This window comes from Rhodococcus sp. NPDC060176 (assembly GCF_042728675.1).
Lineage (GTDB): Bacteria > Actinomycetota > Actinomycetes > Mycobacteriales > Mycobacteriaceae > Rhodococcus_F.
Genome location: NZ_JBHWYS010000004.1, coordinates 510547 through 567575, shown reverse-complemented (window position 1 = coordinate 567575; position 57029 = coordinate 510547). Strand labels below are relative to the sequence as shown.

Below are 57029 nucleotides of genomic sequence, written 5' to 3'. Positions count from 1 at the left end.
CCGTACTGTTCACCGGTTCCCTCGCGATGCTGTGGCTGCTGACCGCGGCCGCCGCCCTGGCTGCCTACGCCTACGCCCAACACAAACGCATCACGACGCCGTTCCTCTACGTCCCGCTGGCACTACTTACCTGGTACGCGATGCACGAAGCGGGGATCCACGCCACACTCGCCGGCGTCGCGCTCGGCCTACTCACCCGGGTCAGGCGTGATCCGGACGAGGAGTACGCGCCGGGCAGCCGTCTCGAGCACCGCATTCAGCCGTACTCCGCAGGCTTCTGCGTTCCCGTCTTCGCACTGTTCGCCTCCGGTGTTCCGATCAACGCCGCGGTACTCGGCGACATTTTCACCGACCCAGTCGGGCAATCGGTTGTCGTCGGTCTGCTGGTCGGCAAAACCGTCGGAATCTTCGGGATTTCCCTGCTCGCGATCAAATTGGGGATCGCAACCAAACCCAAGACACTGGAATTGAGAGACATGTTTGCCCTCTCAGTTCTCGGTGGCATCGGGTTCACCGTTAGCCTGCTTGTAGCAGACCTCGCATTGGACGGGGTCGGCGATGGCAGCGAGGCCGAGATAGCGAAGGCCGCAGTTCTCGTGACATCGTTGGTGGCATCGCTGATCGGATCAGCGCTGCTGTGGCGACGTGGACGGGTTCATGCGGCTCGAGACGACGCTTCCACCGCCATTGCCACGGACGCGAGAGAACTACCTGGAGAGGTCGACAAGTGAGCTTGACCAACGGAGAGAGCCAGCGCTTCACCGGAGATGGAGTACCGAACACGGTCTCTTCCATCCCTCTCACCGATGTGGACGCCCGCACGCCGGGCGAGGCCACCATCGGGGCCCTCGTCAAGGATGCGACCGCACAGGTCTCCACCCTCGTGCGCGCCGAGGTTGAACTCGCCAAGGCCGAGGTCACGGGCGAGGTCAAGAAGGGCCTGCAGGGCAGTGTCTTCTTCATCCTGGCCTTCACAGTTCTGCTGTTCAGCTCGTTCTTCTTCTTTTTCTTCCTGGCCGAGATGCTCGACACCTGGGTGCCGCGCTGGCTGGCGTTCCTCATCGTCTTCCTGATCATGGTGGTGACCACCGCGATTCTGGCGCTGCTCGGCTATCTGCGCGTGCGCAAGCTGAGGGCTCCGGAGAAGACGATCGAATCGCTCAAGCAGGCCAGGAACGTCATCCCCGGCAGCCATGACGACGCAAAGCCGTCCGTCGATTTCAACGCGCGCCGGTAGCGAGTCTGATCGAAAGTGGCAGCCCCAGATCCATCCACCGTCAGGTTCGACGGCCCCTGGATTCACCGGGACATTCACGCCAACGGCATCCGGTTTCACGTCGTCGAGGTAGGCGACGCGGAGCCGGATGCTCCGTTGGTGGTCCTGTTGCACGGATTCGCCGATTTCTGGTGGTCCTGGCGCCATCAGCTGACGGCGCTGTCCGAGCAGGGCTTCCGCGTCGTCGCGATGGATCTTCGTGGGTACGGCGATTCCGACAAGCCCCCTCGCGGCTACGACGGTTGGACGCTCGCCGGTGACGTAGCCGGCCTCATTCGCGCGATGGGTTACGGCAAGGCCACGCTGATCGGTCATGCCGACGGAGGTCTGGTGTGCTGGGCGACCGCCCTCCTGCATCCACGCCTGGTGCGGTCCATCGCGCTTGTCTCGTCACCACACCCGATGGCGCTCAAGCAAGCCGTCGTCCGCGACCCCTATCAGCGCCGGGCACTGTTGCCCTCGTTCCTGGCCTACCAGGTACCGCTGCGCCCGGAGCGACGGCTGACGGCCGACAAGGGCGCCGAGGTGGAGCGCCTCGTTCGCTCGAGGTCCGGCCCCACCTGGCCGCAGCAACCCGAGTTCGCGGACGTCATGAGCAAGATGCGATCCGCGATCCGGATCCCGGGTGTCGCGCATTCCACGTTGGAGTACCAGCGCTGGGCCTTCCGCAGCCAGCTCCGCCCCGAAGGGCGTCGCTTCATGAAGTTGATGGATCAGGTGCTTCGCATCCCGATCCTCCAGATCCACGGCGAACTGGACCCGTACGTCCTGACGCGCACCGTGCGCCGCGACAGGCACTGGGCACCTACCGAGAAACTCCACACCATCGCAGGCGTCGGCCATTACGCACATCAGGAAGCCCCGGAGCGCGTCAACAGCACGATCCTGCACTTCCTGTCCGACGAGCCTTCCTGACCGCTACAGAATGCAGGCGCCGGTCGGCACGGGCGTCGAGGCCGACGCGGCCGCGTTCAACTGACGCGAGACTTCCTGCGCGGTGAGGACGAATCCGGTGTCGCTGTCGTCGACGGCAGCGCCGAACACGACGCCGAGGACCCGTCCCTGATCGTCGACCATCGGTCCACCCGAGTTGCCCTGCCTGATGGATCCGCGAACGGTGTAGACCTCGCGCTGGGTGGTTCCGGCCTTGTAGATGTCCGGCCCGTTCAGGTTCAAAACCTCACGAACGCGGGCTGCGCTGGCCGTGTACGGACCACCGCCGGGGTAGCCGAGTACCAACGCGTTGTCACCGGTCTGAGCCTGCTCCGGAGCAAACGGCAGCACCGGCGCATCCAATCCGGGAACCGCCAGAATTGCGATGTCGACGGCGGAGTCGAAGAGAACCACCTGCGCGGGCAGTGCGCCCTCCATGGTGTCCACCGTGATGCTCTCGGTTCCGGCGACCACGTGGGCGTTGGTCATGACGCGTTCGGGGGCGACGATGAATCCGGAGCCCTCGAGTGCGCGCTGGCAACTCGGTGCGACGCCGTTGATGCGGAGGACGCTCGGACGCAACTGCGCCGCCAACGGACTGGCCAGAACACTCGCGTCGGGTGCTTCGACCTCGGTGATGGGAGTGCGCCCGAACGGGCCGATGACATCCGGCAGGCCGGAGGTGTCGAGCAACGCCGAAAACTCGGTCGGGATGCGGCGCAACCACTGCGGCGCCACTTCGTCGACACTGGCGAGTACATCCGAACCACGAACAGCGGCGGCAATATTCGGCTGCGACGAAGAAGTGAGCGGAATCGCGAGCAACCACGCCGCGACCACGACAGCCACCGCCTGGAGACCCGCACCGATGACGCTGTCGACGGATCGCGCCGTCGGGCTGTGCATTCCGCTGCGCGCTGCGCGTCCGAGCACCATGCCGGCGACCTCGCCGATGATGACCAACACCACGATCAGCGAGATGCCCGCGAGGATGCGAAGTTTGCCTTCGGTGACGTGCACGAGCAGGTGCGGCGCCAACAGAATGCCGGCGACGGCACCGAGGATCACTCCGACAAACGCCAGCGCCGACGCCACCGCGCCCTGACGCCATCCGGACGTGGCCGCGATGAGAGCGACCAGAACGATGGCGATGTCCACCCAACGAGAACCTGTCATCGCGGCACCGCCGAATCCTCGACACCTTCACCGAACTCGGACAGCGCTGTGTCCAGGTCTCTCACGTCCTCGTAGTTCCACGGAATCTCCCAGCCGGACACCGTGAACAGCGCCGCGAGGATTCCTGCTGTGAACCCCCAGACCAGCATGCCGTCGGCGCGGAACGCCGGGCCCTGGTATCCGAGGGGATGGCGAACCTGAAACCGGTTGTCCGGGTCGAGCAACGTGCGCAGTGGCACCCTGGCGACCCGTCCGACCTCGCCCTCGTCCTGAATGCCCACCGTCGTCGGCTGCTCCCAGTAGCCGAGCACCGGCGTCACGTCGAAACCTGACGGCGGGATGAAGATCTCCGGCAGCACGGTGAGCGGCTGAACACCGCTCGGATCGAGTCCGGTCTCCTCCTGCGCTTCACGCAGCGCGGTGCCGATAGGACCGTCGTCGCCCGGGTCGGCTGCGCCGCCGGGGAATGCGACCTGTCCGCTGTGCTGACGCATCGTCGACGCCCGCTGGGTCAGCAAGACGTCTGCGCCATCAGGCAAGCCTCCGACGGCCAGAGGATCGGCCTCACGCGGGCCGCCGAAGAGCACCAGCACCGCGGCCGGACGCGTCACGGTGCCGCGCGGGGCACGACGCTCGAGGACCGGGTTGATCCGGTGGGGATCGGTGGGCTGTGTGCCGGCGACAGCACGCAACCACTCGGGAACCGGTGTACTCATACGACGACTCCCAGATATTGCGCCGCAGCGGCGGCGATTTCGTCCGCACTGCGGAAAGGTTGGGGCAAGACCTTGGCGACTGTTCCATCCGCGCGCACGAGCACCGACACCGGCAGCACCGGCGGTGCGCCCACCGCGATCCGCACCTTGCCGTCACCGTCCTGGACGCCGGGCAAACGCACGGAGTAGTCGATGAGTCGCGTCAAAGCGTTCTCCTGATTCGGATCGGAATGCACCGTCAGAACGTTGATGCTGCCGTCGGCACGCTCCGCGAATTCCTGAAGGTACGGAAGCTCTTCGGCGCACGGCGCACACCAGTACGCCCACAGATTGAGCAGAGTCGGCTTTCCGCCCACCGCTGCGGCAAGGTCGACGGGCGCTCCGTCGGAGACGCAGTCGAGGGTGATTCCGGCGAGAGCCGAGCCGACAGGCGCTTCGCCGGTCGGAGTCGGGCAAGGGGCCAGAGCCGCCTGGCTACGGAGTTGATCGAGCGATTCCGACGACGGCGTGAACGTCGGCGGCTGATACGCGGACGAGGACGGACCCGTCGACGTAGGCGTCGTGTCGTCCCCACCGCGAGGCCAGATCGCCACGACGAGAGCGGCGACGACCACGAGCGCAGCGAGAGACCATCTTCCGGCACTTGTCATCGGCGATCACAACCCTGCCAGGGCGAGCAGGTGGTCGGTCTCGGGGCCTTTCACCAGGGCCGCGGCCTCGGTTTTGTCGGTCGGGCCGAGACCGTACGACGGGCAGTCCTTGGCCAGAACGCACACTCCGCACGCCGGCTTGCGCGCGTGGCAGACCCGTCGGCCGTGGAAGATCACGCGATGTGAAAGCAGCGTCCATTCCTTACGTTCGATCAGTACCCCGACGGCGTGTTCCACTTTGACGGCGTCTTCTTCCTCGGTCCATTTCCACCGCCGCACGAGCCGGCCGAAGTGGGTGTCGACGGTGATTCCCGGAATGTCGAAGGCATTGCCCAGCACGACGTTCGCTGTCTTGCGTCCGATACCGGGGAGTTTCACCAGATCTTCGAGCTTGTTCGGGACCTGACCGTCGTGGCGTTCGAGTAGCGCCTGACCGAGCCCGATCAACGACGTCGTCTTGTTCCGGTAGAAGCCGGTGGAGCGGATGTACTCCTCGAGTTCGGTCCGATCGGCTTCCGCGTATGCCTTGGCGTCGGGATAACGCGCGAACAGTGCGGGCGTGACCATGTTGACGCGGACGTCGGTGCACTGCGCCGACAGGATTGTCGCTACTGCCAACTCCAACGGTGTCGTGAAGTCGAGTTCGCAATACACGTGCGGAAATGCCACGGCGAGCTCACGATTCATCCGACGCGCCCGGCGCACCAATCCGAGGTGTGATTCTTCTTTCCGCGCACCCCCCGAACGCGGTTTCTTCCGCTGCTCTGAACTGCCTGTCGGGGTGGTCTGCACTCAGACAACTGTACGGATACGACATGAGTGGAGACTCCGTCGTGTCGATTCTGAGACCTTCGACGTGTTTACTTCCCCCTATGCAAGGACTCGCAGTAATTCTCTTTCCGCTACTGCTGATGCTCTTTGCCCTGGCGATGGAACGAGTCGAAGGGCGATTGCGTCGGCTCTCGGTTCAAGAGCACGAAGTAGAAGACTTCCTCGATCAGGCAAGTCACGACGACGTCGCCCGCCTGGCAAGCGATGGGTTTCCCCATGCTTTCGCTCGCTTCCACCGGAAGCGGAAGGGCCGTCAGTCGGAGGCTCCCGAAAGCGCCAGCCTGGGCGAAATCCGGACACAACGGGCAAGTTGACGGCCATACAAAGTAGTCATCACGGCGGATTCCGGAAGAATTTTCGGCTCTTACGTGGCATCAATCACTCGTCACGAGCTATCGGGACGTAGACTTCGATGCCGTACCTGTTGCATTGAACACAGATTGCATTGGACACAGTGTCTCACTCATGAGGGCTGAGCCTGTGTACGACGGTTTGTGCGCAGCGCGGGTACAAAGATAGATAGCGCAAAAATGACACCACAAACGAACAAATCCCAACAAGGAGCGCACGTGGACGACGTCCTGGCAAGAGCCGGCATCTTCCAAGGAGTCGAGCCCTCAGCGGTAGCGGCGCTGACAAAGCAGCTGCAGCCCGTCGACTTCCCCCGTGGACATGTCATCTTCAACGAAGGTGAGCCCGGTGACCGCCTGTACATCATCGTGTCCGGCAAGGTGAAGATCGGTCGACGCTCACCCGACGGTCGCGAGAACCTGCTGACGATCATGGGCCCGTCCGACATGTTCGGCGAACTGTCCATCTTCGACCCCGGCCCCCGCACCTCGACGGCTACGACCGTCACCGAGGTTCGCGCCGTGAGCATGGACCGCGACGCTCTCAAGGCATGGATCCAGCAGCGCCCTGAGATCGCCGAGCAGCTGCTGCGCGTTCTCGCCCGCCGACTGCGGCGTACCAACAACACCCTGGCCGACCTGATCTTCACGGACGTTCCCGGCCGTGTCGCCAAGGCGCTCCTGCAGCTCGCGCAGCGCTTCGGCACTCAGGAAGGTGGCGCCCTGCGCGTCACCCACGACCTCACGCAGGAAGAGATCGCCCAGCTCGTCGGCGCTTCCCGCGAGACCGTCAACAAGGCACTCGCCGATTTCGCACACCGCGGATGGCTTCGCCTCGAAGGCAAGAGCGTCCTGATCTCGGATTCCGAGCGTCTGGCCCGTCGCGCACGCTAGTTCTTCCTGTACTACTTTTTCGGCCGCTCCCACTTCGGTGGGGGCGGCCGAAGTCGTTCCCTGGACTCTTGTTGTACCTATCGGTAAAGTCTGTACCGATAGGTACACGTCTACTGGAGAGGCAGCACAATGACCGTCCGAGCACCCATTCCGCCCTTCACCCACGAAACCGCCAAACAAAAGGTTCGACTTGCCGAGGACGGATGGAACTCGCGCGATCCACAGAAGGTATCGCTGGCTTACACGCCGGACAGTTGGTGGCGTAATCGGTCGACGTTCGTCACCGGCCGATCCGAAATCGTCGAACTTCTGACCGAGAAGTGGACCCGCGAGCTGGACTACCGGTTGATCAAAGAGTTGTGGGCGCACAGCGGCGACCGCATCGCCGTGCGATTCGCGTACGAGTGGCACGATCACGACGGGCAGTGGTTCCGCTCCTACGGCAACGAGAACTGGGAATTCGACGCCGACGGCCTCATGCATCACCGTCATGCCAGCATCAACGACGTTCCCATCGAGGAGTCCGAGCGAAAGTTCTTCTGGGATCCGACCGGACCACGCCCGCACGATCATCCGGGCCTGAGCGAGTTGGGTCTGTGATGAAAGGATGAATCCATGGCCAGACAGGTAGCTGAACGCTCGGACACGATTCCCGCTCTCGCGAACGTGTTTCGAACCTACGGGTTCGACGGAGCAAGCCTGGCCGTGATCACCGAACACACCGGCTTGGGCAAAGGCAGTCTCTACAACTTCTTTCCGCGCGGGAAGGAAGAGATGGCCGAGGCGGTGCTCGCCGAGGTCGACGGATGGTTTCGCGCCGAAGTCTTCGAACCGCTTCGAGCAGAATCGGTTCCACCGAGGCAGCGCATCCAGAGCATGTTCGCTACCGCGGGCGACTACTTTCGGTCAGGGCAACGCATTTGCCTGTTCGGCGCATTTGCACTCGGTGAAGAGCGAAACCGCTTCGGCGCCAGGGTCCGAACATACTTCGACGAATGGACAGCGGCTCTCGAGGCGGCACTCGTCGGTGCCGAAGATTCCATCGGACTCGCCGAAGAAGCCGTGGCCGGGATCCAAGGGGCGATCGTCATGTCCCGGGCACTGGACGACGGTTCCGTATACAGCCGAGTGACGACGCGACTCGAAGATCGACTGGTACAGGCACTCACGTCGTAACGCATACCGCACGACCACAAAGGCATTTGTGCCGCGGCATCGACCTGGCATGCTCGAAAAGGCATGCACAAGAAGAAAGGAACCCATGCCCTCGTCCGAGACGGTGATCGCATCCACAACTTCGGGGAAGGTCCGCGGCCGCAAGCGTGACGGGTCCTTCTACTTCGGTGCGATTCCCTACGCCCACGCACAGCGTTTCGAGAAACCGCGGCCAGTGGAACCGCTCTCCGACGTCTTCGACGCCACAGCTCTCGGAACGGTTTTCCCCCAACCACCTTCACGTCTCGAACGGATCATGGGACCGCCGCTCCCCGAGCCCGAGCAGAGCGAGGACAGCTTCACCGTCACCGTCACAACCCCCTCGCTGACCGGCCGCCGCTCAGTGATGGTGTGGTTGCACGGCGGCGGCTACTCCAGTGGCGGCGGCTCCCTCCCCTGGTACGACGGCCACGCTTTGTCAGCCGAAGGCGACGTCGTCGTGGTGTCGGTCAACTATCGCGTCGGCGTGCTCGGATACCTTCTCCTCGACGGCGTCAGTGAAGGCAATCTCGGAGTCCACGATCAGATCGCGGCCCTCGACTGGGTGCGCGAGAACATCGAGGCATTCGGCGGCGACCCAGACTCGGTCACCGTATTCGGCCAGTCTGCCGGCGCTCATTCCATTGTGAATCTGTTGAGCAGTAACAACTCTCGAACTCTGTTCCATCGAGCAATTCTGCAGAGCACCCCACGACCCGACCTCAACTTCACGCAGGCTGCGGCAATCGAGAACGGCGAGACGTTTGCCCGACTGCTCGACGGAGATCCTCGAACCGCGCCGCTCCCCCGTGTGCTCGACGCATTCCGCGGCACGGCAATCGAGTTCAGCCAACGGTCCCCCAATGTCGTTCAACCGCCATTTGCGCCTATTTCCGGGCTTGAACCGGTGACCCGAACTTTCGAGGCAGCGCCGGACGTCATCGTGGGCTACACCCGCGACGAGGGATCCGCGTTCCTGCGCAACGTGGTGGGCGCACCCGATCCCGAACGTGTCGCCGAAGAAGCACTGACACAGAACATGTTTGCCGAACCAGCGATGGCGCTGGCCGACGCCTTCACCGAAGCCGGTGCGTCGGTGTACACGTATCGCTTCGACTGGACACCGTCCGACGACGTCTTCGGAGCCACCCACTGCATCGAACTGCCCTTCGTGTTGGGAACCGAGCAGTCCTGGCAGGACTCGCCGATGCTGGGCAGCAGCGACTGGCAGAGCATCGACGCACTGGGCCGTCGTGTGCGCAGGCACTGGACGTCGTTTGCGCACACGGGAAGTCCGGACAGCAGCGGATCGTGGGAGAAGTACACAACGGCCCAACCGATTGGAATCACCTTCTCCTGAGCAACTTCGGGCGCCTACCCACCAGGAGAAATCCCGACTAGGATTGCTCCATGGACATGCCCAAGCTCCTCGACGGGCGACTCAAGCTCCGCCATCTCCTGCTCGTCGACGCATTGAGCCGTCAGGGCAGCGTGGTCGGTGCCGCTGCCGCACTTCACATCACGCAACCGGTCGCGACCCGCAGTCTGCACGACATCGAGTCCATTCTCGGTGTCTCGCTCTTCGATCGCGGCCCGCGCGGAATCACCCCGACCATTTTCGGTGAGGCATTCACCACTCATGCTCGGGCCGTGATCGCGCAGCTGACCGAAGCGGGGCGGCACGTCGTCGAGCTTGCCGACGCCAATCGCGGAACCGTCATCGTGGGAACACATCTCGCCGGATCCAACGTGCTGCTTCCGGGCGCCATCGCGCGACTGAAGGTCCAGCACCCCCTGCTCACGGTCATCGTTCGCGAAGGCACACCCGAGCAGTTGCTCACCGACCTGGAAGCGGGTCGGATCGACCTGATCGTCGGCCGTCTCACCTCACCTACCGACGACACCGCGATCAGGCGAAACCTCTACGCGGAGTCGGTCGAACTCGTCACCCGCGTGGATCATCCACTCGCCCATCGCGAGGACATCCAACTCGAAGAACTGCGTGGCTTCCCCTGGATCCTGCCCGGTGTCGAGACAGTGCTTCGCCGCGAGCTCGAGGAGTTCTTCGCCCGCAACGGCCTGCCGTTGCCCGAAAATCGCGTCGAGGCAACCTCTTTCCTCACCGTGCGTCAGCTGCTGGTCGAGACCGACATGATCGCGGTACTACCGAGTCTCATCCCCCGAGACGACGCACGTTTGACCACCCTGTCCATCACTCTCGATCCGATCGGGCACAGCGTCGGCATCACCTCGTCGGCGACTCGAACGTCGAGCCCGTCCGCGCAGGCGTTGATCGCGACGCTGAAGTCCTTTGCAGACGAGCTCATGCGACCGTGAAACGTAGATCGGCCCGCTCCCTCGCAGGGAGCGGGCCGATTCGGAACAATCTCGCACTCAGGCGTTTTCGGAGACCCGAATCTCTTCGTTCTCCAGACCCCGCGACGAATCGGGGACAAGCTTGAACAGTGCGATGGCGCCGACCAGGCTGATCGTGCATATCGAGGCGAGGTACCAGGTGACGCCCACCGAAGACCCGGTGGCGTCCAGCAGTGCGGTGGCGATCATCGGCGCCAGTCCGCCGCCGAGGATCGCACCACTCTGGAGGATCAGAGACGAACCGGAGTAGCGGACCTTGGCCGGGAACGTGTCGGCGATGATGCTGCCCTGAACACAATGGGTGACCGGCACGATCAGACCCATACCCAGGAACGCGATGACAGCGATCACTTTGTTCTCGGTGTTCAGTAGCGGGAAGAACACGATGCACCACAACAGGATTGCGGCCGATCCGCCGATGAACATGTGTCGACGCCCGTACTTGTCGGCGATCTTGGTCCAGAACGGTATGGAGAGGAACCAGAGGACAGCCGCCGCAGTCACGCTGAGCACGAGGAACTGCTTGTCGTAGCCCAGATGTTGAGTTCCGTACGACAGAGTGAACACCATGAAGGCGTACGCCACGGCGGAGTTCGCCAAGCACGCGGCCAGCGTCAGCGACAGACGCGGAAAGCCGACCTTGAGCGATTCACGCAGCGGGAAGCGGACTATTTCGCCCTTCTCCATGATCCCGGCGAATGACGGCGACTCGGTGACGCGCAAGCGAATCACCAGACCGATCGCCACCAGAACGAAGCTGAGCAGGAACGGGATTCGCCATCCCCACGAGGCAAACGCGGAGTCCGACATCACGGCATTGGTCGTGAGGAAGATGCCGTTGGCCAGAACGAGGCCGGCCGGTGTGCCCATCTGCGGGAAACCTGCGTACAGATTCTTCTGCCCGGCCGGTGCATGCTCCATCGACATGAGCGTCGCGCCGGCGCCTTCACCACCCAGACCGATGCCCTGAACGACGCGCATGGCCACCAGAAGGACAGGCGCCCAGAATCCGATGGAGTCGTAGTTCGGGATGAGGCCGATGAGCGTGGAACCGACGCCCATCATCACCAGGGAGACCACAAGTGTGGCCTTGCGCCCGATCCGGTCGCCGAAGTGCCCGAACACGAGTCCGCCCACCGGCCGCGCGATGAATCCGACGGCGAAGGTGCTGAAGGCAGCCAGCGTTCCGGCAGTGGGGCTCAGGCTCGGGAAGAATTGTTTGTTGAAGATCAGCGCGGCAGCTGTGCCGTAGAGGAAGAAGTCGTACCATTCGAGAGTTGTGCCGGCCAGAGTTGCCATGGCAACTCGGCTACGGGCAGCTTTCTCCGGCAACGGCTTTCCGTCACTCGTTGTGCTGTTGGATATCTTGTCTGACATCGCGGAACCTATCGATTGGATGGGGCAGGCGGACGATGAAATCTGTAGTCACCGACCCCGTCTTCGGGATTGTCGGCATCACGAGCGTCGTCGATCGTTGTGTTTGGAATTGTGCTCGCTCGAGACATGACTCACAAATGCCGAATTCACCGTCCGCCATACCGGAAAGGGTATAGCCGGGGTCTCAGACGAGACCCAGGAAACGTTCGGCATTCCCCCGCGAGATCAGTTGGCGCGCAGTATCGTCCAAGAACTCACTCTTGCGAACCACCTCACCGACCGGACGCTCCCCCAAGGGGTACGGGTAATCACTACCCACCATCACACGGTCCATCCCCACCGTGTCCACCAGCAGTCGCAGCGCACGCTCGTCGAAGACGACGGAATCCACGTAGAACCTTCCCAGGTAATGCGACGGTGGGAACTCCGACGTACCGATAATGTCGTTGCGACCGTGCCAGGCGTTTTCCATTCGCCCCAACCAGAACGCGAAAGATCCACCACCGTGCGCAAATCCGATCTTGAGACGATCGTCGATCTTGTCGAACACACCACCGAGAATCAGCGCGAGTATCGACAGATGCGTTTCGGCCGGCATCGCGGTGAGCCACTGCGCCATCCAGCGATCGAGACGCGGCGAGTTGGCCATGTCCCACGGGTGCACGAATACCGGCACGTCCAGCGACGCACAGTGCTGCAGGAACGTCACCACACCTTCGCTGTCGAGGTCCAGATCGCCGACATGATTGCCGATCTCGACCCCGCGGTGCCCGTTCGCGATGCACCGCTCGAGCTCACGGCATGCGGCGTCGGTGTCCTGCAAAGGCACCTGGCAGAACGGAATCAACCGATCCTTCGCCGGCTCCACGATCTCGAGAGCGAGGTCGTTGAAGATCCGTGCAATGCGACTTGCCTGCTCGCCGCTCCGGCCGTAGTTGAAGAACGCCGGAGTGGGCGAGACGACCTGCGTCTGCACGCCGTCGGCATCCATGTCCCGAAGCCGCACCTCGGCGTCCCAGGCATCGGACTGGATGCGGCGGAACTCCTTGGTGCCCATCATGATCATGGCTTCGGTTTCCGACTCGACCTTCAGCCACGGTGCCTGCGGTCCCGCGTCTTCGGTCAGATCCGGCCACCCGTTGGGCACGTAGTGGGTGTGGATGTCGATCAGGTTGCTCATCGCTCAGCCCTTGCCGGGATGGAGCGTGCCGCACTTGTCACACGTGCGGGCTTCTTCGCTCTCGTAGAACTTGACGAACACCGGCGGCAGGTCGGCCACGATGTCACGCACCTGAAGTTCGACCTCGTGAATCTTGTGATCGCATTCGAGGCAGTACCACTGGAACTTCTCGAGCGTGCCTTCCTTGCGGACTCGTTCGATGACCAGGCCGATCGAACCCGCGGTGGGACGCTGCGGCGAATGCGGAATGTCCCCCGGCAGCAACCAGGTTTCACCCTCACGAATGTCGACGCGCTGAGGACCGTCCTCGGTCATGACGTTGACGTGGATGTCACCTTCGAGCTGGTAGAACCACTCCTCGTACGGATCGAGGTGGTAGTCGGTCCGCTGGTTGGGACCGCCGACGACCTGCACGATGAAGTCGTCTCCCAGCGCCATCGTCTGATTGTTGACGGGCGGCTGCAGGAGGTGGCGGTTGTCGTCGATCCACTTCTTGAAGTCGATGACGGGAGGAATCGTGGTCATGATGCATTCTCCGTATCTTCGGACGCTGAGCGCTTGGCGGCGGGCACGTACGCCACACCGGAAATTTCGATGAGCAGGTGCGGGTGGGGCAGTTGGTGGACAGCCACAGTCGTTCTCGTCGGACCGTTTTCGTCGAACAGTTCGGCATACACCTCGTTGTATCCACCGAAGTCGTTCATCGACACCAGGTACGAGGTGACCTGAACCAGATCACTCAGTTCTCCGCCCACTTCGGCAAGGATCGCCGCGATGTTCTCGATGACGGCACGGGTCTGCGCCCGAATGTCGAGCGCCGTGGTCCCCATCTCGTCGACCTCGACGCCCACAAACGTGTTGTCGGGCCGACGCGAACTGGTGCCGGAGACGTAGACGAAGTCGCCAACCACCTTGACGTGCGGGAACTTTCCGCGCGGCTTCGCCAGCTTCTCGATGACCTGCGCCCCACTCATCGCTTCACACCTTTCACCGTGACGGTTCCGAGGCCGTCGATGCTGCACTGCGCGACGCCCTCGTCGAGTCGCACAGCTGCTGTGGCGGCGCCGGCCAGAATTACCTGCCCAGCGCGCAACGGAATTCGGCGTCGGCGAGCGATGTCGAGCAGTGCGTGCAGAGCTCGCACCGGGTCGCCGAGAATGGCTGCTGTGGTACCGACTACCGTCTCGCCACCGACTTCCATACGCACGGAACGGTCCTCGACGTTCTGCAACGGAAGCCAACGCCCGATCACGTACCCGGCGGCGCTGGTGTTGTCAGCGACGACGTCGGTGTAGGTGAAGCGGAAGTCGCGGTAGCGCGAGTCGATGATCTCCATTGCGGGAGCCAGTGCGTCGACGCAGGTTTCGATGTCGACGTTCGGATCGTCGAGATCGACGTCCTTCGACAGGCGGTATGCCACTTCGGGTTCGATCTTGGGATGAATGAACGTCGTCAGGTCGACCTCGCCGCCGTTGCTCACGCACATCGCGTCGGTTAACTGACCGACGATCACCTCGGAGACACCCATCTGCGCCATCTTCGCTTTGCTGGTGAAGCCGAGCTTGATGCCCACAATCGATTCACCACGGCTGGTGCGTCGTTCGAGGAGTTCGTTCTGGATCCGGTAGGCCTCGTCGATGTCGATGGTGTGATCGTCAGCGAGGCTAGGGGTGTCGGTGCGACTCTGCGCAGCGTCGTCGAGGCGACGGGCGAGCGCGGATACGGTGTCTTCTGGGGCTGTCATCACGCCTCGCTCATTTCTGGAGAACTTTTGCGGTTTCGATGTTCACAGTTGCACACACACGTTTGTCGGTTCGGTGTAGAAGTGCAGTGAGGACTCGCCGCCCTCACGTCCGATGCCGGACAGGCCCATGCCGCCGAAGGGAGATCGCAGCTCACGGGTGAACCACGTGTTGACCCAAGAGATTCCGACGTTCATCTTCTGCGCGACGCGGTGTCCGCGGCGCAAGTCGTTGGTCCACACGGAGGCAGCCAGGCCGTACTCGGTGTCGTTTGCCAGGGCGATCGCTTCGGCTTCGGTGTCGAACGGAATCAGTGCTGCGACGGGTCCGAAGATCTCCTCTCGCACCGCGCGATCCTTGTTGGTCAAGCCCGTCCACAGGGTGGGTTCGATCCAGGATCCGCCCGACAGTTCCTGTCCGAGATCCGGAACACCGCCGCCGGTCAGCACTTTCGCGCCTTCCTGCTCGGCGATCTCGAAGTAGTCGAGTACCTTCTTCCGGTGCGCCTGCGAGATGAGCGGACCGGTGGTCGTCGCAGCGAGCGTCGGGTCGCCCAGCCGCAATCCTGCTGCCCGCTCGACGAGTCCACCGGCAATGTCGTCGAAAATGCTGCGGTGCACGTACACACGCTCGGTGCACAGGCAGACCTGGCCCGTGTTGGTGAACACCGACTTGGTCAGACCCGTCAGCGCTTCGTCGATGTCGACGTCGTCGAACACGATCGCGGCGTTCTTGCCGCCGAGCTCGAACGAGACCGGACGGACCCGCGGGGCAACGGTTTTCATGACATGGGAACCGGTTGCCGAAGATCCAGTGAAGGTGACGCCGTCGATACCGGGGTGCGTGGTGAGGAACTCGCCGGCCGAGTTCGCGCCGAATCCATGGACGACGTTGTAGACGCCGGCAGGCAGGCCGACCTCTTCGAGCACCTCCGCCAGCAACGACGCAGTCGCCGGGGTTTCCTCGGAAGGTTTGACCACCACGGAGTTTCCGCACGCGAGCGCGGGCGCAACCTTCCAGGTCAGGAGAAGCAGCGGCAGGTTCCACGGAACGATGACCGCGACCACGCCGAGCGGCTTGCGGATCGCGTAGTTCAGCGCCTGCTTGCCACCCGCGAGATCGGTGACAAACGATTCCTGTCCGGAAGCGGCGACGATGTCGGCGAAGGTGCGGAAGTTCGTCAGGGCGCGCGCGACGTCGAGTTCGCGTGCCTGCGTGATCGGCTTACCGGTGTCCGCCATTTCTGCGGCGACGAACTCTTCGAATCGTTCCTCGATCCGGTCGGCGGCCCGCCTCAGCAGAGCCGTCCGCTCCCGGACCGGCGTATCGGCCCAACCGTTGTTCAGAGCGCGCCTGGCAGAGGTCACGGCCCGATCGACCAGGGCCTTGTCAGCCTCGTGGACCCGGGCGAGAACACGGCCCGTTGCGGGGTCAACCTGATCGAAGCTCGACGACTCGTCGGGTTCGACATAGGAGCCGTCCACGTAATTGCGGATCCATCCGTCGCATTGTGAGGTCATGGACTAACTATTGGCCCGTGACCCATATCAAACAAATGCAAAAACTGCCGCCAGCTATACCTCGATTGGCATAGGTGGCGGCAGTTCGGCCAGACAGCTCAGCTCCTTATGTCGGCGCCGAGCGCCTCAGCGGCGCAGATACGCCAACTGCACGTTGACGGATTTCTCCGCGACCGGCCACAGCTTCGGGTCCACGTCGGAGTAGACGTGTTCGACTACGTCGCGAACCGAGGCCGACTCCCCCAACGTCGACAGAGCGGCCCGCACCTGATCCAGACGCTCCTCGCGGTGGGCGAGGTACTGCTGTGAAATCGCCTGCAGATCGGGTAGGTCAGGACCGTGCCCGGGCAGCACCGTCAATCCTTCGCCGAGCGCGGCCAGAGACCGCAGCGAGGTGAGGTAATCCCCCAGATCGCCGTCGGAATCGTCGAGAACTGCCGTGCCGCGGCCGAGAATGGTGTCGCCCGTCAGCACGCTCGAATCGTTCTCGATGACTATCGACACCGAGTCAGCGGTGTGCCCCGGAGTCGCGAGGATCCGCAACTTCAGGCCCGCGACCTCGATCACTTCACCGTCGACAAGCGCCGAAGCGCCCCCGCGAAGAAATGTGGGGTCGACGGAACGCACTGGAGCCGAAGTCAATTCGTGGAAACGGTCCACCCCGCCGGTGTGGTCGTAGTGCCGGTGCGTGATCAAGGTCAGCGCTACCGGACCGATACCAGCGACACGTTGCAGGTGTTCCTCGTCGTTGTCGCCTGGATCGACGACAACACACTCGACGCTGCCCGGAGCATGCAGAATCCAAGTGTTCGTACCGTCCAGCGTCATCATGCCCGGATTGTTCTCGAGCAAGACCGAGGCGATGTCGGTGACGCGGCGAAGCTGCGCGTAGGCGGGATGGACCGTCGACATCAGCGAACTTCGACGATCAGTTCCACCTCGACGGGTGAGCCGAGGGGAAGTTCTGCCACTCCGACAGCCGAACGAGCGTGGATGCCGGCGTCGCCGAGCACCTCGCCGAGGAATTCGGAAGCGCCGTTGATCACGCCGGGCTGACCGGTGAATCCTTCGGCGGATGCCACGAAGCCGACGACCTTGACGACGCGGACGACGTTGTCGATGCCGACCAGCGCGTCGATGGCAGCGAGGGCGTTGAGCGCGCAGGTACGTGCCGCGGCCTTGGCGTCCTCATCCGACACGCCCGCGCCGAGCTTGCCGGTCAGCGCCAACTTTCCGTCGACGAACGGAAGCTGACCCGACGTGTACACGTGGTTGCCGCTGCGAACCGCGGGAACGTACGCAGCGACGGGTGCCGCGACGGCGGGAAGTGCAATGCCCAGTTCGGCGAGACGCTCCGACCAGGTCTGTGTTGCCTCTGCCATGTGATTCAGCCCTTCGGACGCTTCATGTACGCGACGTGCTGCTCGCCCGACGCGCTCGGCAGGACTGCGACGAGTTCCCAGCCGTCGACACCCCAGTTGTCGAGAATTGCCTTCGGATTGTGGACCAGCAACGGAGTCACGGTGTATTCCCAGGAAGTTATTTCGCTCATGCGCTGAGCCTATCCCGCGTACATCTTCGGCCCCAGACTTATAGGCTCGCGGTGTGGTTGCATCCCAAGATGAGCTGAGCAGGACCTGGCCCGAGTCTGCGACGAAGGCCCGCCTGCACTTTGTGTCAGGTAAAGGCGGTACCGGTAAGTCCACGGTTGCCGCCGCGTTGGCGCTCGCGTTGGCCGAAGGCGGCAAGCGCGTTCTCCTCGTGGAGGTCGAGGGCCGTCAGGGAATCGCGCAGCTCTTCGACGTACCGCCGCTTCCGCCGCAGGAGACCAAGGTCGCGGCCGCCGAAGGTGGCGGTGAAGTGATGGCTCTCGCCGTCGATATCGAGACCGCGTTCCTCGAATACCTCGAGATGTTCTACAACCTCGGCTTCGCCGGCCGGGCAATGCGTAAGTTCGGCGCCATCGAATTTGCCACGACCATCGCTCCCGGTCTTCGCGACGTTCTGCTCACCGGCAAGATCAAGGAGTGCGTCATCCGCACCGATCGAACCGGCAAGCGCGTGTACGACGCCGTTGTCGTCGACGCTCCCCCGACGGGACGAATCGGCAGCTTCCTCGACGTCACCAAGGCGATGGCCGATCTCGCCAAGGGCGGCCCGGTGCACTCACAGAGCGAAGGTGTCGTTCGGCTGCTGCACTCGCCGGAAACCGTCGTACATCTTGTTGCGCTTCTCGAAGCGCTGCCCGTTCAGGAAACTGCCGACGCCGCCGCAGAACTTGCGCGTGACGACCTCAACCTCGGTGCCATCATCGTCAATCGCGCCAGCCCGAGGTTCTTGCCCGAAGGTCAACTCGCCGGTGCCGCGGCTGGCAATATCGACGCCGCTTCGATCCGGTCGACGCTCTCCGACGTCGGCATCGATCTGTCCGACGACGACTTCGCGGGCCTGCTCACCGAGACGATCGAACATGCTTCGGTGCTCGAAGCTCAAGAATCCAGTGCGGAGAAGCTCCGCGAGATCGACGGCGCGCGGGTGCAACTTCCCGCACTCGCCGACGGCGTTGATCTCGGTGGGCTCTACGAGCTGGCCGAATACCTCACGGAACAGGGCGTGTGATGACCGAGACCACCGAGAACGTGACGGTCGGCAGTTCCAGGACCGGCCGACGCGCAGCTCCTGCCCTCGATATTTCGGCGATCATCAAGGACCCGACGGCACGGATCGTGGTGTGTTGCGGCGCGGGTGGCGTCGGCAAGACCACGACGGCTGCGTCGCTGGCATTGCGTGCGGCCGAAGAGGGCCGACGCGTAGTCGTTCTCACCATCGATCCGGCCCGTCGCCTCGCGCAGGCCTTGGGTGTGGCCGAACTCGACAACACTCCGCAGCCGGTGAAGCTGGGCCCCGAGGCCACGGGTGAACTGCACGCGATGATGCTGAACATGCGTCGGACTTTCGACGAGATGGTTATCGAGCATTCCAGCCCCGAGAAGGCCGAGCAGATCCTGGCGAATCCCTTCTACCAAACCGTTGCCACATCGTTCTCCGGAACGCAGGAGTACATGGCGATGGAGAAGTTGGGGCAGCTGGCGTCGAACGACGCGTGGGATCTGGTGATCGTCGATACCCCGCCGTCGCGCAATGCGCTCGACTTCCTCGACGCTCCACAGAGGCTCGGAACATTCCTCGACGGACGGATGATCCGGCTGCTCTCGGCACCCGGCCGTGGCCTGACCCGGCTCGTGGCCGGCGCGATGGGATTGGCACTGAAGGGTGTCTCGACCATCGTGGGAAGCCAAATGCTTTCGGATGCATCGGCATTCGTGCAGTCGCTCGACTCGATGTTCGGCGGTTTCCGTGAACGCGCCACGAAGACCTACGAGTTGCTACGTCAGCCGGGGACTCATTTCCTGGTGATCGCAGCGGCCGAGCCCGACGCTCTCCGTGAGGCGGCGTTCTTCGTCGATCGCCTTGCGGGTGACTCGATGCCGTTGGCCGGTTTGGTTCTCAACCGCACACACCCGACATTGACGGCCTTGCCTGCCGATCATGCGGTGACTGCCGCCGACAAACTGGAAGCGAAGGAAAGTGCGACCGAGGCCGAGGCCCTCACCGCAGCTGTTCTCCGTATCCATGCCCATCGGGCAGTGATCGCGAAGCGAGAAATCGCTTTGCTGAGCCGATTCACCGCAGCTCACCCGAGGGTGCCGCTGATCGGTGTTCCGTCGCTACCGTTCGAGGTCTCGGACCTCGAGGCGCTGCGTGCGGTGGGAGATCAGCTCACTCGTAAGGGCTGATCCCCCGATCGGCCGGGGTCAGACTGCTGAGTGATGCTGGCGCTGATCTTCGAAGAACTCGGACCAGGAATCGACGTCGGGGTGCTGCTTGAGCAGTGCGCGGCGCTGACGTTCCGTCATTCCGCCCCACACACCGAACTCGACACGATTGTCGAGAGCGTCGGCTCCGCACTGCATGAGTACCGGGCAGTGGCGGCAGATGGTGGCCGCCTTGCGCTGCGCGGCGCCACGAACAAAAAGTTGGTCGGGGTCGACCTCGCGGCATCGTGCCTGAGTTACCCAGGCAATTCGTGCCTCGGCCTGCTCGATGTCCAAACGGCTACTCGGGGTGGCTGTGTACATTCTGGGTCCCCTCTACAAAGTCTGACCGTCGCCATGGGGCGAGCAGCGCACCATCTCAGCAGTCCCGCGGTAGCACGTGAAACCTGAGACACATTCGTGATCGAGTGTTACGTCGATCACACTGATCACAATTTAGGTAAAGAACGGCCCTAACGCAAGACGGGCGGGGGCATTTTTTGGTACGGCAGTACAAAGCGCGTGTTCAGGAGGTTTTGAACACCCGCAAAACACTGAAACCGGTTCCAATGGGTGGGCACACGTACTCTGTAGATCGTGTCGATTGCAAAAACAGTGGCGAAGCTCGCCGGAAGCTCCGCATTGGCGGGTGTCCTGGTCGCAGGGGTGATGTTCCCAGTGGCGGGCGGATTCGGATTCGCGTCCAACCGCGCTGCCGATACCGTCGACAACGTCTCGGCCGAACTGGTCGAAGGCACGGTCCCCGCGGTGTCCACCATGGTCGATTCCGCCGGCAACCCCATTGCCTGGCTCTACGACCAACGACGCTTCGAAGTCCCGAGCGAGAAGATCTCCAACAACATGAAGTTGGCGATCGTCTCCATCGAGGACCGACGGTTCCCCGACCACAAGGGCGTCGACTGGCAGGGAACGCTGCGCGCCTTCCTCACCAACACGACAACCGGTGAAGTGCAGCAGGGCGCGTCGACGCTCGATCAGCAGTACGTGAAGAACTACCAGCTGTTGGTCGTCGCCAAGACGGATGCCGAGCGTCGCGCTGCCATCGAGACCACCCCGGCCCGAAAGATCCGCGAGATCCGGATGGCACTGACACTGGACAAGGAACTCACGAAGGACGAGATCCTCACCCGGTACCTGAACCTCGTCCCGTTCGGCAACGGATCCTTCGGCATTCAGGACGCGGCTCAGACCTACTTCGGCGTCGATGCAGCAGATCTGAGCGTTCCGCAGTCGGCAATGCTTGCCGGCATGGTTCAGTCCAGCTCCGCACTGAACCCCTACACGAACGTCGAAGGCGTCACCGAGCGTCGTAACACCGTGCTCGACACCATGATCACGAACATTCCGGATCGCGCCGACGAGTTCCGGGCCGCGAAGGAAGAACCCCTCGGCGTCCTGGAAACTCCCAACAACTTGCCGCGCGGCTGCATCGCCGCGGGCGATCGTGGTTTCTTCTGCGACTACGCACTGAAGTACCTCTCGGACGCCGGGATCACCCGTGACCAGATCAACGACGGTGGTTACCTCATCAAGACCACTCTCGACCCGCAGGTGCAGGCATCGACCAAGGCCGGCCTGAATGCGAACGCGAGCGCCAACCTCGACGGCATCGCCAACGTCATGAACGTGATCAGGCCCGGTCAGGATTCACACAAGGTCATCGCGATGGCCAGCAGTCGCACGTACGGACTCAACGCGGACGCCGACGAAACCGTCCAGGCGCAGCCGTACTCACTGGCCGGCGACGGTGCGGGCTCCGTCTTCAAGATCTTCACGACGGCTGCGGCGATGGAGAAGGGTCTCGGTATCAACGCGACCCTCGACGTACCCAAGCGCTTCGAAGCCAAGGGCATGGGTAGCGGCGGCGCCGCAGGTTGCCCGGTTTCGACGTACTGCGTGGAGAACGCGGGCAACTACCCGCCGACGCTGTCCGTGACCGACGCGCTGGCTCAGTCCCCCAACACCGCTTTCGTCAAGCTCATCGAGGCAACGGGTGTCACGCCGACTGTCGACATGGCTGTCCGTCTCGGCATGCGCTCGTACGCCGATCCCAACACCTCGGGCTTCGACGAGCGCAGCATGGCCGACTTCCAGAAGGAACAGAACCTCGGTTCGTTCACCCTCGGCCCCACCTGGATCAACCCGCTCGAACTCTCCAACGTCGCAGCCACTCTCGCCTCGCACGGCAAGTGGTGCCCGCCGAGTCCCATCGATTCGGTCTTCGACCGCTACGGCAAGCCGGTGGCCGTCACCGAGCAGGGCTGTGAGCAGGTTGTCGAGCCCGGCTTGGCAGACACACTCGCCAATGCCATGAGCCGCGACGACGTCGGCGCCGGTACGTCTGCCGGTGCCGCGAGCAGCGCCGGATGGAGCCTGCCGATGTCGGGCAAGACGGGTACCACCGAGACTCACAAGTCCTCGGCGTTCCTCGGCTTCACCAACAACCTCGCTGCTGCGGTCTACATCTTCGGCGACTCGCCGACGCCCGGCGAGATCTGCTCGAGCCCGCTGCGCCCCTGCTACAGCGGCAACCTGTACGGCGGTACCGAACCGGCGAGATCCTGGTTCGCGGCAATGAACCCGGTCGCCAACAACTTCGGGCCCACCTCGCTGCCCCCGATCGACGAAAAGTACGCACGGGGATCACAGAACGGCCAGGTTCCCGAGGTTGTCGGCCTGAGCCAGTCGGCAGCGACGTCCCGGCTTCAGGCATCCGGCTTCACCGTCAATTCCGTGACGACGGCATCCGGAGCACGCGCGGGAACGGTCACCGGAGTTTCGCCGTCCGGGTCCGCAATCCCGGGTTCGACCGTCACGATTTACATCAGTGACGGTTCCGTAAGAGCTCCGGCTGCACCCGCATCCCCCGCGGCCCCGGCACCGGGCGCAACTCCCCCGGATGCGACTCCGCCCGGAGGTGAACCCGCACCGCCTGCGGGGACTCCGCCGAACTGACGGCCCTGAAGCAAGAACGGCCGCGATCTCCGAGTGATTCGGAGATCGCGGCCGTTTTGGTTCTGGAAGCGCGCTTCTACAGTCGGGACTTCACTGCTGCAGAGATACGTGCGCCGTCGGCCTTGCCCTTGGCCAGAGCGTTGGCGGCCTTGATGACCTGGCCCATCTGACGCATCCCGGGACGCTCACCGAGCTCCTCGGAAACCTGAGCAAGGGCGGTGTCGACGACGTCGACAAGCTCGGCGTCGGTCAACGGCGTCGGCAGGTACTCGTCGATGATCTGAGCTTCTGCGCGCTCCTTCGCGGCAAGCTCACCGCGACCGTTCTCGGTGTAGATCTCGGCCGATTCGCCGCGCTTCTTCGATTCCTTTGCAAGGACTTTGATGATCTCTTCGTCGGTGAGGACTCGTGCTTCCTTACCGGCTACCTCTTCGGTCTGGACGGCTGCCATGAGCATCCGAAGGGTGGCTGTACGTAGCGGATCCTTCGCCTTCATGGATGCAACCATGTCGGTTCGGAGGGTGGCTTTGAGCGATGGTGTCGTGTCGGACATGGTGGAAACGCTACGCGCTCGGCGTTTCGCGCGTGCCGATAGTTACCTCCGCCCGGACACAATTCTCTGTGAAATAGCTGTAAAAGGCGGCGAGAGCGACGCAGAAGAAGGTCACACCCGTATCCTTGAGGGGTGTCTGACCAGTTCCGCACCAACCTGACCCGCGCCGCACTTGGTGCCGCGGGCGCCGCTGCACTCGGGATCGGGTACGCATCCGGCATCGAACGCAATGCATTTGCACTGCGTGAGGTGACGATGCCAGTCCTGGCGCCCGGTTCGTCGTCGCTGCGGGTCCTCCATCTCAGCGACTTGCACATGATGCCGAACCAACGGTTGAAACAGAATTGGTTGCGTGAGCTCGAAGGCCTCGACCCCGACCTCGTGGTCAACACCGGCGACAACTTGTCGCACCAGCGCAGCGTTCCAGCAGTGGTCCAGGCGCTCGGAGATCTGTTGGCTCGACCGGGTCTGTTCGTCTTCGGCAGCAACGACTACTTCGCTCCGAAACCGAAGAATCCGCTGAGCTACATCTTCAACAAGGACAAGCGCATCACCGGGGATCCTCTCCCCTGGGGCGACCTGCGGGCCGCGTTCACCGAGCGTGGATGGCTCGACATGACCCACGTGCGCCGCGAACTCGAAGTGGCCGGTATTCGCATTGCTGCCGCCGGCGTCGATGATCCGCACCTGAAGCGCGATCGCTACGACACCGTCGCCGGAACACCCAATCCCGTCGCCCAGCTCAAGCTCGGCCTGACGCACTCGCCCGAACCGCGAGTTCTGGACCGGTTCGCCGACGACGGCTACGACCTGGTGCTCGCCGGCCACACGCACGGTGGTCAGCTGTGCCTGCCGTTCTACGGCGCGCTGGTCACGAACTGCCAGATCGACCGATCCCGGGTCAAGGGACCGTCGAAGTGGGGCGCACACACCCAGCTGCACGTCTCAGCGGGCATCGGCACTTCGCCGTGGGCTCCGGCACGCTTCTGCTGCCGTCCCGAGGCAACTCTGCTGACTCTGGTTCCGGCTACCAGGCGCGAACCGGAGCATGTCTCCGCGCACAGTTCCGCAGAGTCTCCAGCGTCGGTTCTACGCAACTGACCTGCGGATTTAATGTCAGTCGACTCGGTAATGTAAGCTAACCGAGGTTCGACACGGGGTGTGGCGCAGCTTGGTAGCGCGCTTCGTTCGGGACGAAGAGGTCGTGGGTTCAAATCCCGCCACCCCGACAGTGAAGAACAGAAATTGAGGCCCTTCCGCTTACGCGGGAGGGCCTCAATTTCGTTGACGATAAGGTGAAGCCGTGGCATCCGAACCAGACTTCGCGCACAACGACATGGCGAGCCGTAGCCGACGTGAGAAAGCTGTCGGTCTTGCCAAGTTCGCCTGGGACCGCGATATCAGCAGTGCAGAGTTGCTCGACATGCCCGACGATCGGCTGCGCAAACTCGCGCGGGCGGCCGGTGCCAATCCGCCGAGCACGCGGGAGACTTGGACTATCGCCGCCAGTCTGCTCGATGAGAAAGCTGTGTGGTCAGCCGCTAACCCAGACCGTCCCGAGGCTCGGCGTGAGCATCCGGACGAGAAGATCATGTGGGTGAAGAAGCCGATCGAGCCCTGGCTTTAGTACTTCGTTCCTCGAGGCACGCCAGGACGCGGGCCGCGTTTTTCTCCAGGCGAGCCGCGTAGATATCGATGTCACCGCTATCCGGGGTTCCGCTGAGTACCGAGATCGCAAGCACGTCACCAACCGAGTAGATCCCGTGATTGAACGGACTCCGCGGCGACACGTACGGAAATGACGCAGTCGACACGATCTTCGACGTGCCGAGAGTCATGACGGCCGGTCCACGATTGACGCTGCTCGCTACAGTTCCCAGTTTCGGATCCGACGCCAATTTAGGTTTGACCGCAATAGCCGGAAGTTCGTATTGCAGTGCACGTACGGCCCGGTATGCGTCAGGATATTCCGCTTTGCCATGGTTGTTGTTTATGGTGATCGCGGCAAGACGTTCCGCAATATCTTGTTTGTCCATCGCCAAATCGACGTGATAGCAACCCATATGATTTTGTCCGCGCACCTCTGCCCCCGCGGGGGCGCCGGACATCACCTGCATCGAGCGTGGACTCTTGTCACCGAAATATTCTTCCAGTGACAAGGAGATGATCGTCTGGGCGATAGCTGTCACTGTCACGCCTGGCCACATTTTCTTGGCTTCTCGAATCGCCACCAGATCGAGCATGATCGCGGAGGCCGAACGCTTACCAGTAAAGGTCACGGCACCGCCACCGGAATCCGGTGCGTCGTATTTCCGGGTTTCCGGCAGAGCACGAAATGCGCGAACATACCGGCGCGGAGTTCCGAAGATTCCCTTGACAAACGACCACCACGGGTTCGGCGCCGTCAATTCCGGAACGAAATCGAGCAAATGCTTCGATGAAAACAGGTCGTGAACAATAGCGTTGTAGACCTGCCCGTCGCCCAAGGCATGAGAAGCCTTCAGGATCACCACAGTTGCTTCGCCCTGCACCCCTGGGGCATCGCGGACACCTCGAACGACGTGCAGTCGCCACAGGCATTCATAGGGATCGACGATCTGCGCGGCAATGTCGGCAAAGTATTCGAAAACACCTTTCCACGAGCAGATTTCGACATTGTCTTCGACATGCTTGGTGATATCGAAAGGTGCGGAGTCGATCCAATAGGGAAACCCGAACCCGCCGGGAACTGTGGTCACGGTCCACCGCAATTGCGGAATCCTCGACGCGCGAGCACTGAGGAAATCGAGCAGTTCCTTCTTGTCGAGCGGTGTCGAACTATCCGAATCGAACAGGAATATTGTCAGGACGTCCGTAGAGCGGTTTGCCATATTTGCCGGGATCAATTCGAAATCCACCGAAGTCAGCTGTTTGGTAGTCACGACAAATCTCCGATGCGTCATTCTCGAAACAAAGCGGGCATGAAAAGAATAGCCAACGACCACTTGCTTCGCGAAATGTTTACGCAGACGTTTGCACTCGGGCGACGGTTTCCTTTGCCCAACGGTAGTCGGCCTTCCCGCTGGGTGAGCGGAGGATGCTTGGCACGAGCACGATCGACCGGGGAATCTTGTACCCGGCGACGTGGGTGCGGCAATGCTCCGACAACGATTCCGTCGCAACATCTTCGAATCCCGGTCGAACCTGCACCACAGCGGCGACCTTCTCGCCGAATCGAGTGTCGGGCACACCCGCCACCAAAGCGTCGAAAACTGCCGGGTGTGTTTTGAGTGCCTGCTCGACTTCTTCGGGATAAACCTTCTCGCCTCCGGAGTTGATGCACATCGAACCGCGCCCGAGCAGCACGATGGTTCCGTCGGCTTCCATCGTGCCCATGTCCCCGAGTACCGCCAGACGCACCCCGTCGACGACGGGAAAAGTTGCAGCAGTCTTCGCGGGGTCGTCGAAGTAGGCCACGGGAACATGGCCGGCCCTGGCGATGAATCCGACTGTGTTCGAGCCGGGTTCGATGCGACGGAATTCGTCGTCGACAAGAATCATGTTGGGGTTGGATCGAATTCGCTTGGAACCGTCCTCACCGAATTCGACGACGCCGTCGTTGCCGGATTCCGAAGCACCGAATGCATCCTTGATCACCAGCCCTGGCAATCGGGTTGTCAGTTCTGCCTTCAGGTTCGGGGAGAACAATGCGCCACCCGAGCCGATCAGTTGGAGAGTCGAAAGGTCGTAGCGCCCTTCGCTTGCGGCGATGGCGTCGGCAATCGGTCGAGCAATCGCGTCGCCGACGACGGTGATTCCGGTGATCTTCTCGGCCTCGACCAGTCGCAGCACTTCCATCGGGTCGAAGCTGCGGGTCAGCACTCGGGGCGCTCCCATGAGAAATGCCGTGAGCAGTGAATAGATCGCGGCTCCATGCATGAGCGGCGGGATGAGTAGCAGCACAGTCGGATCGGTGTTGGCTACGGCCGCGTCCACAACCTCTTCGAGGCTTCGACGCGGCGGCCCGCTGAGGTTCGCTCCGGACAGCGCGGCGAAGAAGAAGTCTTCGTGCCGCCACACCACACCCTTGGGCATTCCGGTTGTACCGCCGGTGTAGATGATGAAATGGTCGTCGTTGCTGCGAGGGCCGAAGTCGCGGGTATCGGACTGCGCCGCAAGGGCGTTCTCGTAGTCGTCGCCGACGATCAGCACGTGGGTGATCTCCGGACACTGCGGAACCACGGCCAGTGCCGTCGGCGCGAATTCTGCCTCGACCAGCAGTCCCACCATCTGGGAGTTGGTGTAGATGTACGAGAGTTCGGCATCCGTGTAGCGAAAGTTGACGTTGATCGGTACCGCTCTGATCTTCAAGCAGGCAAGGAGCGCTTCGACGTACTCGACGCAGTTCCGCATGTGAATACCGACATGCTGGCCCGGTTCGACGCCCACCGACTGCAGATGATGAGCGAGTCGGTTCGATCGCAGTTCGAGTTCGGCGTAGCTCAACCGCACGTCTTCCAGAATCAAGGGAACCCGATCGGGGATCGCATCGGCAACGGCCTCGAACAGATCGGCAATGTTCAGGGTCATCGAAATCCTCACTACACGCGTCTTCGCTTACCAGTACAGGTCTTTCGCGAAGCTAACACGTTGGTCACGCCCTGTTGTCCGAATTGCGTAGAGGTCCCGCTGAGCGAGACCTGACGCGCCCTTCACCTGGTATCGACGGTGCGGATACCTCCCTGACCAAGCCATATGGACGGAAGGTAGGGTAGCCTAATGCATTCACGCACCACTCTCCGGAGCCGCACGTCGGTCCGGGTCGCCATGGTTGCCCTGGCGACTGTTTTTGCCGCTACGGCCTGCGGCTCGTCCGACGCCGGCGGCAACGCAAACGGCAACACCGATGTCGCGACCGGCGGCAAGCTGTTCAGCACCGCCGACACGGAAACCGCGAAGCTCGGCAGCGATGCCGCGCCCGGCGAGTTCCCACGCACCATCACCCATGCTCTGGGCGAGACCACCCTCGAAGCCAAGCCGACCCGCGTCGTCGTGCTCGACAGCGGCGAACTCGACGAGGTTCTTTCTCTCGGGATCACCCCGGTCGGCATCGCCAGCCCGGAAAGTGCCGCCGGTCAGCCGTCGTACCTGGCCGACAAGCTCGTCGGCGTCCCCGACGTCGGCACCACCAACAATCTCAACCTCGAGGCGATCACCGCACTGCAGCCCGATCTGATCCTCGGCAGCAAGTTGCGCCAGGACAAGCTTTACCCGCAGCTCGCGGCAATCGCGCCGACGGTCTTCAGCATCCGCCCCGGCTTCCCGTGGAAGGAGAACTTCCTCCTTGCCGGTGACGCACTCGGCGAAGAGACCAAGGCTGAGCAGGTTCTCAACGACTACCAAGAGCACGCCGACAAGGTCCGTGAGTCGATCGACGGCTCCCCGACAATTTCACTGGTTCGCTTTATGTCCGGGAAGCTGCGCCTGTACGGCAATCTGTCGTTCATCGGCGTCATCTTGAAGGACGTCGGTCTGCCCCGCCCGGCGATCCAGGACATCGACGAACTGGCCGTCGAGGTCAGCCCGGAAACGATCACCGAGGCGGAGGGTGACCGAATCTTCTACTCCAGCTACGGAAATCCCGCCGACACCGGCCAGACCACGGTTGTTGCCGGACCGCTGTGGGCCAGCATGGACGCAGTCAAGGAAGGACGCGCCACCGAGGTGAGCGACGAGACCTGGTTCCTGGGCCTCGGCCCGACAGGTGCCGGCCTGGTTCTCGACGATCTGCAGGCCAAGCTCGGCAAGTAGCCGTCACCTAGGCCAAGACCGCCGCTCGACTCTCCGGAGTCGAGCGGCGTTTTTTGTTCAGCGGTTGTCCTGCTCGAGGTGCTCGTTCATCGTGGAATGCAGGTCGACGAGAAATTCCTCGAATCGACTGAGCAGTTCGGGCGGGTACTTCGCCATCATGGCGTCGAGTCGCGCAGCAAGGGGCCCGAAGAACTCGTCCGCCAGATCCTGCACATGCGCACTGCTGTGCAGCGTGACCACGCGGCGGTCTGCATTCTCGCGGGTCCGGACGATATGCCCTGCCTTTTCCAGGCGATTGAGCAACGCGGTGGTTGCGCCCGACGTCAGTGAGATCCGCTCGCCGAGGCGGGCAGGCGAGAGTGGCGCACCTTTCTCCTCAGCCGCCGTGATTTCCATCAAGGCAGTCGCGTCGGTGGAATGCAGGCCGAGCCACGACGCGAATCGATGACTGAATTCGGTGAACGTCCCACCGTACGTACGGAATTCGTCCATCAGCCGCTCCCGCTCCACGGAGATGTCGCGCGGTGCCTCCACCTCGGTGATCCCACCTTTCCTGTGCCAGACGGCGGCCGGTCGAGCCCAGCGCGCACGTTGACAACTTACCGCCTCAAATATACCTTCATAGTGAAGTTACTTCACAATGGAGGTTTATTCGTGAACATCTCACCCACCACCCGAAAGTGGCTGGGCCTGATCGCCATCGCACTCGGCGTGGCACTGATCGTCGTCGACACCACCATCGTCAACGTCATAGTCCCTTCGATCATCGAAGATCTCGGGATCAATTCCGTTCAGGCTCAATGGATCCAAGAGTCCTACGCAATCGTGTTCGCGGCACTCCTGCTTCTGGTCGGCAGAGTTGCCGACCTGGTCGGAGCCCGTCGCATCTTCATCGCCGGAGTCGTCGTGTTCGGCGCAACGAGCCTGCTGGCCGGACTGGCACCGAACGGCGGCCTGCTCATCCTGGCGCGATTCCTGCAGGGCGCCGGCGCGGCCATGATCCTGCCCACGTCACTGTCGCTTCTGAACGCGATGTTCACCGGCAAAGCCCGCGGCCAGGCCTTCGCGGTCTGGGGCTCCACCATCGGCGCTGCATCCGCCCTCGGCCCACTGCTCGGCGGCTGGCTTGCCGAACATGCCTCATGGCGTTGGGCATTCGGGATCAACATTCCGCTTGCTGCGCTCATTCTCATCGGCGCAGTGCTGTTCATCGCACCCTCGCCGCGCACAGCTGGACGCATCGACGCCAGCGGAGCGGCACTGTCCATCGCCGGCCTGGGCCTGCTGGCCTTCGGCCTCGTCGAGGGACGGACGTACGGGTGGCTGACCACGAAGGAACCCTTCGATCTGTTCGGACTTTCATGGTCCAGCGGACCGTCACCGGTTCTGGTCGCGTTGGTTCTCGCCGTCATCTCGCTCGGTGCGTTCGCCTACCGTCAAACCATGCTCACCCGCAGTGACGATCCGTCGCGGGCGCTGATGGACGTGCGGTTGTTCTCCATCTCGTCGTTCCGCAACGGCAACATCGCGACGCTGATCATCGGACTCGGCGAGTTCGGAATCGTTGCGGTGCTTCCTCTCTGGCTTCAGTTCACGCTCGGATACAGCGCACTCCAGGCCGGACTCGCGCTGGTTCCCATCGCCATCGGCAGCTTTGTCGCCAGTGGTGCGAGCTTCGGGCTGGCATCGAAGGTCTCGCCGTTGGGCTTGGTCCGTATCGGCCTGGCTCTCGAAGCTCTCGGTCTCGCCGGTCTCGGATTCATCGCTGCAACAGACAGCCCCTGGTGGACTATCGCCGCAGTGCTGTTCTTCTACGGCATCGGTGTAGGTTTCGCGACGGCGCAGGTTACCAACGTCGTGCTCGAGGAGATTCCCGAGCAGAGTGCCGGTCAAGGCTCCGGCATTCAGAGTGCGTTCCGCCAACTCGGATCGGCACTGGGTATCGCCGTCCTCACCACAGTGTTCTTCAGCACTCTCAATTCCACGCTGAACAGCGACCTCACCGAATCCGGTGTCGACCAAGCTCAGGCTGATCAGTTGACGCGGGCAGTCACCGACAGCGCAGGCGCCGCCATCGACTCACTGGCCGGCTCACCGAGCACTGCCTTCGTTGCCGACGCCGCCCAGTCTGCGATGACTCACGGCATCACACTCGGCGGATACCTTGCGGCCGGATTTGTCGTGGTGGGCCTGATCGCCACGGCGCTCATCCCGAACAAGCCGGCCCCGTCGACCGAGGAGGAAACGAAAGCAGCAGCCGACGTCGCCTGACGGTCGGATCGGTGCAGTACGGTGCCGGTATGCGATTGCCCTGGTCACAGTCACGACAGTCAGCACCGGTGCTCAGTGAGGCTGACATCGTCGCCGTACGTGAGCAAGCACGCGAACTGGTACTCCCAGGTTTCGCGACGTTCGAAGAAATCTGCGAAGCCGCCCGAGACTGTGTCGAGGGCGGCTTCGAGAACGAAGAACTCGGCAGACAGATCGACGCGGGAGTGCGTGCAGTCTGGGACCACAGACTCGTGGAGCAGACGCAGTGGACGGCTCCCGGCGACTTCGAGCGCGTATCCGCAGCCTTCGCCGAACTCGAACGCAACGGCATCGTGGCCCGGATGAACTTCACCTGCTGCATGCAGTGCGGCACTACCGAAATCGACGACGAACGCACGCCGTCCGAACCCGACGACAACGGGTATCCCTTTGCTCAGTGGGCGTACACGTTCTTCCACATGCAAGATGCGGAGCGACTCGGCGACGAGCCGTCCGATCTCTACTTGTCCTACAGTGCGTTTCGTCCGGCCCACGATCTCGATCCCGCGCTGATCGCCGCTGCCTTCGGCGGCGACGAAACCGCCAAGGCACACATGATTGCGCACACCGATCAGACCGTCGGGCGCCAGGTAGCCGACGCACTCCGAGCCCAGGGACTGAGCGTCGACTGGAACGGTGACAACAATCAGCGTATCCGCGTCACCGACGTACGTTGGCGCAAACCGCTCCCGCAGTAGCAGATTCAGCTGGGTGGCAATACGCGGTCGAGGAACGTATTGCTGAATACACGGTGCGGGTCGTGTTCGTCGAGAGTAGCGAGAGCGAAGTCCCAATTCCCGTCGCCACCGGCACGGAAGGTGGCAGGCACTGTGCTGGTGAGGAATTCGTCGTCCTGGTACGCCGCCTGATCGGTGAAAGCCCACCCCTTGGACCACTCCGGACGGAAAGTCGCGTAATCGCCGGAGTAGTTCGCGACCATCCACCGTTCCATCTCACGAAGGAACGCGGGCAATCCTGCCGTGCCAGGAATCGAGACCACGTTCATCCAGATGGCAGTGTCCCAGTCCTGACGATCCGCCCGCGGCCGCACCGCTGACAGATCCGGCACGCCGGCACTGTCGACAAGGACTTCACCATTGTCGTCGACCCCGCAGAGACGCACTTCGAACGGCATGTTGACGGGATACCGCCCCAGCGACGCGTAGTGCGTCATTCGTTCGTTCAGCCAACTCGTCATCTCGTGCACGACACGGCCGATGTTGGACCGCTTGGTGATCACTGCGCCACCACCGCCTACGACGCGCAAGGTTGTGTGCCGCAGGTAGAACAGAACATCTTTCGACCAACCCCACAGATCGTCGGTGTCGGTCAGCACCAATCCTGCTGCTACGGCTCCGAACTGGGAGGCACCGAACAGTGGTGTCGCAGCTTGAAGACCCTGCGCCACCATCCCCAACGGGGTGGTGACTTCTTCGGGAATCGCGTCGGAGAAGAAGTAGTTGTACGGCCCGATCACTTCTCGGGACTCCGGCGGTTTGACCGGGGTCGGCGTCCAGACCTTGAGCCACGGTGTTTCGGTGAACGGGAACCAGATCGCTTCCACCCGTCCGGATTTCTCGACGAAACTCTCGTAGGTACGCCCTGGCGAACCGGGAGCAGCAAAGAGTTCTTGCCACGGAATATCGGTGAAACTCTGGCACCGTAGCCGATAATTCTCCCCGGCTTGCAGCGTCACGGAGGTGACGAAGGTTCGGCCCAGGTGGGTCAGGAAAGCCGTGATCTTGTCATCTGATCGGCGAAAAGTCTTCAGTGCGTAGCGCTTACTGCCTTCGTCCCACGCCACCACTGTGATCTCGGTGATCAGGTTGCTCAACGACCCGTACGACTGGCCAGGGGTGATCGTCTCCCCCACCGCCGGATAGGTTGCCCCGTGGGCACCGATCGCCAGCGCTCCGGCGATGGACAGCTCACCGATCGCCGGAGAGTTGGCCCAGCCGAGCCCTTCTCGCTCGAGCGCTGTCAGAATCGCTTCGATGCTGGCCCCAGCACCCGCCGTGGCTGTTGCGGGTGTGCCGTGCTGCACCACAACCGAAGTCAAGTTCGTCATCGTGTCGACCAGCAGAACTCGATCCGAAGGTGCGCCGGGCACCACCGTCAACGGACTCCACCCGTGCATCGTTCCGCGCGCACGCACCGTGTAACCGTTGTCGAACGCCCAGTTCGCGAGGGTGACGACGTCGTCGCTGTGACGCGCCGTCGCCGTCCACACACTGTCGAGCATGATTTCCCGCGACCAATTGGCGTATGCCTGCTGTGACAACGGAATGTCCGACGGAAATCCGGGCGGTGGCGCAATGGTCGATGCCGAGCCCCAGGGAACTGCTCCGGCCGGCGCCCAGGAAACACCCGCGAGAGCAGCTGCGCCGGCACTCGCTGCGAGAAATCCGCGCCGGCTCACACCGTCTTCTCTCGAGCTGTGCCCTGCCTTGCGCTCTGCTTGATGCACCACTGCTCACTCCGTCAGCCGACTCGGTTCATGTCAGGGACGAACGTAGAACAAATATGATTACGATGCCAGTGGTTCCGTAATAAAAGTTTTCCGACGCTTACTGCACCATCGGAGCGAAGACCGCGTAGATCGCTTCCGGGGCACCGTCGAACGCACTGATGATCAACCAGGCAGTCAGAACCGTCAAAGCCGGCCCGATCAGAACCTTCTCGAGGTTCCCACCTGCACGGATGGACAGAAATGACGGCAGCCGTTGCTCCCACCATCGTTTGCCGCCGAGCGGGATCAGGGGCGCGAGAAACGGCACCCCTTCCTTGGTGATCGCATCGCCGAGACAGTGCGTGGCGCAGCCCAGTGCCACCGCAACACCTAGCCCGGTGGATCCGGCCTCGCTGGGATACCACTGCCAGGTGAGGGCCGAGAGCACCAACGCAACGGCAGAAACCGCGAGCCATCCCTTCTCCTTGGCCAATTCACCAGCCAATCCTCGGATCGCCAACCCGAGGCAGAAGAACAGCGTGATGATGATGGCGGGTTTCCCGAACTGAACCACCAGCGCAGAGACCCCGGCACCGAGACCCGCGGCAAACAGTGCGGTATGCGTGAGCGTCCGATGCCCACCACGACGCTTGCCGTCCTTCTTGCCTTTCGTAATGCGGTAGAAGGTCACCGAAATTGCGTCGATGCCCTTGGCCAGAGTCTTGCTGAGCGGACCGAATGATCGGGAAACCGTGGACTGACCGGTATCGAGGTCGGGAAGCAAGGCGGCTCCGGCGCACACCCCGGCAAAGGTCAAAGTTTCCGCAGTGGATGTGGGCCCTCCCCAGTCGAGAGGCAACAACTCCGCAACCACCAACCCCACAGCAGCACCGGACATCGCGTGGGTGGGGCCCATGACCATGAAACACAACACCTTTCGAAACGCGCCCCGCGCCGGGCTGTACCGCACCCGGAGCAAGACACCACACACATGACGCCGTCGGCGACGGCCCCGGCATGCTCGCCGAGACCGCCCCGAACGTAGCAAGTGCTACCGACAGGCTTGACGAACCTCCAGACCCAGTTGAGTACGGCCGTACCGTTCCAGGTCAAAGCGGTTCATGCGGAGCTTTTTTCGCTCGTCAGCCCGCGGCAACCGTGCATGACAGGGCAACGCCTTCCTCCAGCGGAGCGGCACCGGCCATGTCGAGCACCTCCGCCGGAACACCCTCGGTCGTCGGAGCCCACTCGACGGTCGGCAACGCCGGCACCCCTTCACGCGCAACGAATGTCGCAGCTTCGCTCGGCACTTCGATAGTGATTGCGGCCGTACCGGCCTCCTCCGCGCGCACGACCTTGCCCTCGTCGATGAGCTTCTGCAGCTCCTCGTCGGAAATCGGTGCCGCGACACCACACGCTACTTCGGGAGCCACACCCAACTCGGCTGGAGCGGTCGCGATCGATCGCACCGCCACCGGAGACCCATCGGAGATCGGGTTGGAAGCCCAGGCGATTCCCGGCGCCACTGCCATACCGAGGACCGCCACGGACGCCACCACCACACCGGTCCGGCGGGCCCGCTTGCCGTTCACTTTCAATCGCGTCATCGTTGTTCTCCTTGATCGAACGTTCTCGAATTCTCGGCGCGGTCGCATCCGAGAAACCCGAGGTTATGAAGCCAACACTGCAGATCTGTTGTCGGTTTCTTAGGAGTTGATGAGAATGCGGCGGCCCTCGCTCCGAGCGGGACCCCAGGCCTTGATCCGATGGCACCATGGCTGGGGTGAGTACACGCGAGCGCATCCTGATCGTTGACGACGACGCGAAGGTTCTGAATTCGCTCGAACGTGGACTCCGATTGTCGGGCTTCGACACGGCAACTGCCGTCGACGGACGATCGGCCTTGTCCTCGGTGAACAAGCAATGCCCGGCCGCGCTCGTTCTCGACGTCAACATGCCCGGCCTCGACGGCGTCGGGGTCGTGACCGCCCTACGCGCGATCGGCAACGAGGTTCCGATCTGCGTACTCAGCGCCCGAAGTTCCGTGGGCGACCGCATCGCGGGGCTGGAAGCGGGCGCCGACGACTACCTCACCAAACCCTTCGAGTTGGCAGAACTGGTCGCCAGACTCCGCGCTTTGCTACGACGCACGACGCGGGCCACCCCTACCCTCGATCACCCGATCACCGTCGGCCCTCTCACCGTTGATCTTCGTGGTCACCGAGCACACATCAGCGGTAAACGAATCGAACTCACCAAAAGAGAATTCGATCTGTTGTCCGTGCTCGCCGAGCACGCCGGCATCGTACTGAGCCGGGCACAGCTCCTGCGCCTCGTCTGGGGTTACGACTTCGCTGCCGATACCAATGTCGTCGACGTCTTTGTCACCTATCTACGCAAGAAACTCGAGGTCGACGGGGCGCCTCGCGTGGTCCACACCGTGCGCGGAGTCGGCTTCGTCCTGAGGGCCGAAAGATGAAGCGGCCGCTGTCACTACAGACCCGCGTAGCCATCGCCTCAGGCCTGGCCGCTGGAATCGTGATTGCCGCGATCGGAATTGCCTTCGCGGTCTTCCTGCGTGTCAACGGATCCGAACAACTCGAACGCACACTCGATTCCGTCACTCTGGGAGTTGCGGCAAGTGCACCGAGCCCGGCGTTCATCGAAACACCCACCGCAACAACACAACCACTTGTCGTCGACCCCGGCTTCAATGCCACGACCATCAGTGCGTTGGCTACCACCGACGTCCGCAGTCGGGATGTTCTGCTGCCCGGTGACAGCGGTGCCGCACTGGCCGTCAGCATCCCCGAAGACCCACTGACCCAGGCAATCCGTGAGCAGCAGGTCCAGGTGGCCGCTGCGGCGGTGGTCGCTATTCTCGCCGCGGCCGGGCTCGGCTGGTTCCTCACGGGCCGTGCCGTCCGCCCCCTACAACAACTGACCGAGACCACCAGTTCGATCGGCAACAACCTCGACGTCGAAGGACTCTCGCGCCGGGCACCGTCGGTACGTGGCACGCGCGAAGCCGAAGAACTTTCCGAAGCAATCCACAGCATGCTCAGTCGCATCGAAAGCGATCGAAGCCGCACCGAAGAGGCGTTGGAGTCGGCACGCGATTTTGCTCGCGTCTCTGCCCACGAACTGCGCACCCCTCTGACGTCGATGCGTACCGATCTGGAAGTTCTCGCGACACTGGATCTCACGGAAAGCCAACGGCGTGAACTGTCCAGCGAATTGTTGGAGGCGCAGCGCCAGATCGAGCGCACCTTGACCGATCTGGAGACACTCGCCCTGGGTGAGGTGGCCGATCCCGAGGACTGTGCAGACGTCGACCTGGTGGAGGTTGCCGATCGCGCCGTCGCGGACGCCGGCCGTCTGCACCCGCAGGTCGACGTTCGTTTGAAAGCGCCGGAAGAGCTTTCGGTTCAGGCCTTTCCCGCGGGCATCCGTCTGGTGTTGACCAACGCCGTCACCAACTCCGTTCGGCACGGCAACGCCGACGAAGTCGAGATCACCGTCCGATCAGGGGCTGCGACCGGTTCGGCGACGGTATTCGTCGACGACAACGGCACGGTGATCGCGCCGTCGGAACGGGAAGCGATGTTCGAACGATTTGTTCGTGGTACCGGTGCGGGCGACGCCGGAAGCGGTTTGGGTTTGGCCCTCGTCGCGCAGCAGGCACGGCTGCACGGCGGTAGCGCTCGACTCGACAAGAGCCCGCTCGGCGGTACTCGATTGATTTTCTCGATCAACCCAATTCGACGTGCAGAGCCTCGAGCAGCGGCTTGGCCGCCTCGTCGAAGAATCGGTCTTGGGTATCTCCACCGATCTGTACCAGTGCCACATCGGTGAATCCGGCGTCCGTGTATGCCTTGACCGCCTCGACGATCACATCAAGATCGGGACCACACGGAATGCTTTCAGCTACATCCTCTTTACGCACGAACTGAGTTGCGCCCGAGAAGCTCGCCGGCGTCGGCAGTTCGGAGTTCACGGACCACCCGCCGCCGAACCACCGGAACTGCTGATGAGCTCGGGCGATTGCCGTGTCGCGATCAGGATCCCACGAGATCGGAATCTGACCGATGGTCCGGCCTGCGGGAGCCAATCCGTATGCCCGGCCGTGCACATGCTTCCACAGGTGCACCAGTTCCGAATCCGGTTGCACGGCAATCAGATCGTCGGCCATCGGACCGAAACGCTCGACGGACTTGTCTCCGGACATGGCCAGTGCCAGGGGAACCGGATTCTCGGGGAGATCCCAGATCCTGGCGGACTGGACGTCGAAGTACTCCCCCTTCCAGCTCACCAGATCTCCGGCGAGCAGTGCGCGAATGATGCTCACCGCCTCCTGCAGCATGTCCTGGCGGGTGTCGATGGACGGCCAACCCTCGCCAACCACATGCTCGTTCAGGCTCTCGCCACTTCCCAATCCCAGGGTGAAGCGCCCGTCCGCGAGGATCTGGATCGTCGCGGCTTTCTGAGCGACGACGGCAGGGTGGTACCTCACAGTCGGACAAGTCACGTACGTCATCAAGCCGACTCGCTCGGTGGCATGTGCGACTGCTCCCAGCACCGACCAGGCGTAGGGCGCATGTCCCTGCTCGGTCAGCCACGGCGAGTAGTGATCACTCATCACTTCGAAGTCGAAGCCGACTTCTTCGGCCCGAACTGCGTGGCGAACCAGTTCTTTCGGGCCGGCCTGTTCGGTCATCAAGGTGTAGCCGAATCGTGCCATCACTGATCAACTCCTGGTATCGAGGCCTGAAACGAGTTCGGAGACCACACTGCCGTCGAGGTGGTCGAGAAGATCGCGAGCGTCGTCGTACACGGCAGCAGCACCCGCGCCTTCGAGTTCGTCGGTCGACATGCCGCCGCTGCGCACTCCCACAGCCACAACGCCCGCCCATGTCGCCGCCTTCATGTCCCAGACGGCGTCTCCGACCATGACCGCATCTCCCGCGTCGACACCTGCCTTCGCGAGCGCGACCTCGATCAGGTCCGGATCAGGCTTGGCCACGTCGACGGATTCCGAAGAGGTGGCGGCGTAAATCATTTCGTCGATGTCGAGCGTCCGGCGCAGCAACTCGAGTTCGTCGTCCGGCGCCGAAGTTGCGAGCACGACGTGCAGTCCGAGCGAGTGAACTCGGCGGATCAACTCTCGTGCTCCCGGCAGTACTCGGAGGCGGTCAGCCGACTGCCGGTAGTACTTGGTGTGAAGCTCCTTGGCCCGTGGCCCGCACCCGTCGATGTCTTCGCCGAGCAACGTCTCCAGTAGTTGGTCTCCGTCCATGCCGATGCTGCGATGCACCCGCCACGCGTCAACCGGGCGACCTACCTCGAAGAACGCTCGCGACCATGCTTCTACATGCAGATAGTTGGAATCGACGAGCGTTCCGTCGATGTCGAAGAGAACCGCACCTATTGCCATGGGAATTGACTGCCCAACACCTCGGTTCGCGAAACTTGTGCCCCGAGCATTCTCCGCTCGAGAAGCGGATCATGGAGGGTGCGAACAGCAGAAGTGCACGTCGAACAGGGGTGTCGTCATGGAGTCAGTCGTTGTATTCCTTCTCGCATGCTTCGTCTACTGGTTCGCGCTGCTGTAGTTGGGCAGACGGAAACGGACCGCTGCCGGGAATCGATTTCCCTTGCAGCGGCCCGCATTCGGTACACCTATTCGATTGTCAGGTCAGCGGATCACTGACCTGCGCGTACGCCTTCTTCGACGCGCTTACCCAAATCTGCGTCGACGTTCTTCCAGTACTCGAAGACACGCAGCAGAACTTCCTCGCTGACGCCGGCAAGGGCGTGGCCGACGATGTTGCTCACCAGGCGCTCACGAGCTGCGTCGTCGAGAACTTCACGGACCAGCGTTCCAGCCTGCGTGAAGTCGCCGTCCTCGGCGTGCTCGATGTATCCGGCGCGCACAGCCTTGCCGTCGAACGCCCACAGGCCTTCGTCACCGGCAACCGACGGATCGGCATGCGGTCCGCCGTACGAGTTCGGTGCGTACACCGGCGTCGACGGGGAATTGAAGCTGTAACGCATGGCGCCCTCCTTGGAGTAGGAGTTCACCTCGTTCTTCGGGGCGTTGACCGGCAGGTCGGCGTAGTTGGTGCCGATGCGGTAACGATGTGCGTCGGCGTAGGAGAAGACGCGTCCGAGAAGCATCTTGTCCGGGCTGAATCCGATGCCGGGCACCACGTTCGACGGCTCGAACGACGCCTGCTCGATCTGCGCGAAGAAGTTCTCCGGGTTGCGGTTCAGCGTCCACTTGCCGACCTCGATCAGCGGGTAGTCCTTCTGGGACCAAACCTTGGTGAGGTCGAACGGGTTGAAGCGGTAGCCCTCGGCCTCGTCGACCGGCATGATCTGAACGTTGAGGGTCCAGCTCGGGAAATTACCGGCCTCGATGGCGTTGTACAGATCCGCGCGGTGGTAGTCAGGATCGCTACCGGCGAGGCTGTCTGCTTCGGCCTGCGTCAGGAACTCGATGCCCTGATCGGTCTTGAAGTGGTACTTCACCCAGAAGCGTTCACCCGCAGCGTTGACCCACTGGTAGGTGTGCGATCCGAAGCCGTCCATGTTGCGCCAGGTCTTCGGGATACCGCGGTCACCCATCAACCAGGTCACCTGGTGAGCGGTCTCGGGGCGCAGAGTCCAGAAGTCCCACTGCATGTCGTGGTCACGAAGACCTGAACCCGGGAGTCGCTTCTGCGAACGAATGAAGTCGGGGAACTTGATGGCGTCCTTGATGAAGAACACCGGGGTGTTGTTGCCGACGAGGTCGTAGTTTCCCTCTTCGGTGTAGAACTTCATCGCGAAACCGCGCGGATCGCGCCAGGTGTCGGGGCTGCCCTGCTCACCGGCGACGGTGGAGAAGCGGACGAGTGACTCGGTCTTCTTACCCGGCTGCAGGAACGCGGCCTTGGTGTACTTGCTGACGTCGTGTGTGATGACGAGTTCACCGAAAGCGCCGCCGCCCTTGGCGTGGACGATGCGCTCCGGGACACGCTCGCGGTTGAACTGCGCGAGCTTCTCGATCAGGTAGTGGTCGTGAAGGAGCACCGGCCCCTGAATACCCGCGGTCAGCGATTCGTCATCACTTGCGACCGCGATACCGAAATTGTTGGTGGTGGGCTTGGTCATGGCGAAGCCTCCTAGCGTTGTGGGCTGGGCGTCAGAGGAGCGGGGCTGCATCCGAGCCGAACGCATGGGCTGCATGCGAGGGGGCCGACTCGGAGGTTCTGGACGCATCAATTCGATTCTGCGAGACCGCGTCCGACTCGGTGTCGGATTCGGCAGAATTCTTCAGGCAATCTTGGCAACGGCCCCAGAACACGACCTCGGCTTCGTCGATTTCGAAGCCGTGATTATCGGAAGGTTCGAGGCAGGGAGCTTGGCCGACAACACAATCGACGTCGACGACCTTGCCGCAGCCGCGACAGACGAGGTGATGGTGGTTGTCACCAGTCCTCGTCTCGAACCGGGCGGGCGAACCCGCCGGCTCGATGCGTCGTAGCAATCCTGCGTTCACGCATGCCTTCAGCACGTCGTAAACGGCCTGTGTGGATACCGATCCGAGCTGCTGCCGCACGAGTGCTGCAACAGAATCGGCGTCTGAATGCGGTTGGGCTGTAACCGCATCCAGCACGGCGAGGCGCGGAGCAGTGACCCTCAACCCGACGGCGCGCAGTTGCGCTCGGGGGTCGAAGTCATGCTCTCCGTCTCGCATGTTTCCCAGTATGCCGCTTTTCTGGAATTAGTCAAGAAAAGGATTGCCTAAGTTGAATCGAGACCGGTGTCACACCTAGCGGCATCACACCCAGTGCATCGCACCCGGTTACTCAGCCCAGGACGAACCAGATCGCCTTGACCGTCTCGTCCGTCTCGTTGCGCAACCGGTGGGGAACGTTCCCGACCAGGTGTATCGCTTCACCCGCCTTGAGGAGCCGACGCATTCCGTCGATGTCGATCGTCAGAGTCCCTTCCAGCACGTACCCGTAGTCGTCACCCGAATGAGTCTGCGGTGCATCGCCCGGTGCGGAATCGGCGCCGGGCTCGTACTCCGTGAGGAGGAACTGGACGTGATGGTTCGCGGGAGTGTTCGCCAACCGTTGCCAGCGAACACCCGACCGAAAGGTGAGGCAGTCGGAGATCCGCGGTTCGTGAGTCTTCGTTTCGGATGCGGATTCCCGTTCCGGATCGACGCTGTTGCCGAGCAGCACGTCCAAGGACAGGTTGAGTTCGGTCGCGATCGCAAAAAGCGTGTTCACCGCGGCCTGACTCTGCCCCAGTTCGAACTGCGACAGGAAGGACGGCGATACGCCGAGCCGCCTCGCCAATTCACGAACCGGGATTCCCTGTCTCGTGCGTTCGGCACGAACCGTCTTGCCTACCGACGTCCCCAAACCGTTGTCCTCCGTCTTCTGTTTGCGCGCCGCCACCTTGGCCGGCGCCGACTTCTGCTGTGCCGACTTCTTCTGTGCCGTCGTCTTTTGGGGAGTCGTCTTGCGCGGTTGCGATTTCTTCGATGCAGCCGCTGTCGACTCAGCCGTCTTACGAGGTGGCTTTGCGCCGGTTGCCGTCATGTCCGAACTCGCTTCCGTAGGTCTCGGGGACCGCCTGTGCGGAGCCCAAGCCTAGCGCTCGACGTAGGAGAAACTTCTGAACCTTCCCACTCTCCGTCCGAGGAAGCGACGGAACGGTCTCGACTCTCTCCGGAGCTTTCTGAACGGCAAATCCTTCGGACAGCAGGAAGATCCGCAGATCTCGAACGCTTGGCGGATCACCGTCCGGAACCACGAAGGCGCACGCGCGCTCCCCCAGATCCTCGTCCGGATACCCGACCACCGCCACCTCTCCCACATTGGGATGAGCCTCGAGGGCCCACTCGATGTCGGCAGCGCTGAATTTCTCTCCGCCCCGGTTGATGATGTCCTTGATCCGTGACGTGATCCGGATCTGACCGGGTCCGTCCACGGCGGCTACGTCGCCGGTCCGGAAAAAGCCGTCCTCGGTGAACGATTCCTCGTTGATCGAGCTGTCGACGTAGCCGACGAACAGTTCCGGGCCCCGCACCAACAGCTCGTCGTCTTCGCCGAGCCGGAATTCGTTTCCGCCGATCACAGCTCCTTCGTCCTCTGCCTGCAGGTCGATGTCACCGAAAGGATCACCCATGACGAGGGTCGGAAGTTCCGTCGATCCGTAGGTGCGAACAACCGCCGTCCCCATCACGCGATGGGCCCGACGCACCAACTCGGGCGGAATCCCGGCCCCACCACACACGAATCGGGTCAGCTGAGATCGTCGATATCCGCCCTTCTCGTAGGCGTCGGCGAGACCACGGAGAAACGGTGTCGCGCTCACGGTGAACGTGCATTGCTCGCGTTCGATCAACGCAACTGCCACTTCGGGAACCCAGCGTTGCATCAGAACGGTAGAGCAGGCTGCCGCTGCCGGCAGAACTACCGCATACGAAATTCCGGTGATGTGGGGTAACGGTGAAGGCATGAAGATTCGGTCCTGCGAATCCACGCCACAATGCGCGATCATGCTCGAACTCTCGGCCATCAGGGTCCGATGTGTGTGAAGCACGCCTTTCGGAGCCGAGGTGGTTCCCGACGTGTAGAGAACGAGGGCGACATCGTCGGGATCCGCGCGGTGGTCGGGCCGGTTCGACTCCATCCCGAAGTCCAGGAAGTCGTCGAACGTTGTGCGTCGCAACCCACCTTCGCCTCGAGCCTCCACCAGAAGAACCTCTCGGCCCAGATCACGGAGCACCGTCCCGAGTTGCTCGACGTGACGATATCCGCGGTATTCCTGCGGGGCTACGATCACCGACGGCTCAGCTTGCTCGACGATGAAGGACAACTCGTGTGCGCGGTAAATCGGGACCACCGGAAGGAGAATGCCGCCGGCAAGCCACGTGCCCCAGGCCGCAACCACGGATTCCCACCAGTTCGGCAGTTGAACGAGTACCACTTCTCCAGGCTCGAATCCCGATTTATGCAGTGCGCCTGCAAAGCTCGTTGCAGCGTCCACCAATTCCTGGTAAGTCCACCGCACACTCTCGTCGACAAGGGCCAGTGCTTCGGGATCGCGACGCAGGGCGTCGAGAAGCATCTCGGGCAGCACCCCGCCGCCGGTCATTGCCCGCGGGCGGGTAGCGCTCAGCACGACATCACCCGCCGAACGGCTGCAACGATGTCGTCAGGTCCGACTTCCCACTCACGTTCGAGCACCGGCGCATAGGGCGCAGGCGCGTACCGTGCTCCCACCCGCACTACCGGCGCGTCCAGTGAATAGAACCCGGAATCCACCGCCATAGCTGCGATCTCGGCTCCGACGCCGAAGTCCACGACGGCTTCCTGGGCAATGACCATCCGGTTCGTCCGACTGAATGATTCGAGAATCGTCTCCCGATCGAGCGGAGCAATCGTTCGTAGATCGATGACCTCGGCATCGATCCCTTCGTCTGCCAACGTCTGCGCCGCGACCAAGGCGTGCAATGCCATACGCGACCACGAGACGATGGTGACGTCCGAACCTGGTCTCGTCACCGCTGCCTTTCCGATCGGAACCCGAAAATCCTTGCTCGGCAACAAACTTTTCTTCTCGTACAGCAGTCGATGCTCGATGAACATGACCGGGTTGTCGTCCTCGATCGCTGCCCGCAACAACCCGTATGCATCCGCGCCCGAACTCGGCATGAGCACAGTCAGTCCCGGGATGTGCGCCAACAGCGCCTCGAGACTCTGCGAATGCTGACCACCCGACGATCTGCCGGAACCGAACTGCGTCCGCACCACCAACGGCAGACTCACTGCGCCGCCCGTCATGAACCGAAGTTTTGCCGCCTGATTCATCAACTGATCCAGGCACACCCCGAGGAAGTCGAGGTACATCAGTTCCACGACGGGCCTACGGCCCGCCATCGCGGAGCCGACGGCAAGACCCATGATTGCCGATTCGGAGATCGGCGTATCGAGCACTCGACCCGGATACTTTGCGGCCAATCCCCTGGTCAGACCGAAAACATTTCCGCCGGCAACGTCGATGCCGGCAAGAAACACATCCGGATCGGCCGCCAGAGAGTCGTCGAGCGCCGCCTTGAGGATCTTGGACTGCGACACGGCCGCGCCGCCCGCGCCGACACCCACGTCGAGGCGGTCCGGCGGGTAGATGCGACGCGGCGAAAAGATGTACTCCATCACGCTCGACGCCTCCGGTTGCGGCGACGACCGCGCGAAACGCTCCGCCTCGGCGACCACCGCCCTCACCCGCTTGTCCACCAGATCGAGTACTTCGTCCCCGATGCCGAGCTCTCGGAGTCGGCCACGCGTCAGCGTCAGTGGATCGGCCGCGAGAATGTCTCGCGCCATCTCGTCCTTGTCGCGGTACACCTGCGGATCGCCCTCGTAGTGCCCGTGCACCCGCAGAGTCGTGACCTCCACGAACACCGGACCACCGCTGCCTCGCACCTGCTCGTACACCGGCCGAATACCGTCGGCGACCGCCTCGACGTCGTTGCCTGCCAGCGTGATCGATTTCATCCCGTATCCCGCTGCGCGCGCAGAGATCGGGACAGGATGCTGATCCACCGTCGAGGAAAACTCCGAGAATCCGTTGTTCTCGCACAGGAAGATGATCGGCAGCTTCCACAGAGCAGCCATGTTCATCGCCTCGTGGAACGCACCGGTCGCAATCGCCCCGTCACCGAAGAACGCCACCACCAGATCGCCCTCACCGCGATCCTTGGCAGCGAAAGCCGCACCGACGGCAATCGGCAACCCCGCGCCCACGATCCCGTTCGCACCGAAGATCCCCAAGCGGGGATCCGCCACGTGCATCGAGCCACCCCGGCCGTTGTTGGCTCCGGTGACCTTGCCCATCAACTCCGCCATCATCCGGTCGGGCTCGAGACCCTTTGCCAGAACATGGCCGTGCCCGCGGTGCGTCGAGGTGATGACGTCACTGACCCGCGCATGAGTGAGAGCCCCCACCGCGCACGCCTCTTGACCTATCGAAGTGTGAACGAACCCCGGAATGGTGTCGCCCTTGTAGAGCGCCGAGATGCGCTCCTCCATCATCCGGATCAACAACATCTTTTCGTAGGCACACAGAACTTCTTCGCCGTTCACGAGCCGGAACACCTCCAATAATGCTGCGCTCGTTACGAATACATGCGCAGTGGGTGAGCAGGACTATACCGACGGATTTTCCTTGCTGTCCAGTGGCACTTGACAAAGGCTGTGAGGTGACTCACGATTACGGAGTACTTCGGATCCGCGACGATCCGCTCGGGGCAGTTGGCACGAGCGAACCGCGTCGATGCCGTAATACGCACGGCGACAAGACCGTCCGTTTTCTTTCGTACCTACTTCCGTTCAGCTTTCACTCGTTACATGAGGAGTCGCGCAATGCGCCGTGAAGATGTCGAATTCTCCAGCGACGGAGTCACCGTTCGCGGGTGGCTGTACCGACCCGACACCGACGACGACGTTCCGGCCGTCGTACTGGCAGGCGGTTGGTGCTACGTCCGCGAATTGGTCATGCCCTATTACGCCGAGGCCTTCGTGACGGCCGGTATGGCTGCGCTGGTCTTCGACTACCGCAACCTGGGCGTCTCGGACGGTGAGCCCCGCCAACATCTGGACCCGAAGCAACAGATTCGTGACTATCAGAACGCGCTCAGCTTTCTCGAGCGCACTCCCGGCATCGACAACGACCGTCTCGGCGCCTGGGGAATTTCCTACTCCGGCGGCCACGTGATGATTCTCGCCGCGACCGATCCCCGGGTGAAGGCCATCGTGTCTCAGATTCCGGTGATCGACGGGTACCGCAACATGCGTCGGATCCACGGGACCATGGGTTATCGAAAGCTGTGGGACGCAATTCTCGAAGATCGCCGACTCCGCTTCGACGATCCGGATCAGCGACTGCACATCGCGCATGCGAGCGAGAACCCCGAGGAAGAGCTGTCGTCCTGGCCGTTCCCCGAGACGAAGACGACCTTCGCGGCACTTCAAGCCACCGAAGCTCCTCTCTACCAGAACAGTTCGACCATGGAATCCGTCGATCTCCTGCTCGACTACGACGTCAACTACTTCGTACCCCGGATTCTCGACACGCCGTCGATGATGATCGTCGCCGAAGGCGACGACCTCACGTTGTGGGACTTGGAGATCGAGAGTTTCAACAACATCCCGACTCCGAAGAAAGAACTTGTCGTCCTACCGCACACGTCGCACATGACGCTCTACAGCGATCAGTCCAAGCTCGCAGTAGCGGCCGAACACGCTTCCCGTTGGTTCACAACGCATCTGCTGGCGAAGTAGCGAAATCTCCCGTTTCCTCCACACCTCGAGACAACCTCTCGAGCCCCCTCTTGTGAGACCAAGGATGTGATCATGCCTTCGATCGAATCGAAGATCGTGGACGTCGCGCGAAACGCGACGTTCTCTCATCCACTGACCCGACGTTCCTTCTTCGCCGCAATGGGCGCAGCAGGCATCACCCTCGGCGCAGTGGCCTGCGGAGCAGGCGGCAGTTCCACCAGTACCGCCGCCGGCGGTGGCGCTGGCGCGGGCAAAGTCCAGGAAAAGACCCTCTGCCAGGTCACAACTCTCTCCAACGACTACTTCGTCGCGTTCTCGGACGGCGGCAAGCAGGCGATGGACGCGCTGGGCGTGAGCATGTCCTCGGTGGAGGACCAGGGCAACGTCAACACTGCGCTGGGACAGGTAGGCAACGTCCGCGCTTCGGGCGGCAAGTCGATCTTCGGTACTCCCGCCACCGAAGCTCAAGCGGCAGCTGTCACGAAAGCCTGCCAGGCAGCCGGGATTCTGTATGCCAGCTCGTACACGGCGCCCGCCTGGTACACACCGGCCGACGCGGACAAGTGGGTCCGCTTCATCACACCGCCGTCCACCAAGATCGCCGTCGCAACCGCCAAGGCTTTGTTCGACAAGGTCGGCGGCAACGGAACCATCATTCATGTTCCGGGGCAGAAGGGTTCGTCTTCCGACGATCAACGGACAGCTGGACTGAACGCCGCGGCCAAGGACTACCCGGGAATCAAGATCGTCACCGCGTCGCCGGGCAACTGGACTTCGGAAGACGCGAGAAAGGCGTTCACGAACATCTTGCCTTCGGTGCCGGACTTCGTCGGGGTGTTCGCGCAGAACGACAGTCAAGCTGCAGGAGTCATTGCGGCACTGGACGCCGCGAAGATCACCGGCAAGATCGTGGTCGGATTCGACGGTAACAAGCAGAACGTCGAATACATCGCGCAGGGAAAGCAATACCTGACCAGTGCGACGGTCGGCGGACTCACGGCAGGAATTCTCGGTGTCACCATCTTCGATCAACTCAACGGCGTCGACCTGTCTCTGCCGGAGCGATTCCTTTCACAGGGAGCACTCCTGGTGACTCCGGAGATCGCCGACGACGTACTGAAAACCGTGTACGCACCCACACTTCCGTTCGACTGGGCAAAAATGAGCAAGGCCCTGCATCCTGACGATTGGGACCCGCAGACCGTACTCAACCCGATCGATCCGCGGGAGTACTACGCCGGCGTATCGCAGGACCAATACACGCTGAACAGCGCTTGGAACTCTGCAGATATCACCGGAGTACGCACCGAGTACGCAGCCGCGTTCCGCTCGGGCCCGTTGCTGCAGTACAAAGACCAACTCGTGGCCTGAGAATGAGTGATACGAAGGTGAGCGACACAGCAACCATCAGCTTGCGTGGGGTCTGCAAGAGCTACGGACCCGTTCACGCCCTCCAGGACGTCTCACTCGACGTCAGCCGAGGTGACGTTCTCGGCTTGATCGGTGAGAACGGCGCCGGAAAGTCAACGCTGATCGGCGTTTTGACGGGAACGGTGCGTCCCGACGCCGGAATCCTCGATGTCAACGGGACACACGTGGAACTCGGCGACTCGCGTACTCTCCGCGAACTCGGAATCTCCGTGGTGGTCCAGGAGCAGTCATTGGTCGATGCACTGCGGGTGTACGAGAACATCTATCTCGGACGTGAGGGCGAGATAGGTGGTTGGGGACCCGGCCGGCGTCGGAGAATGCGCGACGCCGCCCAGTCGCTACTCGACACACTCGGCATCGAGGGGCTGCGCGCCGACGCCGTTGTCGCCGAATTAACCTACCCGCAAAGGCAACTGGTCGAGATCGCACGTGCCTTCTCGCGGATCACCGACGCCACCGAAGCGCCGGTGATCCTGCTCGACGAGCCGACAAGCGCGTTGACCGAGACCGAGGTGGAAATCCTCTTCGCGTTGATCGAGGGGTGGCGCGATCGGGTGTCGTTCATCTTCGTCTCTCACATCCTGCAAGACGTCCTGCGGATCAGCACACGGCTACTCGTACTTCGCGACGGGCGGTCCATCGAAACGCTCTCCGCTGACGGCGTCACGGCGGAGCAACTGCACGAGTTGATGGTGGGTAGCGAGCGCAGCGCCGACTACTACCGCGAAGGCGAACAGACCGGAGCACTGTCGACGAAGCCGTTGATCGAACTCCGAGATGCAAGCAGCGCAGGCGAGTTCGAGTCGGTCGATCTTGTTGTGCGACCGGGCGAGGTAGTGGGACTGGCTGGAGTCATCGGTTCGGGGAAAGCGTCGGTGGCTGCAGCAGTCGCGGGTGCGGAGTCGTTGTCGACGGGTTCAATTCACGTCGAAGGTACTGCGCACGAGCACTGGTCGGTTCCCGCCGCCGTGGCAGCCGGAGTCCTGTACGTCCCACCGGAGCGCGCCCAGGACTCCCTGTTCCGCAGCGCATCGATCAGAAACAACATCTCGATCGGCTTCCTCGATCTCCTCCGCCACCCGTGGACGCGGCTATTGCGTCTGCGCACCGAAAGGGAACGGACGACGCAGCTGGCCCGCGCGCTGCAGGTCAAGGCCCCGTCGTTGTCGACGCCCATCGGGGAACTCAGTGGCGGAAACCAACAGAAGGCGATCTTCGCTCGGTGGCAAGGTCGCGAATGCAAAGTGCTGGTCCTCAGCGATCCGACGCGCGGAATCGACGTCGGAACGCGAGAGGAGATCTACGGTTTGGTCCGATCGATGGCTGCGTCGGGGGTCGGTGTGCTGCTGTGCGCCGAATCTCTCGAAGAAGTGATCGGAATGTCCGACCGAATCGTGGTCATGAAGGACGGGGTCATCAGCGCAGAGCTGGCGGCCCCTGCAGAGCACAAGCCCGCCGAAGTCGACGTGATCAAGCACATGATGTGAGGAATGCAGTGACCCAGACACTCTCGAAGCAATCGCCGGCCAGCGATGCCGCAGCGCCGTCAGGCGCGCGCGGTCTGCTGAGTCGACTCGATCAGCACCGCAACATAGTTGTTCCGACGGTTGCAGTGCTGGTCCTGATCATCTATTTCCAGTGGCGCACGGAAAGTTTCATCACTGCGACGTCCGCGCAGAACATTCTCAACCAGATGGCTTTCCTGACCGTGCTCGCGCTCGCCGGCACGTTTGTCATCCTGATCGGTGGTATCGATCTTTCGGTGGCGGCGACGGCCACTCTCGCCGGAATTCTGATCGCCACGTGGATCGACAAGTTCGGTGGCCCGTTGGCGATAGTCATGGTGATCGTCGCCGGGGCCCTGGTCGGACTGGTCAACGGACTGATCACGACAATGCTCAAGGTTCCGTCGTTCCTGGTGACGCTGGGAATGATGTCCGTACTCGACGGAATTTCCAACACCGTCTCCAAAGGCGGTCCTGTTTCCTATAATTCGAATCTTCTCCAGAGCCTGGTGAACGAGTCAATGATTCCCAACGTCCCCAACGGGGCACTGATTGCAATCCTGCTGACCATCGGCGCGACAGTCCTGGCATTCGGTACGTCGTTCGGTCGCCACATGTATGCGGTCGGTGGCAACGAACGCGCCGCGGCACTCGTCGGTGTTCGCGTACGACGCACCAAACTTGCGGTCTTCGCGGTCGCCGGAGCCGTCGCCGCGATTGCCGGAATCATCTTCACCGGCCAGGCCAGCACCGGCGTCCCGATGGGTGCAGGCCCCAGCCTGCTCAATTCCATTGCAGCCGTGGTGGTGGGCGGCACCGCACTGTCCGGTGGCGTCGGCGGCCCACATCGAACGATCCTCGGCGCTCTCGTGATCGTGTTGCTGAGCGCCGGAATGGACCTGACCTCCGTCGACCCCTACACACAACTCGTTATCAAGGGCATCGTGGTGATTGCCGCAGTTGCCCTCACCATTGACCGACGCCGATACGGAGTGATCAAGTGACCACCAGAGCACGCACCACCGGAAGAGTTTCGGGCAAGGTCGCGTTCGTCACCGGCGCAGCACGCGGCCAGGGCCGTGCACATGCGATCCGCTTGGCCGAGGAAGGCGCAGACATCATCGCGCTCGACATCTGCTCCGACGTCGAAGGCGTTCCGTACTCGCTGGCAAGCGAAGCCGACCTCGCCGAGACCGTCCGGTCGGTCGAGGCCGTCGGTGGACGAATTCTGGCCGAGGTGGCCGATGTTCGCGACTTCACCGCGATCAAGGGTGTCCTCGGCCGCGGAGTCGACCAGTTCGGGCACGTCGATATCGTCTGTGCCAACGTCGGTATCAACATCCCCTCGCCTACACACGAACTCACCGAAAGCCAGTGGGGCACTGTCGTCGACATCGATCTCAGCGGCACGTGGCGAACCGCCAAAGCAGCAATCCCCTACCTCATCGAACAGGGCGTCGGGGGCGCGATCATCCTGACCAGTTCGGCGGCCGGACTCAAGGGATACGGCAACATCGCGCACTACACAGCCGCAAAACATGGCGTCAACGGATTGATGAAAACCCTCGCCCAAGAACTCGCCCCCCACCGAATCCGGGTCAACACGGTGAACCCCACCCAGGTCGACACTCCGATGATCATGAACGACGCGATGTACAAGTTGTTCTGTCCGGACATCGACAAGCCGACCCGTAAGGATTTCGCCCCGTTGTCGCAAGCAATGAACGCGCTGCCCATCCCGTGGGTCGAATCCGTCGACGTCAGCAATGCCGTGCTATTCCTCGCGTCCGACGAAGCCAGGTACATCACCGGCGTCGCACTGCCCGTCGATGCAGGCGTACTCGTCAAATAGCTCTCCGATCAACCACGTACACAACAATTTCAGCAACAGGAGGATCCCCATGACCGGACGATTCGAAGGCAAGGTCGCATTCATCACGGGTGCTGCTCGCGGACAAGGGCGTAATCACGCATTGCGGCTGGCGCAGGAGGGCGCGAACATCATCGCTCTCGACTCCGTCAAGGACAACGACACCGTGCCGTACCCCTTGGCCACGGAGGACGACGTCCAGGAAACAATCCGTCTCGTCGAAGAAGCAGGCGGCAAGATCATCTTCTCGCACGCCGACGTGCGCAACTTCGACTCGGTCAAGCTGGCCCTTGAAGCCGGGCTCGATCGCTTCGGTCACGTCGACATCGTCATCGCCAACGCAGGCATCCTCTCCTTCGGGAACGCGCACGAGTTGGACGAGGAGAAGTGGGGCGAAATGATCGACGTCAACCTCAGCGGTGTGTGGCGCACCGTCAAGGCCGCGATCCCCCACATGATCGAACAAGGCACCGGCGGCGCGATCGTTCTCACTGCCTCCGTTGCCGGGCTACGCGCGTACACGGGCGTCGGACACTATGTTTCGGCCAAGCACGGCGTCGTGGGATTGATGAAGACCCTCGCCCAGGAACTCGCTCCGCATCGCATTCGCGTCAATACCGTGAACCCGACGCAGGTCGACACCGAGATGGTGCAGAACCAGGCGATGTACAACCAGTTCGTTCCCGGCACGGACAATCCGGGTCGCGACGACTTCGCCAAGGCCTCCGGCGACATGATCCTCTACCCGATCCCGTGGGTCGAGAACGACGATGTCACCAACGCCGTCAAATTCCTCGCTTCCGACGAAGCGCGTTACATCACCGGCGTCGCACTGCCCGTGGACGGCGGCGTGCTGGTCATGTGAGTGCCCGACCAGCTCAGGAGACTCCTGTGAACCGAGTGACGAAGATGCCACCTCAGCCCTGTGCAGGGACGAGCGTCGCAACCACCCACGAATGTCAGGTTCGACGCGCCAAACGCTCGCGAAATCGTGGGTCGTATGCGGACGACCTCATCGACTTCGCAATCCTGTGGCGCCCGTGGAACGGTGCCACTGCCGAGGACATCTTCGTCACTTTCGGTCTGTCGCCGCGAACTTATTTCAACCGACTGCGGTCAGCGCTGAGCGGCCCCGCGGGATCGGACCTGTGCACGGCACTGAAAAAGGAACTCGCCCAACTCGGCCCTGCCTGAACTCTTCGGCCCTGCCTGAACTCACTGCACACCGCGTCTGAAACTACTTGGCGATCCCCGGGAACAAATTCGGGCAGACCACCGTTGAACACCCTGTCGGCGTCCGAACAAGCCCCGGGCCCCACCCCTTTTGTCGCTGCGAGCGACCACCCGCCGAGAGGCGCCTGTGGGACGTCGACACCTGACTTTCACACCACGCGACCAAGGCCGCCCGGTCCCTGACAGGGGCGGCCTTGGTCGCTTTTCCGCGGGTCAAACCAACTACTACCTGTGCTCGGCTGCTCCCGTAGTCATTTTGCCGCCCAGAATCACGACACCGTGATGGGTGCCCGCAGCCAGCCAGCTCGGCAGTGTCGGCCCCTCTGCCTCGACGCTCACACGCGCGTATCGGAACGATCCGGTCAGCCTCGCCGACGCAATCGCCACACCGCCGCCGGATTCCGGCTGTGCAAACCCCAACGCCCCGGCAATCGGCAGACGCGGCCCGAACATCCGCGTGTCCGAGCGCACCCGCCATCCGTCACCGGTTGCCGTGAATTTCCGCTGCACGTCTCCGTCGAACTCGGCCAGAACCTTCGGCAGTTGCCAGTGGACCCGTCCGCCGTGCACCGACGGTTCCGAATCCACCGCGATGAAAGGGACCGTCATTCGCGGCATCGGCCCGATCCGTTTTCCCGGCGCATGCAAGACGGGGCTGGCGAGGATCTCGCGATACGGACCGACCGGAGAATCAAGGTAGTCCACCATCATGGCCACCGTCATCGGGATCGTTCGACCGTCCGGCCCGAGCTCGCGCGCCGCCGACGTACTGCGGTGCCACCACAATGTCGCGCGAACGCGAGCAGGCCATGGCGGCGGATCACTCACCGGCCAGTCGACGCGGTCACTTGTCGATTCAGGCACGCTCCACATCGGACACCTTCTCAGCTCGAATGGTCAGGGGAAGCCGCAAAGCTCCTGGTGCATGCGTCGGCACCACCGGATCGGACGGCAAAGTCGGATCGATACGTACGTATGGCTCGCCGGCCTCCGGGCGGGCGTCCGCGCCACCTTTGTTCGGCCACATCGCGCACGCTCGTTCCGCCTGTGCCGTGATGGTCAGGGAAGGATTCACTCCGAGATTCGCGCTCACCACCGAACCGTCCATGACGTGCAGTCCCTCATGACCGTATGCACGCAGATACGGGTCCACGACGCCACTGGACGCGTCGTCACCGATCGCGCAGCCGCCCAGAAAGTGCGCCGTCATCGGGATGTTCACGATCTCGGCGATGGAACCTCCCGGGTCGCCGTCGATCTTAGCGGCTACCTTACGAATAGCTTTATGGCCCTGCGGAATCCACTGAGGAGGCGGATCACCCGGTCCCGGCCTGCTGGTGAGTGAACGTCCGAATCGTTTGGTGTTCTTGGAGAGTTCGAGGGAGTTGTCGTCGGTCTGCATCACCAGCGCGATGACGGTTCGCTCGGACCAGTTCCGCACCGACAACGATCGCAAGAATGCCCCTGGGTGCCGGGCCGCGACAGCCAGGGTCTTCAGCACCCGGGGAGTTCGCCCACCTCCGTCACTCAGGACGGTCTGCAGAAGCCCTATTGCATTGCTGCCCTTGCCGTATCGCACCGGTTCGATGTGAGTGTGATCGTCGGGGTGAAATGACGATGTGATCGCGACACCCTGCGTAAAGTTCTGTCGACGCGACTTCGACGTTGCGGCCAGTACGGCTTCGGAATTGGTACGTATGACGGTGCCCAGAGTGTCCGACAGGCCCGGCAAGGCACCGGATTCCTTCATACCGAGCAGCAGTCTCGCCGTTCCGTACGTTCCGGCGGCAACCACCACTTGGTCGGCGGTGAACCGAACTTCTCGTCGGCGGACGCCATCCGTTCGCCTCGCCAGCAGGTGGTACCCACCGCTTGCCGCCGGCCGCAGGTCGGTGACGGTCGTGAGCGGATGCACTCTGGCGCCCGCTTGCTCGGCAAGATGGAGGTAGTTCTTGACCAGCGTGTTCTTTGCCCCGACGCGGCACCCGGTCATGCATCCCCCGCATTCGGTGCAGCCGGTACGCTCGGGTCCCTTCCCGCCGAAGAATGGGTCCGGCACGGAAACTCCCGCCTCCCCGAAGAAGACGCCGACGGGTGTGGACGTGAAAGTCTCTCCCACACCCATTTCTTCCGCTACCTCCTTCATCACCGCATCGGCGGGAGTGAAGGACGGATTGGTGCGAACACCCAACATCCGCTTGGCCTGGTCGTAGTACGGCGCCAGCTCGTCGTGCCAGTCCGTGATGTGCGCCCACTGACGGTCTTCGAAGAACCGCTTGGGTGGCTGATACAACGTGTTGGCGTAGTTCAACGATCCTCCGCCAACCCCGGATCCCGCCATCACCAGCACATCCGGAAGCAGATGGATTCGCTGCACGCCGTAGCACCCAATCCACGGCGCCCACAGATACTTTCGCAGTCGCCAACTGGTTTCGGGTAGCTCGTCGTCGGAAAACCGTCGACCGGCTTCAAGCACCCCGACGCGGTAACCCTTCTCCGTCAGGCGAAGAGCGGCGACACTGCCACCGAATCCCGATCCGACCACCACCACGTCGTAGTGCGTCGTGGTCATGCCTCTACGCTCTCGATCTTGCGAGCCGAGTAGTTCTCACGATCGAAATGCTCCAGCAGCGACCGGAATTTGAAAGTGAACGTCGGCCACTGCACCGAGTTGCGTCCCTCCGGATCGATGTACCAGCTCGAGCATCCACCCTTGTTCCACACCGTGTGCTTCAACTCGTGCTGAATTCCCTTGTTGTAGTGCACCTGTACCGACTCGTTGACATCGAGAGCGTCCAGTCGCTCACGCTTCATGGTGTTCAAGGCGTCGTTGACGTACTCGGCCTGGGACTCGAGCATGTAGACGATCGAACTGTGACCGAGGTTGGTGTTCGGACCGTACATGAGGAACAGATTCGGGAACCCGCTCACCGCAGTGCCTTTGTACGCATTGGGGCTTCCGTTCCAATGCGCGGCAAGCGTCTCTCCCCGCTTTCCTGTGATCAGATGCGCTACAGGAGGTTCCGTCGGCGTGAACCCCGTGGCGAAGATGATGGTGTCGACCTTGTGCTCGACGCCGCGTCCGTCGACCACTCCGTTTTCGGTGACCGAGACGAGCCCACTGTCGACCAGACTCACGTCCGCGCGGTCAAGGGTGCGCAACCAGTCGTTGGACAGAAGCATGCGCTTGCAACCGATCGTGAAATCGGGAGTCAGTTTCCGGCGCAACACCGGATCTTTCACCTGTCGGCGCAGATGGACGCGCGCGGCCGCCTCGAAAGCAGGCAGCACCCACGTCGCGTGCGACATCGCGGCACCGAGCAGCTCACGGAAGCCGTAAACCCATCCTCGAACCACCTTCTGCGTAGCGGGAATCCGCGAGTACACGGTCTTCTGTGCGGCAGGTAGGGCGCGATCCATTCGCGGGATCACCCAGGCCGGAGTTCTCTGAAACACGGTGACGTGGGCCGCCGGATCGGCAATTTCGGGAACGAACTGAACCGCCGACGCTCCCGTTCCGATCACGGCTACGCGCT

57 protein-coding genes and 1 tRNA gene (2 of these 58 only partly in view) are annotated in these 57029 nt (G+C 62.5%); 27 read left to right on the top strand and 31 right to left on the bottom strand.

Going from position 1 to position 57029, the window contains the following annotated elements:
* The 3 genes in view from nhaA to ACFWEM_RS22270 are tightly spaced (at most 15 nt apart) and all read left to right on the top strand, a layout consistent with a single transcriptional unit that may run on beyond the window.
* Window positions 1–731 carry the 3' portion of a Na+/H+ antiporter NhaA gene (gene nhaA / locus ACFWEM_RS22280; RefSeq protein WP_378537100.1) on the top strand. It extends 604 nt beyond the left edge of the window, so only the last 731 of its 1335 coding nucleotides appear in the window; its start codon lies off the left edge, out of view; the stop codon is at window positions 729–731.
* Window positions 728–1237 carry a phage holin family protein gene (locus ACFWEM_RS22275; RefSeq protein WP_230816512.1) on the top strand — a complete coding sequence of 170 codons (510 nt, stop codon included), beginning with the start codon at window positions 728–730 and terminating at the stop codon, window positions 1235–1237. The genes nhaA and ACFWEM_RS22275 overlap by 4 nt, the downstream gene beginning before the upstream one ends.
* Before the next feature lie 15 nt (window positions 1238–1252).
* Entirely contained in the window at window positions 1253–2191 is a 939-nt protein-coding gene (locus ACFWEM_RS22270; protein ID WP_378537098.1) for an alpha/beta fold hydrolase, read from the top strand.
* A gap of 3 nt (window positions 2192–2194) precedes the next feature.
* Here ACFWEM_RS22270 and ACFWEM_RS22265 read toward each other — a convergent pair whose 3' ends face one another.
* From ACFWEM_RS22265 to nth, 4 genes are read right to left on the bottom strand one after another with little or no spacing between them, the layout of a single operon-like run.
* Window positions 2195–3385, bottom strand: a complete 1191-nt coding sequence (locus tag ACFWEM_RS22265) for a MarP family serine protease (protein WP_283306660.1) — start codon at window positions 3383–3385, stop codon at window positions 2195–2197.
* Window positions 3382–4101 carry an NUDIX hydrolase gene (locus tag ACFWEM_RS22260; RefSeq protein ID WP_378445739.1) on the bottom strand — a complete coding sequence of 240 codons (720 nt, stop codon included), beginning with the start codon at window positions 4099–4101 and terminating at the stop codon, window positions 3382–3384. Before ACFWEM_RS22260 ends, ACFWEM_RS22265 begins: the two co-directional genes overlap by 4 nt.
* A complete protein-coding gene (locus tag ACFWEM_RS22255) occupies window positions 4098–4751 on the bottom strand; it encodes a TlpA family protein disulfide reductase (protein WP_378537095.1) in 654 nt (217 codons plus the stop codon). The genes ACFWEM_RS22260 and ACFWEM_RS22255 overlap by 4 nt, the downstream gene beginning before the upstream one ends.
* A 6-nt stretch (window positions 4752–4757) precedes the next feature.
* Window positions 4758–5543: an endonuclease III gene (gene nth, locus ACFWEM_RS22250; protein ID WP_378537093.1), complete on the bottom strand. Its 786-nt coding sequence runs from the start codon at window positions 5541–5543 to the stop codon at window positions 4758–4760.
* Between the two features lie 80 nt (window positions 5544–5623).
* Here nth and ACFWEM_RS22245 point away from each other — a divergent pair, with 80 nt between their 5' ends.
* The 6 genes from ACFWEM_RS22245 (at window position 5624) to ACFWEM_RS22220 (ending at window position 10357) form a co-directional block, all read left to right on the top strand.
* Window positions 5624–5896: a hypothetical protein gene (locus ACFWEM_RS22245; RefSeq protein ID WP_019746620.1), complete on the top strand. Its 273-nt coding sequence runs from the start codon at window positions 5624–5626 to the stop codon at window positions 5894–5896.
* 255 nt (window positions 5897–6151) lie between these two features.
* A complete protein-coding gene (locus ACFWEM_RS22240) occupies window positions 6152–6826 on the top strand; it encodes a Crp/Fnr family transcriptional regulator (protein ID WP_003943506.1) in 675 nt (224 codons plus the stop codon).
* A gap of 129 nt (window positions 6827–6955) precedes the next feature.
* Entirely contained in the window at window positions 6956–7426 is a 471-nt protein-coding gene (locus ACFWEM_RS22235; RefSeq protein WP_378537091.1) for a DUF1348 family protein, read from the top strand.
* Between the two features lie 15 nt (window positions 7427–7441).
* On the top strand, window positions 7442–8002 hold the full coding sequence (locus ACFWEM_RS22230; RefSeq protein WP_378537089.1) for a TetR/AcrR family transcriptional regulator: 561 nt from the start codon (window positions 7442–7444) through the stop codon (window positions 8000–8002).
* 85 nt (window positions 8003–8087) lie between these two features.
* The gene (locus tag ACFWEM_RS22225; RefSeq protein WP_378537087.1) at window positions 8088–9380 is read left to right on the top strand and encodes a carboxylesterase family protein; all 1293 of its coding nucleotides are present in this window, start codon (window positions 8088–8090) and stop codon (window positions 9378–9380) included.
* 50 nt (window positions 9381–9430) lie between these two features.
* A complete protein-coding gene (locus ACFWEM_RS22220; protein WP_230816521.1) occupies window positions 9431–10357 on the top strand; it encodes a LysR substrate-binding domain-containing protein in 927 nt (308 codons plus the stop codon).
* 57 nt (window positions 10358–10414) lie between these two features.
* On the opposite strand, the gene ACFWEM_RS22215 is transcribed toward ACFWEM_RS22220, so the two are convergent.
* From ACFWEM_RS22215 to ACFWEM_RS22175, 9 genes are all read right to left on the bottom strand, one after another.
* Entirely contained in the window at window positions 10415–11773 is a 1359-nt protein-coding gene (locus ACFWEM_RS22215) for an MFS transporter (protein WP_378445733.1), read from the bottom strand.
* Window positions 11774–11957: 184 nt separating this feature from the next.
* A complete protein-coding gene (locus ACFWEM_RS22210) occupies window positions 11958–12953 on the bottom strand; it encodes an amidohydrolase family protein (protein ID WP_378537085.1) in 996 nt (331 codons plus the stop codon).
* 3 nt (window positions 12954–12956) lie between these two features.
* Window positions 12957–13478: a 3-hydroxyanthranilate 3,4-dioxygenase gene (locus ACFWEM_RS22205; protein ID WP_003943511.1), complete on the bottom strand. Its 522-nt coding sequence runs from the start codon at window positions 13476–13478 to the stop codon at window positions 12957–12959.
* A complete protein-coding gene (locus ACFWEM_RS22200) occupies window positions 13475–13927 on the bottom strand; it encodes a RidA family protein (protein WP_138871577.1) in 453 nt (150 codons plus the stop codon). The genes ACFWEM_RS22205 and ACFWEM_RS22200 overlap by 4 nt, the downstream gene beginning before the upstream one ends.
* Window positions 13924–14697 carry a 2-keto-4-pentenoate hydratase gene (locus ACFWEM_RS22195; RefSeq protein WP_378445731.1) on the bottom strand — a complete coding sequence of 258 codons (774 nt, stop codon included), beginning with the start codon at window positions 14695–14697 and terminating at the stop codon, window positions 13924–13926. Before ACFWEM_RS22195 ends, ACFWEM_RS22200 begins: the two co-directional genes overlap by 4 nt.
* Window positions 14698–14739: 42 nt before the next feature.
* A complete protein-coding gene (locus tag ACFWEM_RS22190) occupies window positions 14740–16215 on the bottom strand; it encodes a 2-hydroxymuconic semialdehyde dehydrogenase (protein WP_378537082.1) in 1476 nt (491 codons plus the stop codon).
* Between the two features lie 126 nt (window positions 16216–16341).
* Window positions 16342–17127: an MBL fold metallo-hydrolase gene (locus ACFWEM_RS22185; RefSeq protein WP_378537080.1), complete on the bottom strand. Its 786-nt coding sequence runs from the start codon at window positions 17125–17127 to the stop codon at window positions 16342–16344.
* The gene (locus ACFWEM_RS22180; protein ID WP_003943508.1) at window positions 17127–17597 is read right to left on the bottom strand and encodes a RidA family protein; all 471 of its coding nucleotides are present in this window, start codon (window positions 17595–17597) and stop codon (window positions 17127–17129) included. Before ACFWEM_RS22180 ends, ACFWEM_RS22185 begins: the two co-directional genes overlap by 1 nt.
* A 5-nt stretch (window positions 17598–17602) precedes the next feature.
* The gene (locus ACFWEM_RS22175) at window positions 17603–17767 is read right to left on the bottom strand and encodes a hypothetical protein (protein WP_003943454.1); all 165 of its coding nucleotides are present in this window, start codon (window positions 17765–17767) and stop codon (window positions 17603–17605) included.
* A gap of 53 nt (window positions 17768–17820) precedes the next feature.
* On the opposite strand from ACFWEM_RS22175, the gene ACFWEM_RS22170 reads away from it, so the two are divergent.
* Together ACFWEM_RS22170 and ACFWEM_RS22165 are read left to right on the top strand one after the other, a co-directional pair.
* Window positions 17821–18834, top strand: coding sequence for an ArsA family ATPase (locus tag ACFWEM_RS22170; protein ID WP_378537078.1), 1014 nt, complete (start codon window positions 17821–17823; stop codon window positions 18832–18834).
* Window positions 18834–20012 (top strand): ArsA family ATPase, encoded by a 1179-nt coding sequence (locus ACFWEM_RS22165; protein ID WP_029254327.1) that lies wholly within the window; start codon window positions 18834–18836, stop codon window positions 20010–20012. The genes ACFWEM_RS22170 and ACFWEM_RS22165 overlap by 1 nt, the downstream gene beginning before the upstream one ends.
* Window positions 20013–20030: 18 nt before the next feature.
* Here ACFWEM_RS22165 and ACFWEM_RS22160 read toward each other — a convergent pair whose 3' ends face one another.
* Window positions 20031–20354 (bottom strand): WhiB family transcriptional regulator, encoded by a 324-nt coding sequence (locus ACFWEM_RS22160; RefSeq protein ID WP_007732375.1) that lies wholly within the window; start codon window positions 20352–20354, stop codon window positions 20031–20033.
* Window positions 20355–20645: 291 nt separating this feature from the next.
* Here ACFWEM_RS22160 and ACFWEM_RS22155 point away from each other — a divergent pair, with 291 nt between their 5' ends.
* Window positions 20646–23006, top strand: a complete 2361-nt coding sequence (locus tag ACFWEM_RS22155; RefSeq protein WP_378445777.1) for a penicillin-binding protein — start codon at window positions 20646–20648, stop codon at window positions 23004–23006.
* A 76-nt stretch (window positions 23007–23082) separates the two neighbouring features.
* Here ACFWEM_RS22155 and ACFWEM_RS22150 read toward each other — a convergent pair whose 3' ends face one another.
* Entirely contained in the window at window positions 23083–23559 is a 477-nt protein-coding gene (locus tag ACFWEM_RS22150; protein ID WP_230816530.1) for a GatB/YqeY domain-containing protein, read from the bottom strand.
* Window positions 23560–23691: 132 nt separating this feature from the next.
* Here ACFWEM_RS22150 and ACFWEM_RS22145 point away from each other — a divergent pair, with 132 nt between their 5' ends.
* The 3 genes from ACFWEM_RS22145 (at window position 23692) to ACFWEM_RS22135 (ending at window position 25186) form a co-directional block, all read left to right on the top strand.
* Window positions 23692–24660, top strand: coding sequence for a metallophosphoesterase (locus ACFWEM_RS22145; protein WP_378537076.1), 969 nt, complete (start codon window positions 23692–23694; stop codon window positions 24658–24660).
* A 54-nt stretch (window positions 24661–24714) separates the two neighbouring features.
* Window positions 24715–24788: transfer RNA gene (locus ACFWEM_RS22140), tRNA-Pro, on the top strand.
* 74 nt (window positions 24789–24862) lie between these two features.
* Window positions 24863–25186 (top strand): hypothetical protein, encoded by a 324-nt coding sequence (locus ACFWEM_RS22135; RefSeq protein WP_378537074.1) that lies wholly within the window; start codon window positions 24863–24865, stop codon window positions 25184–25186.
* Here ACFWEM_RS22135 and ACFWEM_RS22130 read toward each other — a convergent pair.
* The gene (locus ACFWEM_RS22130) at window positions 25149–26480 is read right to left on the bottom strand and encodes a wax ester/triacylglycerol synthase domain-containing protein (RefSeq protein ID WP_378537072.1); all 1332 of its coding nucleotides are present in this window, start codon (window positions 26478–26480) and stop codon (window positions 25149–25151) included. The two genes, ACFWEM_RS22135 and ACFWEM_RS22130, sit on opposite strands and share 38 nt — an antisense overlap.
* Before the next feature lie 79 nt (window positions 26481–26559).
* Window positions 26560–28128 (bottom strand): acyl-CoA synthetase, encoded by a 1569-nt coding sequence (locus tag ACFWEM_RS22125; RefSeq protein WP_378537070.1) that lies wholly within the window; start codon window positions 28126–28128, stop codon window positions 26560–26562.
* Window positions 28129–28317: 189 nt separating this feature from the next.
* Here ACFWEM_RS22125 and ACFWEM_RS22120 point away from each other — a divergent pair, with 189 nt between their 5' ends.
* A complete protein-coding gene (locus ACFWEM_RS22120; RefSeq protein WP_378537068.1) occupies window positions 28318–29349 on the top strand; it encodes an ABC transporter substrate-binding protein in 1032 nt (343 codons plus the stop codon).
* Between the two features lie 57 nt (window positions 29350–29406).
* On the opposite strand, the gene ACFWEM_RS22115 is transcribed toward ACFWEM_RS22120, so the two are convergent.
* Entirely contained in the window at window positions 29407–29883 is a 477-nt protein-coding gene (locus tag ACFWEM_RS22115; RefSeq protein ID WP_378537066.1) for a MarR family winged helix-turn-helix transcriptional regulator, read from the bottom strand.
* Window positions 29884–30003: 120 nt separating this feature from the next.
* Here ACFWEM_RS22115 and ACFWEM_RS22110 point away from each other — a divergent pair, with 120 nt between their 5' ends.
* Both ACFWEM_RS22110 and ACFWEM_RS22105 read left to right on the top strand, forming a co-directional pair.
* Window positions 30004–31620, top strand: coding sequence for a DHA2 family efflux MFS transporter permease subunit (locus ACFWEM_RS22110; RefSeq protein WP_378537064.1), 1617 nt, complete (start codon window positions 30004–30006; stop codon window positions 31618–31620).
* 68 nt (window positions 31621–31688) lie between these two features.
* Window positions 31689–32357, top strand: a complete 669-nt coding sequence (locus ACFWEM_RS22105; protein ID WP_378537062.1) for a DUF6891 domain-containing protein — start codon at window positions 31689–31691, stop codon at window positions 32355–32357.
* A gap of 5 nt (window positions 32358–32362) precedes the next feature.
* On the opposite strand, the gene ACFWEM_RS22100 is transcribed toward ACFWEM_RS22105, so the two are convergent.
* The 3 genes from ACFWEM_RS22100 to ACFWEM_RS22090 form a co-directional block, all read right to left on the bottom strand.
* Window positions 32363–34129 (bottom strand): cholesterol oxidase substrate-binding domain-containing protein, encoded by a 1767-nt coding sequence (locus tag ACFWEM_RS22100; RefSeq protein ID WP_378537060.1) that lies wholly within the window; start codon window positions 34127–34129, stop codon window positions 32363–32365.
* A 97-nt stretch (window positions 34130–34226) separates the two neighbouring features.
* Entirely contained in the window at window positions 34227–35030 is an 804-nt protein-coding gene (locus ACFWEM_RS22095; RefSeq protein WP_378537058.1) for a metal-dependent hydrolase, read from the bottom strand.
* Window positions 35031–35250: 220 nt separating this feature from the next.
* Complete coding sequence (locus ACFWEM_RS22090; RefSeq protein ID WP_378537056.1) at window positions 35251–35715, bottom strand: light harvesting protein subunit alpha; 465 nt, start codon at window positions 35713–35715, stop codon at window positions 35251–35253.
* A 167-nt stretch (window positions 35716–35882) separates the two neighbouring features.
* Between ACFWEM_RS22090 and ACFWEM_RS22085 the strand changes: the two genes are divergently transcribed.
* Together ACFWEM_RS22085 and ACFWEM_RS22080 are read left to right on the top strand one after the other, a co-directional pair.
* Window positions 35883–36587 (top strand): response regulator transcription factor, encoded by a 705-nt coding sequence (locus tag ACFWEM_RS22085; protein WP_378537054.1) that lies wholly within the window; start codon window positions 35883–35885, stop codon window positions 36585–36587.
* Window positions 36584–37963 (top strand): sensor histidine kinase, encoded by a 1380-nt coding sequence (locus tag ACFWEM_RS22080; RefSeq protein ID WP_378445713.1) that lies wholly within the window; start codon window positions 36584–36586, stop codon window positions 37961–37963. The genes ACFWEM_RS22085 and ACFWEM_RS22080 overlap by 4 nt, the downstream gene beginning before the upstream one ends.
* On the opposite strand, the gene ACFWEM_RS22075 is transcribed toward ACFWEM_RS22080, so the two are convergent.
* The 7 genes from ACFWEM_RS22075 to ACFWEM_RS22045 all read right to left on the bottom strand — a co-directional run bounded on the left by ACFWEM_RS22075 (window position 37860) and on the right by ACFWEM_RS22045 (window position 46257).
* Window positions 37860–38849, bottom strand: a complete 990-nt coding sequence (locus ACFWEM_RS22075) for an LLM class F420-dependent oxidoreductase (protein WP_007732341.1) — start codon at window positions 38847–38849, stop codon at window positions 37860–37862. The genes ACFWEM_RS22080 and ACFWEM_RS22075 overlap by 104 nt on opposite strands.
* A gap of 6 nt (window positions 38850–38855) precedes the next feature.
* Complete coding sequence (locus tag ACFWEM_RS22070) at window positions 38856–39542, bottom strand: HAD family hydrolase (RefSeq protein ID WP_378445712.1); 687 nt, start codon at window positions 39540–39542, stop codon at window positions 38856–38858.
* A 269-nt stretch (window positions 39543–39811) separates the two neighbouring features.
* Window positions 39812–41263: a catalase gene (locus ACFWEM_RS22065; RefSeq protein ID WP_230816542.1), complete on the bottom strand. Its 1452-nt coding sequence runs from the start codon at window positions 41261–41263 to the stop codon at window positions 39812–39814.
* Between the two features lie 31 nt (window positions 41264–41294).
* On the bottom strand, window positions 41295–41849 hold the full coding sequence (locus ACFWEM_RS22060) for a Fur family transcriptional regulator (RefSeq protein ID WP_378537052.1): 555 nt from the start codon (window positions 41847–41849) through the stop codon (window positions 41295–41297).
* 112 nt (window positions 41850–41961) lie between these two features.
* Entirely contained in the window at window positions 41962–42705 is a 744-nt protein-coding gene (locus tag ACFWEM_RS22055) for a helix-turn-helix domain-containing protein (protein WP_054187027.1), read from the bottom strand.
* Window positions 42674–44293, bottom strand: coding sequence for an AMP-binding protein (locus tag ACFWEM_RS22050; RefSeq protein WP_378504816.1), 1620 nt, complete (start codon window positions 44291–44293; stop codon window positions 42674–42676). Before ACFWEM_RS22050 ends, ACFWEM_RS22055 begins: the two co-directional genes overlap by 32 nt.
* Window positions 44287–46257, bottom strand: a complete 1971-nt coding sequence (locus ACFWEM_RS22045; RefSeq protein WP_199267496.1) for a thiamine pyrophosphate-dependent enzyme — start codon at window positions 46255–46257, stop codon at window positions 44287–44289. The genes ACFWEM_RS22050 and ACFWEM_RS22045 overlap by 7 nt, the downstream gene beginning before the upstream one ends.
* Before the next feature lie 279 nt (window positions 46258–46536).
* On the opposite strand from ACFWEM_RS22045, the gene ACFWEM_RS22040 reads away from it, so the two are divergent.
* From ACFWEM_RS22040 to ACFWEM_RS22010, 7 genes are all read left to right on the top strand, one after another.
* Window positions 46537–47454 carry an alpha/beta hydrolase gene (locus tag ACFWEM_RS22040; RefSeq protein ID WP_054187024.1) on the top strand — a complete coding sequence of 306 codons (918 nt, stop codon included), beginning with the start codon at window positions 46537–46539 and terminating at the stop codon, window positions 47452–47454.
* Between the two features lie 72 nt (window positions 47455–47526).
* Window positions 47527–48825 (top strand): sugar ABC transporter substrate-binding protein, encoded by a 1299-nt coding sequence (locus tag ACFWEM_RS22035; RefSeq protein ID WP_143542547.1) that lies wholly within the window; start codon window positions 47527–47529, stop codon window positions 48823–48825.
* A 17-nt stretch (window positions 48826–48842) separates the two neighbouring features.
* A complete protein-coding gene (locus ACFWEM_RS22030; RefSeq protein ID WP_378537048.1) occupies window positions 48843–50372 on the top strand; it encodes a sugar ABC transporter ATP-binding protein in 1530 nt (509 codons plus the stop codon).
* Window positions 50373–50380: 8 nt separating this feature from the next.
* Window positions 50381–51394 carry an ABC transporter permease gene (locus ACFWEM_RS22025; protein ID WP_378537046.1) on the top strand — a complete coding sequence of 338 codons (1014 nt, stop codon included), beginning with the start codon at window positions 50381–50383 and terminating at the stop codon, window positions 51392–51394.
* Window positions 51391–52242 carry a mycofactocin-coupled SDR family oxidoreductase gene (locus ACFWEM_RS22020; RefSeq protein WP_378537044.1) on the top strand — a complete coding sequence of 284 codons (852 nt, stop codon included), beginning with the start codon at window positions 51391–51393 and terminating at the stop codon, window positions 52240–52242. The genes ACFWEM_RS22025 and ACFWEM_RS22020 overlap by 4 nt, the downstream gene beginning before the upstream one ends.
* A 49-nt stretch (window positions 52243–52291) precedes the next feature.
* A complete protein-coding gene (locus ACFWEM_RS22015) occupies window positions 52292–53125 on the top strand; it encodes a mycofactocin-coupled SDR family oxidoreductase (protein ID WP_020905939.1) in 834 nt (277 codons plus the stop codon).
* Window positions 53126–53160: 35 nt separating this feature from the next.
* Window positions 53161–53454 (top strand): hypothetical protein, encoded by a 294-nt coding sequence (locus tag ACFWEM_RS22010; RefSeq protein ID WP_378537042.1) that lies wholly within the window; start codon window positions 53161–53163, stop codon window positions 53452–53454.
* 264 nt (window positions 53455–53718) lie between these two features.
* Here ACFWEM_RS22010 and ACFWEM_RS22005 read toward each other — a convergent pair whose 3' ends face one another.
* The 3 genes in view from ACFWEM_RS22005 to ACFWEM_RS21995 are tightly spaced (each overlapping or abutting the next) and all read right to left on the bottom strand, a layout consistent with a single transcriptional unit that may run on beyond the window.
* Window positions 53719–54366 (bottom strand): hypothetical protein, encoded by a 648-nt coding sequence (locus tag ACFWEM_RS22005; protein WP_378537040.1) that lies wholly within the window; start codon window positions 54364–54366, stop codon window positions 53719–53721.
* Window positions 54350–56065, bottom strand: a complete 1716-nt coding sequence (locus ACFWEM_RS22000) for a GMC oxidoreductase (protein WP_378537038.1) — start codon at window positions 56063–56065, stop codon at window positions 54350–54352. The genes ACFWEM_RS22005 and ACFWEM_RS22000 overlap by 17 nt, the downstream gene beginning before the upstream one ends.
* Window positions 56062–57029, bottom strand: partial view of a flavin-containing monooxygenase gene (locus ACFWEM_RS21995; protein WP_378537036.1) — the 3' portion only. 517 nt of this gene lie beyond the right edge of the window; 968 of the gene's 1485 nt are visible here — the last part of the coding sequence; its start codon lies beyond the right edge, outside the window; its stop codon occupies window positions 56062–56064. The genes ACFWEM_RS22000 and ACFWEM_RS21995 overlap by 4 nt, the downstream gene beginning before the upstream one ends.

Excerpts from the sequence above, each read along its gene's own strand:
- ACFWEM_RS22265 (WP_283306660.1), bottom strand. The coding sequence starts at position 3,385 with ATGACAGGTTCTCGTTGGGTGGACATCGCCATCGTTCTGGTCGCTCTC.
- ACFWEM_RS22260 (WP_378445739.1), bottom strand. The coding sequence starts at position 4,101 with ATGAGTACACCGGTTCCCGAGTGGTTGCGTGCTGTCGCCGGCACACAG.
- ACFWEM_RS22255 (WP_378537095.1), bottom strand. The coding sequence starts at position 4,751 with ATGACAAGTGCCGGAAGATGGTCTCTCGCTGCGCTCGTGGTCGTCGCC.
- ACFWEM_RS22245 (WP_019746620.1), top strand. The coding sequence starts at position 5,624 with ATGCAAGGACTCGCAGTAATTCTCTTTCCGCTACTGCTGATGCTCTTT.
- ACFWEM_RS22235 (WP_378537091.1), top strand. The coding sequence starts at position 6,956 with ATGACCGTCCGAGCACCCATTCCGCCCTTCACCCACGAAACCGCCAAA.
- ACFWEM_RS22230 (WP_378537089.1), top strand. The coding sequence starts at position 7,442 with ATGGCCAGACAGGTAGCTGAACGCTCGGACACGATTCCCGCTCTCGCG.
- ACFWEM_RS22225 (WP_378537087.1), top strand. The coding sequence starts at position 8,088 with ATGCCCTCGTCCGAGACGGTGATCGCATCCACAACTTCGGGGAAGGTC.
- ACFWEM_RS22220 (WP_230816521.1), top strand. The coding sequence starts at position 9,431 with ATGGACATGCCCAAGCTCCTCGACGGGCGACTCAAGCTCCGCCATCTC.
- ACFWEM_RS22215 (WP_378445733.1), bottom strand. The coding sequence starts at position 11,773 with ATGTCAGACAAGATATCCAACAGCACAACGAGTGACGGAAAGCCGTTG.
- ACFWEM_RS22210 (WP_378537085.1), bottom strand. The coding sequence starts at position 12,953 with ATGAGCAACCTGATCGACATCCACACCCACTACGTGCCCAACGGGTGG.
- ACFWEM_RS22205 (WP_003943511.1), bottom strand. The coding sequence starts at position 13,478 with ATGACCACGATTCCTCCCGTCATCGACTTCAAGAAGTGGATCGACGAC.
- ACFWEM_RS22200 (WP_138871577.1), bottom strand. The coding sequence starts at position 13,927 with ATGAGTGGGGCGCAGGTCATCGAGAAGCTGGCGAAGCCGCGCGGAAAG.
- ACFWEM_RS22195 (WP_378445731.1), bottom strand. The coding sequence starts at position 14,697 with ATGACAGCCCCAGAAGACACCGTATCCGCGCTCGCCCGTCGCCTCGAC.
- ACFWEM_RS22190 (WP_378537082.1), bottom strand. The coding sequence starts at position 16,215 with ATGACCTCACAATGCGACGGATGGATCCGCAATTACGTGGACGGCTCC.
- ACFWEM_RS22185 (WP_378537080.1), bottom strand. The coding sequence starts at position 17,127 with ATGTCGACGGTCCATCCCGCCTACGCGCAGCTTCGCCGCGTCACCGAC.
- ACFWEM_RS22180 (WP_003943508.1), bottom strand. The coding sequence starts at position 17,597 with ATGGCAGAGGCAACACAGACCTGGTCGGAGCGTCTCGCCGAACTGGGC.
- ACFWEM_RS22175 (WP_003943454.1), bottom strand. The coding sequence starts at position 17,767 with ATGAGCGAAATAACTTCCTGGGAATACACCGTGACTCCGTTGCTGGTC.
- ACFWEM_RS22165 (WP_029254327.1), top strand. The coding sequence starts at position 18,834 with ATGACCGAGACCACCGAGAACGTGACGGTCGGCAGTTCCAGGACCGGC.
- ACFWEM_RS22160 (WP_007732375.1), bottom strand. The coding sequence starts at position 20,354 with ATGTACACAGCCACCCCGAGTAGCCGTTTGGACATCGAGCAGGCCGAG.
- ACFWEM_RS22150 (WP_230816530.1), bottom strand. The coding sequence starts at position 23,559 with ATGTCCGACACGACACCATCGCTCAAAGCCACCCTCCGAACCGACATG.
- ACFWEM_RS22125 (WP_378537070.1), bottom strand. The coding sequence starts at position 28,128 with ATGACCCTGAACATTGCCGATCTGTTCGAGGCCGTTGCCGATGCGATC.
- ACFWEM_RS22120 (WP_378537068.1), top strand. The coding sequence starts at position 28,318 with ATGCATTCACGCACCACTCTCCGGAGCCGCACGTCGGTCCGGGTCGCC.
- ACFWEM_RS22095 (WP_378537058.1), bottom strand. The coding sequence starts at position 35,030 with ATGGTCATGGGCCCCACCCACGCGATGTCCGGTGCTGCTGTGGGGTTG.
- ACFWEM_RS22090 (WP_378537056.1), bottom strand. The coding sequence starts at position 35,715 with ATGACGCGATTGAAAGTGAACGGCAAGCGGGCCCGCCGGACCGGTGTG.
- ACFWEM_RS22085 (WP_378537054.1), top strand. The coding sequence starts at position 35,883 with ATGGCTGGGGTGAGTACACGCGAGCGCATCCTGATCGTTGACGACGAC.
- ACFWEM_RS22080 (WP_378445713.1), top strand. The coding sequence starts at position 36,584 with ATGAAGCGGCCGCTGTCACTACAGACCCGCGTAGCCATCGCCTCAGGC.
- ACFWEM_RS22075 (WP_007732341.1), bottom strand. The coding sequence starts at position 38,849 with ATGGCACGATTCGGCTACACCTTGATGACCGAACAGGCCGGCCCGAAA.
- ACFWEM_RS22070 (WP_378445712.1), bottom strand. The coding sequence starts at position 39,542 with ATGGCAATAGGTGCGGTTCTCTTCGACATCGACGGAACGCTCGTCGAT.
- ACFWEM_RS22065 (WP_230816542.1), bottom strand. The coding sequence starts at position 41,263 with ATGACCAAGCCCACCACCAACAATTTCGGTATCGCGGTCGCAAGTGAT.
- ACFWEM_RS22060 (WP_378537052.1), bottom strand. The coding sequence starts at position 41,849 with ATGCGAGACGGAGAGCATGACTTCGACCCCCGAGCGCAACTGCGCGCC.
- ACFWEM_RS22055 (WP_054187027.1), bottom strand. The coding sequence starts at position 42,705 with ATGACGGCAACCGGCGCAAAGCCACCTCGTAAGACGGCTGAGTCGACA.
- ACFWEM_RS22040 (WP_054187024.1), top strand. The coding sequence starts at position 46,537 with ATGCGCCGTGAAGATGTCGAATTCTCCAGCGACGGAGTCACCGTTCGC.
- ACFWEM_RS22035 (WP_143542547.1), top strand. The coding sequence starts at position 47,527 with ATGCCTTCGATCGAATCGAAGATCGTGGACGTCGCGCGAAACGCGACG.
- ACFWEM_RS22015 (WP_020905939.1), top strand. The coding sequence starts at position 52,292 with ATGACCGGACGATTCGAAGGCAAGGTCGCATTCATCACGGGTGCTGCT.
- ACFWEM_RS22005 (WP_378537040.1), bottom strand. The coding sequence starts at position 54,366 with ATGTGGAGCGTGCCTGAATCGACAAGTGACCGCGTCGACTGGCCGGTG.
- ACFWEM_RS22000 (WP_378537038.1), bottom strand. The coding sequence starts at position 56,065 with ATGACCACGACGCACTACGACGTGGTGGTGGTCGGATCGGGATTCGGT.